The 46,560-nt window shown below is 50.5% G+C and carries 36 protein-coding genes, 5 tRNA genes, 1 pseudogene and 1 riboswitch (1 of these 43 only partly in view); of the genes and pseudogenes, 23 read left to right on the top strand and 19 right to left on the bottom strand.

What is annotated here, in order from left to right:
• Positions 1-80 precede the first annotated feature (80 nt).
• Positions 81-157: transfer RNA gene (locus tag DBZ16_RS09045), tRNA-Asp, on the top strand.
• A gap of 263 nt (positions 158-420) precedes the next feature.
• Here the strand turns inward: DBZ16_RS09045 and DBZ16_RS09040 are convergent.
• Both DBZ16_RS09040 and dld read right to left on the bottom strand, forming a co-directional pair.
• Positions 421-783 carry a DUF2628 domain-containing protein gene (locus DBZ16_RS09040; RefSeq protein ID WP_107813745.1) on the bottom strand — a complete coding sequence of 121 codons (363 nt, stop codon included), beginning with the start codon at positions 781-783 and terminating at the stop codon, positions 421-423.
• Positions 784-936: 153 nt separating this feature from the next.
• Complete coding sequence (dld, locus tag DBZ16_RS09035) at positions 937-2,628, bottom strand: D-lactate dehydrogenase (protein ID WP_107813744.1); 1,692 nt, start codon at positions 2,626-2,628, stop codon at positions 937-939.
• Positions 2,629-3,093: 465 nt separating this feature from the next.
• Between dld and DBZ16_RS09030 the strand changes: the two genes are divergently transcribed.
• The 3 genes from DBZ16_RS09030 to DBZ16_RS09020 all read left to right on the top strand — a co-directional run bounded on the left by DBZ16_RS09030 (position 3,094) and on the right by DBZ16_RS09020 (position 7,828).
• Positions 3,094-4,413, top strand: coding sequence for a DUF445 domain-containing protein (locus DBZ16_RS09030; RefSeq protein ID WP_107813743.1), 1,320 nt, complete (start codon positions 3,094-3,096; stop codon positions 4,411-4,413).
• 482 nt (positions 4,414-4,895) lie between these two features.
• Positions 4,896-6,353, top strand: a complete 1,458-nt coding sequence (locus DBZ16_RS09025; protein WP_107813742.1) for a TrkH family potassium uptake protein — start codon at positions 4,896-4,898, stop codon at positions 6,351-6,353.
• A 155-nt stretch (positions 6,354-6,508) separates the two neighbouring features.
• Entirely contained in the window at positions 6,509-7,828 is a 1,320-nt protein-coding gene (locus DBZ16_RS09020; RefSeq protein WP_107813741.1) for an MFS transporter, read from the top strand.
• Between the two features lie 112 nt (positions 7,829-7,940).
• On the opposite strand, the gene DBZ16_RS09015 is transcribed toward DBZ16_RS09020, so the two are convergent.
• Positions 7,941-8,600, bottom strand: a complete 660-nt coding sequence (locus DBZ16_RS09015; protein WP_107813740.1) for an NAD(P)H-dependent oxidoreductase — start codon at positions 8,598-8,600, stop codon at positions 7,941-7,943.
• Positions 8,597-9,724 carry a Gfo/Idh/MocA family protein gene (locus DBZ16_RS09010; RefSeq protein WP_107813739.1) on the bottom strand — a complete coding sequence of 376 codons (1,128 nt, stop codon included), beginning with the start codon at positions 9,722-9,724 and terminating at the stop codon, positions 8,597-8,599. The genes DBZ16_RS09015 and DBZ16_RS09010 overlap by 4 nt, the downstream gene beginning before the upstream one ends.
• A gap of 352 nt (positions 9,725-10,076) precedes the next feature.
• A riboswitch (TPP riboswitch) is annotated at positions 10,077-10,176 on the top strand.
• Between the two features lie 91 nt (positions 10,177-10,267).
• Here DBZ16_RS09010 and thiC point away from each other — a divergent pair.
• The 3 genes from thiC to DBZ16_RS08995 all read left to right on the top strand — a co-directional run bounded on the left by thiC (position 10,268) and on the right by DBZ16_RS08995 (position 13,397).
• Positions 10,268-12,169, top strand: a complete 1,902-nt coding sequence (gene thiC / locus DBZ16_RS09005) for a phosphomethylpyrimidine synthase ThiC (RefSeq protein ID WP_107813738.1) — start codon at positions 10,268-10,270, stop codon at positions 12,167-12,169.
• 77 nt (positions 12,170-12,246) lie between these two features.
• Entirely contained in the window at positions 12,247-12,597 is a 351-nt protein-coding gene (locus DBZ16_RS09000; RefSeq protein WP_234396301.1) for a helix-turn-helix domain-containing protein, read from the top strand.
• The gene (locus DBZ16_RS08995; RefSeq protein WP_107813736.1) at positions 12,501-13,397 is read left to right on the top strand and encodes an IS3 family transposase; all 897 of its coding nucleotides are present in this window, start codon (positions 12,501-12,503) and stop codon (positions 13,395-13,397) included. Before DBZ16_RS09000 ends, DBZ16_RS08995 begins: the two co-directional genes overlap by 97 nt.
• Before the next feature lie 60 nt (positions 13,398-13,457).
• Here DBZ16_RS08995 and DBZ16_RS08990 read toward each other — a convergent pair whose 3' ends face one another.
• Entirely contained in the window at positions 13,458-14,342 is an 885-nt protein-coding gene (locus tag DBZ16_RS08990; RefSeq protein ID WP_107813735.1) for a LysR family transcriptional regulator, read from the bottom strand.
• Positions 14,343-14,356: 14 nt separating this feature from the next.
• Here DBZ16_RS08990 and DBZ16_RS08985 point away from each other — a divergent pair, with 14 nt between their 5' ends.
• The 7 genes from DBZ16_RS08985 to DBZ16_RS08950 all read left to right on the top strand — a co-directional run bounded on the left by DBZ16_RS08985 (position 14,357) and on the right by DBZ16_RS08950 (position 20,640).
• Positions 14,357-14,836: a CidA/LrgA family protein gene (locus tag DBZ16_RS08985; protein WP_107813734.1), complete on the top strand. Its 480-nt coding sequence runs from the start codon at positions 14,357-14,359 to the stop codon at positions 14,834-14,836.
• A gap of 12 nt (positions 14,837-14,848) precedes the next feature.
• Positions 14,849-15,544, top strand: a complete 696-nt coding sequence (locus DBZ16_RS08980) for an LrgB family protein (RefSeq protein WP_107813733.1) — start codon at positions 14,849-14,851, stop codon at positions 15,542-15,544.
• A gap of 306 nt (positions 15,545-15,850) precedes the next feature.
• Positions 15,851-16,855, top strand: a complete 1,005-nt coding sequence (locus tag DBZ16_RS08970; protein ID WP_107813732.1) for a 3-oxoacyl-[acyl-carrier-protein] synthase III C-terminal domain-containing protein — start codon at positions 15,851-15,853, stop codon at positions 16,853-16,855.
• Positions 16,852-17,832 carry an NAD-dependent epimerase/dehydratase family protein gene (locus DBZ16_RS08965; protein WP_107813731.1) on the top strand — a complete coding sequence of 327 codons (981 nt, stop codon included), beginning with the start codon at positions 16,852-16,854 and terminating at the stop codon, positions 17,830-17,832. Before DBZ16_RS08970 ends, DBZ16_RS08965 begins: the two co-directional genes overlap by 4 nt.
• Before the next feature lie 4 nt (positions 17,833-17,836).
• Positions 17,837-18,661: an MBL fold metallo-hydrolase gene (locus DBZ16_RS08960; protein ID WP_107813730.1), complete on the top strand. Its 825-nt coding sequence runs from the start codon at positions 17,837-17,839 to the stop codon at positions 18,659-18,661.
• 59 nt (positions 18,662-18,720) lie between these two features.
• Positions 18,721-20,007, top strand: coding sequence for a F390 synthetase-related protein (locus DBZ16_RS08955; RefSeq protein WP_107813729.1), 1,287 nt, complete (start codon positions 18,721-18,723; stop codon positions 20,005-20,007).
• Positions 20,008-20,184: 177 nt separating this feature from the next.
• A complete protein-coding gene (locus DBZ16_RS08950; RefSeq protein WP_107813762.1) occupies positions 20,185-20,640 on the top strand; it encodes a hypothetical protein in 456 nt (151 codons plus the stop codon).
• Between the two features lie 183 nt (positions 20,641-20,823).
• On the opposite strand, the gene rtcR is transcribed toward DBZ16_RS08950, so the two are convergent.
• The 3 genes from rtcR to DBZ16_RS08935 form a co-directional block, all read right to left on the bottom strand.
• Entirely contained in the window at positions 20,824-22,452 is a 1,629-nt protein-coding gene (gene rtcR / locus DBZ16_RS08945; RefSeq protein WP_107813728.1) for an RNA repair transcriptional activator RtcR, read from the bottom strand.
• Between the two features lie 79 nt (positions 22,453-22,531).
• Positions 22,532-27,859 (bottom strand): RecQ family ATP-dependent DNA helicase, encoded by a 5,328-nt coding sequence (locus tag DBZ16_RS08940; RefSeq protein WP_107813727.1) that lies wholly within the window; start codon positions 27,857-27,859, stop codon positions 22,532-22,534.
• Between the two features lie 13 nt (positions 27,860-27,872).
• A complete protein-coding gene (locus tag DBZ16_RS08935; protein ID WP_107813726.1) occupies positions 27,873-28,628 on the bottom strand; it encodes a tRNA(His) guanylyltransferase Thg1 family protein in 756 nt (251 codons plus the stop codon).
• A gap of 916 nt (positions 28,629-29,544) precedes the next feature.
• On the opposite strand from DBZ16_RS08935, the gene DBZ16_RS08925 reads away from it, so the two are divergent.
• The 6 genes and pseudogenes from DBZ16_RS08925 to DBZ16_RS08900 all read left to right on the top strand — a co-directional run bounded on the left by DBZ16_RS08925 (position 29,545) and on the right by DBZ16_RS08900 (position 35,056).
• Positions 29,545-29,997 carry a hypothetical protein gene (locus DBZ16_RS08925; RefSeq protein WP_240600320.1) on the top strand — a complete coding sequence of 151 codons (453 nt, stop codon included), beginning with the start codon at positions 29,545-29,547 and terminating at the stop codon, positions 29,995-29,997.
• A gap of 26 nt (positions 29,998-30,023) precedes the next feature.
• On the top strand, positions 30,024-30,437 hold the full coding sequence (locus tag DBZ16_RS08920) for a hypothetical protein (RefSeq protein ID WP_107813725.1): 414 nt from the start codon (positions 30,024-30,026) through the stop codon (positions 30,435-30,437).
• Positions 30,438-30,677: 240 nt separating this feature from the next.
• A complete protein-coding gene (locus DBZ16_RS08915; protein WP_107813724.1) occupies positions 30,678-32,246 on the top strand; it encodes a TROVE domain-containing protein in 1,569 nt (522 codons plus the stop codon).
• A gap of 72 nt (positions 32,247-32,318) precedes the next feature.
• Positions 32,319-32,897: a hypothetical protein gene (locus tag DBZ16_RS08910; protein ID WP_240600317.1), complete on the top strand. Its 579-nt coding sequence runs from the start codon at positions 32,319-32,321 to the stop codon at positions 32,895-32,897.
• 26 nt (positions 32,898-32,923) lie between these two features.
• Positions 32,924-34,403, top strand: a pseudogene (locus DBZ16_RS08905) (AAA family ATPase).
• Between the two features lie 92 nt (positions 34,404-34,495).
• Entirely contained in the window at positions 34,496-35,056 is a 561-nt protein-coding gene (locus DBZ16_RS08900) for a hypothetical protein (RefSeq protein ID WP_107813722.1), read from the top strand.
• An 81-nt stretch (positions 35,057-35,137) separates the two neighbouring features.
• Here the strand turns inward: DBZ16_RS08900 and DBZ16_RS08895 are convergent, their stop codons facing one another.
• Positions 35,138-35,581 carry an RpiB/LacA/LacB family sugar-phosphate isomerase gene (locus DBZ16_RS08895; protein ID WP_107813721.1) on the bottom strand — a complete coding sequence of 148 codons (444 nt, stop codon included), beginning with the start codon at positions 35,579-35,581 and terminating at the stop codon, positions 35,138-35,140.
• Positions 35,582-35,700: 119 nt separating this feature from the next.
• Here DBZ16_RS08895 and DBZ16_RS08890 point away from each other — a divergent pair, with 119 nt between their 5' ends.
• Both DBZ16_RS08890 and DBZ16_RS08880 read left to right on the top strand, forming a co-directional pair.
• Complete coding sequence (locus DBZ16_RS08890; RefSeq protein ID WP_107813720.1) at positions 35,701-36,354, top strand: phosphoesterase; 654 nt, start codon at positions 35,701-35,703, stop codon at positions 36,352-36,354.
• A gap of 868 nt (positions 36,355-37,222) precedes the next feature.
• Positions 37,223-37,948, top strand: coding sequence for a metal ABC transporter ATP-binding protein (locus DBZ16_RS08880; RefSeq protein WP_205836785.1), 726 nt, complete (start codon positions 37,223-37,225; stop codon positions 37,946-37,948).
• A 235-nt stretch (positions 37,949-38,183) separates the two neighbouring features.
• On the opposite strand, the gene DBZ16_RS08875 is transcribed toward DBZ16_RS08880, so the two are convergent.
• From DBZ16_RS08875 to DBZ16_RS08830, 10 genes are all read right to left on the bottom strand, one after another.
• Positions 38,184-38,756, bottom strand: a complete 573-nt coding sequence (locus DBZ16_RS08875; RefSeq protein ID WP_107813718.1) for a 50S ribosomal protein L25/general stress protein Ctc — start codon at positions 38,754-38,756, stop codon at positions 38,184-38,186.
• A 66-nt stretch (positions 38,757-38,822) separates the two neighbouring features.
• Complete coding sequence (locus DBZ16_RS08870; RefSeq protein ID WP_016687469.1) at positions 38,823-39,806, bottom strand: ribose-phosphate pyrophosphokinase; 984 nt, start codon at positions 39,804-39,806, stop codon at positions 38,823-38,825.
• A 243-nt stretch (positions 39,807-40,049) separates the two neighbouring features.
• Positions 40,050-40,125: transfer RNA gene (locus DBZ16_RS08865), tRNA-Gln, on the bottom strand.
• Positions 40,126-40,136: 11 nt separating this feature from the next.
• Positions 40,137-40,212, bottom strand: a tRNA-Gln gene (locus DBZ16_RS08860).
• Positions 40,213-40,223: 11 nt separating this feature from the next.
• A tRNA-Gln gene (locus tag DBZ16_RS08855) sits at positions 40,224-40,299 on the bottom strand.
• Between the two features lie 6 nt (positions 40,300-40,305).
• Positions 40,306-41,154 carry a 4-(cytidine 5'-diphospho)-2-C-methyl-D-erythritol kinase gene (gene ispE, locus DBZ16_RS08850; RefSeq protein WP_107813717.1) on the bottom strand — a complete coding sequence of 283 codons (849 nt, stop codon included), beginning with the start codon at positions 41,152-41,154 and terminating at the stop codon, positions 40,306-40,308.
• Between the two features lie 14 nt (positions 41,155-41,168).
• Complete coding sequence (gene lolB, locus DBZ16_RS08845) at positions 41,169-41,759, bottom strand: lipoprotein insertase outer membrane protein LolB (protein ID WP_070495290.1); 591 nt, start codon at positions 41,757-41,759, stop codon at positions 41,169-41,171.
• An 80-nt stretch (positions 41,760-41,839) separates the two neighbouring features.
• Complete coding sequence (locus DBZ16_RS08840; RefSeq protein ID WP_107813716.1) at positions 41,840-43,723, bottom strand: tetratricopeptide repeat protein; 1,884 nt, start codon at positions 43,721-43,723, stop codon at positions 41,840-41,842.
• Positions 43,724-44,098: 375 nt separating this feature from the next.
• A complete protein-coding gene (locus DBZ16_RS08835) occupies positions 44,099-45,463 on the bottom strand; it encodes a sodium-dependent transporter (protein WP_107813715.1) in 1,365 nt (454 codons plus the stop codon).
• A gap of 286 nt (positions 45,464-45,749) precedes the next feature.
• Positions 45,750-45,826, bottom strand: a tRNA-Pro gene (locus tag DBZ16_RS08830).
• A gap of 425 nt (positions 45,827-46,251) precedes the next feature.
• Here DBZ16_RS08830 and DBZ16_RS08825 point away from each other — a divergent pair.
• Positions 46,252-46,560 carry the 5' portion of a helix-turn-helix domain-containing protein gene (locus DBZ16_RS08825; RefSeq protein ID WP_107813714.1) on the top strand. It continues 9 nt past the right edge of the window, so only the first 309 of its 318 coding nucleotides appear in the window; its start codon is at positions 46,252-46,254; its stop codon lies beyond the right edge, outside the window.

The raw sequence follows: 46,560 nt of genomic DNA, 5'->3' as shown, positions 1-46,560 counted from the left end.
TGCCTTACAAGCAGAATGTCGGCGGTTCGACTCCGTCATCACCCACCAAGTTTCCTTTCATTGTTGCAAAACAATGATGCGCGGTGGTAGCTCAGTTGGTTAGAGTACCGGCCTGTCACGCCGGGGGGCGCGGGTTCGAGCCCCGTCCGCCGCGCCAAATTTAAAAAGCACCGATTTGTCGATGCTTTTATTTTTTTGGTCGATGCATTTTATATATTGGGTACTTATAGTGGATTAAATTTAAATCAGGACAAGGCGACGAAGCCGCAGACAGTACAGATAGTACGGCAAGGCGAGGCAACGCCGTACTGGTTTAAAGTTAATCCACTATAATTTTAAAAAGGTCGTCTGAAAACAGCTTAAGCGTTTGAATAGAATACGCTAGGTTTGTTTTCAGACGACCTTATATCTCAAAAAACCTTATTTATGACCATATTCAGCAATATATTGGGCAATTGCAGCTTCAGGGTTAGCGGCATTAATAACTTGAGGTACTTCTACATAACCGCGTTTAACCAGATTTTTTTCACGCAGAGTATTACCTTGCATGCCAAGTACAATACCAACGCCGAGACTAAGAAGGTTGATGATGGCACCAAACATCTCATTCTGACCAGCTAATACAGCTAACACAACAAAAGTGACAAAAATTCCAATCCCCAAACCCCACATTTTTTTCACACAAGCCCAAATAGCCCCAAAGAGAAATGCAGGCCAAGACCAGCCTTGTTTGACTGCCTCGTACTGGTTCATAGGATTTTTAAAAATCTTGTAAAGCTTCATAAAACACCTTTCTTTTATACCTTAAAAAGTTAACGTCATTATTCTATCAAAATATATTAAAAAGTTGAATCATTATAAGATAAACGGTCGTCTGAAAACTCGATTCGGTTTTCAGACGACCTTTCTTCATTCACTTATACAATCCCTACCTTATCATTCAGCCCAGTTTTTCTTCTTGCTGGTTTTGCCTATGCCCGGATTGAAGCTGTTGGTCGGGTCTAGTTTGCGGTAGAACTGTTTGAGCGCGGGTTTCGCTTCGTATAAATGGCCGACGTTGTGTTCGGCAGGATACTGCGCGCCACGTTGGTCTAAGAGATGCAGCATTTCGTGTTCCAATGCCATGCAGTCGTTGCCTTTTTTGATGATGTAATCCTGATGGAAAACGTGGCACATGAAATGTCCGTAGTAGAGCTTGTGGATGATTTTATTGTCGATTTCCGACGGCAGTTTTTCAAACCAGTCGCGGTCGTCGCGGCGCAGGGCGATGTCCAGCGCGACCAAGTCTTCCACTTCGTCGTCATGCACGGCGCGGTAGCGGATGGCGGCTGAGGCGACGGCAAAACGGTGCAGCATGGCGGCTTGGGTTTCTTCGGCGTTGCATTCGAAAAACGCGCCGCCGTGGTGTGCAAAATACTCTTTCAGGAACGCGCGCGCTTCATCGACGCCTTTTCCACCCATTTTCAGAATCAGATGGTGTTCGTATTTGTCGCGGTAATCGCGCATGGATTTGGGCAGGTGATCAGGCAGATATTTGCTGACGAACTGCATGACCTTGTCGGAAAAATGTTTGGGCAGGAAGCTGACTTTTTTGCCGAATCGGTCAACTTTAGCTTTGAAATCAAATAATTTCGGCAGTTGGTGTGTACCGAATTTCTTGATGACGTAGAACGTGTCTTTGCCGTACACGTCGGCAATATCGAAAGCGTCGCGATGGATGTATTCGCCAGAAACGGGCAGACTTTCAAATTCGCCCAAGGCGGCGCGGCGGATGTCGGTCAGCTCGTTGATGTCGTTGGTGCCGATGTAGAACACGACAGTTTGCTTCTCTTGCGGGAAGGTGTCCAAGCGGACGGCGAAAACCATCAGTTTGCCTGCGCAACCGGACGCTTCGTAATGGCGCGCCGGGTCGGCATTGAAACGCGCGGCGGTCGGCTCGTCCACTTGGCGGACATGGTCACAATAGGCATGGTCGTGTCCTTTGCCTGCGTCTTGCGTGATGTCTTTTCTCTGATAATGATGACCTTGAAGATTGGTCAGGATTTCTTCGGGCGTGTCGCCCAAATCTATGCCCAAATGGTTGACCAGCTCCAGTTTGCCCTCTTCGTTGATTTGGGCGAACAGCGCCATTTCCGTGTAGGCTGGGCCGCGCTGCACCAATGCGCCGCCGGAGTTGTTACACACGCCGCCCAAAACGGACGCGCCGATACATGAAGAACCGATAACCGAATGCGGTTCGCGCCCCAAAGGTTTCAGCAGCAATTCGAGCTGGTTCAGGGTCGAACCGGGCAGGCAAACGACTTGTTCGTTGTTGTTGATGGTTTGGATGATGTTCATCCGCATGGTGTTCACAATCACGATGTCGCGATCGTAATCGTTGCCGTCGGGAGTCGAGCCGCCTGTCAAACCGGTATTCGCCGCCTGCGTAATCACAATCACGTCTGCCTCAACGCAAGCCTGCAAAATTTTCCACATTTCCAGAATGGTTCCGGGGCGCACCACAGCCAACGCCTTGCCCTCGCCGAAACGGTAGCCTTGGCGGTATTGTTCAGTTTTCGCGGGATCGGTGATGATGTATTTTTCGCCGACGGTTTGGGTCAGGCTGCTGATTAATTGCGAGGCGGTCATAATGCGCTCCTTGGGGCTGGTTTTATTGGATTAAAATAGTGATTGTAGTAATGGTACACGGTAAAGTAAAGGTCGTCTGAATACGGTCCGGCAAGGGAATGTTACAAACCACGAACCTGATGATATTTGAAGCATACACACCATCCGTCCGCACGCCCTACCCTTTGATTAACCATCTTCCCCGCTATACACAATTTCTTTGCCGAACGATGTGAACAGCCTGTGAATAAGTTCTATTACCTTTTGATAATCAAACAAAAAAATATAGTGCTTAAAAAATGGGCAGTTTGTCGGTTTAGTCACATAGAGTGTTTGCCTTTGTGTGTGCAGTCTGTGGAAAAGTTATCTAACTTATTCTATTTACGACAAAAATATACAATGATTAAAAATTAGGCAATACGGCGTATAATCCGATTGATCAAACACACCCACTCAAAAATCCCGATTTTCAAAAAAGGACAAGGAATGCACACCCTTTCGGAACAAGTCCGCTTAAATGAAGCGCGCAAAAAGTTGGCAAAAAGCAGGCGTTGGGCGACGGGCTTGCTGCTTCTTGCGTGCGGGCTGTTTGCAGCCTCCGCTGTTTATGTGCGCCAATATCCTTGGTTGGGATTTGTCAAAGCGTTTGCCGAAGCGGCGATGGTAGGTGCGCTGGCGGACTGGTTTGCCGTAACCGCGCTTTTCAGACGACCTCTCGGACTGCCGATTCCCCATACCGCGATTTTGCCGCGCAATCAGGCGCGTATCGGCGATGAATTGGGACGGTTTATCGAACATAATTTTTTGCAGGGCAAACCCATCGCCATGCGCATTTACCAAGCGCAGCCCAGCGATAAATTATTGAAATGGCTGGACGGCGAAGACGTAAAATCGCATTGGCTGCCGTGGCTTTTCAAGCAGATTCCCACCCTGCTTGCTATCGCCAAACCGGAACAGACGGCGCGTTTTACGGCGATGCTGTTAGAAGAACGTTACAGCGGAGAACAAATCGGCAACACGCTTGCCGACGGTTTGCGGCTGTTGAAAGCGCAAGGGATGCACGAAAAAGCGTTTGAAAGCCTGCTCCGTCAGATTCGGCGTTGGCTGAAAACGCCGGAAACCCACGAAATGTTGGAGCAGAATCTGCGCGAATGGGCGGCAAAAATCGAAGGCGGCAATCCCGGAACTTGGGACAGGCTTAAAGCGGCGGTGAAATCGACCTTGGTGGAGAAAGTCGATGATTGGGCGGCAGAAAAAGCGTTGGCATGGATAGACGGCTATTTGGCAACCGCGGACAAGCAGGACAACGCGCTGCGCCGACAATTCTTGGTGCAATACGACGAACTGACTGAACGCCTGACCACATCGCGCCTGTGGCACCGCCGCCTGGACAAATTCAAAAAACAATTCGCGCAATCGCCTGCCCTGCAACGTCAAATCATGACCTTATGGCGCGGCATTTTGGACTGGGCGCGCGAAGATGTGGAAAAACAAGACTCTTTGTGCCAAGCGCAACTGGAAAAGCTGCTGGATCATATGCGTTCGCAAGCCCAAGCCTACCCGCAATTTATGCGGCGGGCGGATGTGCGGATTTCGCTTTTGGTTCGGGATTTTGTGATGCGTTATAAAGATAAGGCCGCTTTGTTCGTCGCGGACAAAGTCAAAGGCTGGGACAGCCGCCTGATGGTGGAAAAACTGGAATTGAGCGTGGGCAAGGATTTGCAATATATCCGCATCAACGGCACGCTTGTCGGCGGTCTGGTCGGACTGGTGATTTATACGGTATCGCTGTGGCTGGCGGGATAGTATAGTGGATTAAATTTAAACCAGTACGGCGTTGCCTCGCCTTAGCTCAAAGAGAACGATTCTCTAAGGTGCTGAAGCACCAAGTGAATCGGTTCCGTACTATCTGTACTGTCTGCGGCTTCGTCGCCTTGTCCTGATTTTTGTTAATCCACTATATGAAAAGGGGTCGTCTGAAAAGTTCAACGGCGCAAAAAGCAATCGGCATTTTATCCCTACTTCGTCCGTTTGTGTCGATTGAAGCTGCCCTTTTCAGACGACCCCCTGCTTTTTCCGACTGTAAAATATCAATAACGCCATTTGCCTAATTTGATAAAATTACGGACCGAATTTTTGTTCCTGCCTGCTAAGGATGGTCTGTGAAACAGGTCGTCTGAAAGTTTCTCAGCCGCTTTTGACGGCTTGAGTATGAAATTTCACAGGCGGATATGGACGGCAACTTCAAACCCATTACGCCGTTCAGACGACCCCTATTTAAGATTGATATGTATAAGTTCCTCCCTATTGTCCACGTTTTGTCCAGACTGGGGCTGCTGTTTTCCATGGTGCTCGCAGTACCGACGTTGATGTCGTATTTTTTTCTGGACAACGCGTTTCCGGCGTTTGCCTACACGGCTTTGGCAACGACGCTGACCTCTTGCGCGGTTTGGCTGATGACCTTCCATTTCCGCCGCGAGCTGCGTCCGCGCGACGGGTTTACGTTGGTTTTGATGTTGTGGCTGGCGTTTGCGCTGGTGGCGGCAATGCCGATTTATATTCACATCCCGGGCATCAGTTTTACCGATGCGTTTTTTGAGGCGATGTCCGGACTGACGACGACGGGCGCGACGGTCATGACGAGTTTGGACACGCTGGCTCCGTCAATAAATTTTTGGCGGCATATGCTCAACTGGCTGGGCGGCATGGGTATCATCGTGCTGGCGGTAGCGATTCTGCCGATGCTGGGCGTGGGCGGAACGCAGCTCTTCAAGGCTGAAATTCCGGGGATGGACAAAGAAAGCAAGATGGCACCGCGCATTTCGCAGGTGGCAAAAAAGCTTTGGTTTTTCTATACGATGACGACGACGGCGGCTTTTCTGACGCTGCATTTTGCGGGGATGAGCTGGTTTGACGCGCTTTGCCACGCGATGTCGGCGGTGTCGCTGGGCGGTTTCTCGACACACGATGCCAGCATCGCCTATTTTGATTCACTGTCCGTCGAATGGGCGATTATGTTTTTCACGCTCTGGGGCGGTGTGAATTTCGCTACGCATTTCACGGCGCTGACACGACGCTCGCTCAAATCTTATTGGCGGGACGAGGAATGCCGCGTACTGCTGTCGCTGCTGGCGGTGAGTATTTTGATGTCGGCGGTGTATCTGTGGCAGAAGGATTTTTATGCAACCTTTGGAGATTCGCTGCGTTTTGTGAGCTTCAACTTTGTCTCCATCGGACTGGCAAGCGGTTTTTCCAACACGGATTTTGCGCAATGGCCGCTGATCGTGTCGCTGTGGATGTTTTTCCTGTCCAACCTGTTGGCAAGCTCCGGCTCTATGGGCGGCGGCATTAAAAACGTGCGGGCGTTGGTTTTGTTCAAATTCAGTCTGCGCGAGATGATGATTCTGCTGCACCCGAGAGCAGTGCGCACGGTAAAGGTAAACGGACGCATGATTCCCGACCGTATGGCGTTGACAGTGATGGCGTTTATTTCGATTTATTTCATGACGACGATTGTGTTCAGCTTTTTGCTGATGGCAAGCGGGATGGAATTTATCTCCGCCTTCACCGCCGTCATCGCGTGCATTACCAATGCAGGACCGGGCTTGGGCGAAGTAGGGCCGGCAGGCAGCTATGCGGTATTGAGCGATGTGCAAAAATGGCTGTGTTCGGCCGTCATGCTGCTGGGACGCTTGGAAATTTTTACCGTGTTGATTCTGCTGACACCGGCTTATTGGAAAAAATAAAGACAGGTCGTCTGAAAACGGATTTCGGGTTTTCAGACGACCTTTTCGTTATCAGGCAAGCTGCATCTGACTGATGAACACAAGCAGCAAGCCTTAAATAGGAGTGGCTCTACTTTAAACCACAACATCAAAACAAAAAAGCAAAGGAAAATACGATGGATATTCTTACCCGCCTGCAAAACTTACCGCCGAGCAAGTTTCATTACAGGCTTTTGGTACTGGTCGGTATCGGCTGGCTGTTTGACGCGATGGATACGGGGTTGGTGTCGTTTATCCTGCCCGAGCTGGGCAAAGACTGGTCGCTTGCGCCGGCGCAATTGGGCTGGATCGTCAGCATCTCTTTTGTCGGCATGGCACTGGGCGCAGTCATCAGCGGCTGGTTTGCCGACCGCTTCGGCAGGAAAACCGTTTTTGCCGGGACGATGGCGGTGTACAGCGTGGCAACGGGTTTATGCGCGTTTGCACCCAACCTGTCCGCGCTTTTATTTTTCCGCTTCTTCGTCGGCGTAGGATTGGGCGGACAGCTCCCCGTCGCGGTGTCCTTGGTCAGCGAATATGCGCCACCGAAAGTACGCGGTCGCTTCATCGTGTTGCTGGAAAGTTTTTGGGGCTTGGGCTGGCTTGCCGCCGCTTTGGTGTCGTATTTCTTCATTCCGCAAACCGGCTGGCACAGCGCGTTTTTAATCGGCGCGTTGCCGATTTTGTATATCCCGATAGTGTTGAAATTCATCCCCGAATCCATACCCTACCTGCTCTCGCAAGGCAAAACGGACGAAGCGCACCGGCTGGTCAGCCGCTTGGAAGAGGAAACGGGGATGACGCCCGCCGCAACCGCCATCGCACCGCCACAACAGGAAAAACAGCGCATCCGTTTCATACAATTATGGCAACAGCCTTTCGCACGGCGCACGCTGATGCTGTGGCTGGTTTGGTTCGGCATCGTCTTTTCCTATTACGGCATTTTTACTTGGCTGCCGAAACTCTTGGTCGAACAAGGCAATACGGTGGTTAAAACCTTTGAATATGTACTGGTGATGATAGTGGCGCAACTGCCCGGCTACATCGCGGCGGCGGCATTGGTGGAAAAAATCGGGCGCAAAGCGACATTGGCGGGCTTTCTCGCCGCCTGCGCCGTCTGCGCGTGGTTTTTCGGGCAAAGCAGCAGCGCCGCCGAAGTCATGGCATGGGGCAGCCTGATGTCGTTCTTCAACCTCGGCGCATGGGGCGTTTTATACACCTACACGCCCGAACTCTACCCCCTCCGCTTCCGTGCCTTCGCCTCCGGCTGGGCGGGCGCAATCGGACGCATCGGCGGCATCCTCGCTCCGATGGCGGTTGCCGCGATGATTGGCGGCAGCAGCGGGTTCAGCAATATTTTCATGATGTTCGCGCTGGTCATGCTGCTGATTGTCGCCGTCGTGTTGATATTGGGCGAAGAAACCAAAGGCAGGACGCTGGAAGACATCAACGGATAAACGCCGTTCTTCAAATCATCCCGCCAAATAAAAAGTCGTCTGAAAGTGTCACTTCACCGAAGTCAAACAACACTTTCAGACGACCTATTTCATTGAAATCCGGCTACGCGCCCTACTCTGCCCAAATCACCGTTTCCGACGCATCGCGGCGCGGTTTCGGGTTAATGTCGCGCACACGGTAGCCGAAGGTTGCGGCGACGGACAAGCCGTAATTTTCAGGGTCGAGCAATCCGGCTTCGGCAAGGATTTTTTCTACTGCGGCATACTCCATGCCTTCGATAGCGCAAGAATCGATGCCGAGCATCGCCGCGCCGGTGAGCATATTGCCCAGCGCGATGTAGGTTTGCTTGCTTGCCCAGTCAAACAAGGCGCGTTCGTCGTCGGCGATGGGCATATCGTGGGTTTGGAAACGGCGGTAGCGTTCAAATGCGCCCGCCCTCTCTTCGGCGGTCATACCGCGTCTGTCCATCAGCTCTTCAAAAGCGGGGCTGTCGTAGCGGGCGTGTTTTCGTGCCAACAGGAAAACGACATGACTGGCATCCGAAATGGAAGCCTGCATCCCCCAAGCGAAGGGTTTGATTTTTTCGCGCAATGCCGCGTTCTGCACAACCACAAACTGCCACGGCTCGCAGCCTACGGAGCTGGGCGAGAGCCGCCCGAAATCAAGAATGGCGGCAAAATCTTCGGCACTGATTTTGCGCGCAGGGTCGTAGTAGCGGACGGAAACGCGGCGTTTGAAAATTTCGAGGGCTTGTTCGCGGGTCAGTATCATGATGATTCCTTTGATTGAGTATGGAAGGGGCTTCCTTTCGGACAATCAGAATGGTCAAACGTTCGCAAAGTCTGCAACACCAGCGGCAGCGAAACCGTTTGACGGTTGTGTGCAGAAAGATAGGCGGCGTTAATCAGCTCCAGCGATTTCAAGCCTTCGCGCCCGTCGACAACAGGCTCGGCTTTGCCGCGCAACACATCGACAACATTCCGATAATACAGCGGATGCCCGAAACCGTACACCGACGTGGTTTCATAATTGGCGGTTTTGACTTGTTCGTCGTAATCGCACTCGTTGGCAAAATTCCATTCCTGAATTTCGTTCACCGCCATGCCGCCGATGCGTACCGTGCCGGTTTCGCCCAAAATGGTAATCGAGCCTTCGAGGTTTTTCGGATAGGTGCACATGGTCACCGCCATCGAACCGAGCGTGCCGTCGCGCCAACGGAGATTCATCACGCCCGTGTCTTCGGCTTCAATTTTGCGGTGGGTCGCAATCATCGCCTGCACTTCCGCCACCGGGCCGATGAGCCATTCCATCAAATCGACGTAGTGGCTGGCTTGGTTCATGAACGCGCCGCCGTCCAGCTTCCAAGTGCCGCGCCAACCGCCTCCTTGGTCGTAATACGACTGCGGACGCGTCCAAAAAACATTCAAATGCACCATATAGATTTTGCCGAAGCGTTGCTCCGTGACCGCGCGTTTGAGCAGTTGCAGCGTGGCGTTGAGGCGGTTTTGTTTCACGACAAACAAACGTTTGCCTGCTTTATCGGCGGTTTGAACCATGCGCTCGCCGTCCGTAAAACAAGTCGCCATCGGTTTTTCGGTAACGACGTGAAAACCCGCTTCCAACGCCTCAACCGCCTGCTCAGGATGCAAGCCGGACGGCGTGGTGATGACGATTACGTCGGCATCGGTTTCCGCCAGCATTTCCGTATAGCGGGCATAACCTTTCGCGCCGGTGCGCTTGACCGCCGCCTCAAGCGCGGCAGGGTCGGTGTCGCATACGGCAACGAGTTCGCAATCTTCTTGCAACACTTCAAACGAGCCGAAATGATTGTTGGAAATACGGCCGCAACCGACTAAGGCGAATTTGATTTTGCGATCGGAGATGGGTTCAGACATTTTCAGACGACGTACACAGGTATAAAAAACGGGAAAAGATTATAGAGAAATCAGCCGTCAACCGATACCTAAAATTATGAAAAATTTGACGGAGCGGCAGGATATGGGTTTGCTTTCCGCCGTCTCGCCTTCTTTTCAAACGCATGAAGGAATGAAGTTATAGTGGATTAACAAAAATCAGGACAAGGCGACGAAGCCGCAGACAGTACAGATAGTACGGAACCGATTCACTTGGTGCTTCAGCACCTTAGAGAATCGTTCTCTTTAAGCTAAGGCGAGGCAACACCGTACTGGTTTAAAGTTAATCCACTATAATTTACAACAAATGCGTATCGTGGTTTATAATCCTATTCTTACGAAACAGGGGTGCTGCCTGATGTTCAGGCGGCTGAGAAATACCCTTTACACCCGATCGGGATAATACCTGCGTGGGGAGTTTTCACGGATTCTGTCTTTCAGACGACCTTTTTTGATATGGGGTCGTCTGAAAAAGCAAAACGCTCCTGTTTCTTCTTTTCAAACGAGAAAACAGGAGCATTTTTTATGACTACACCAAAGAAACCCGCCAAAACCTCCGGCAACGAAGCGCGCGAGCTTGCCGACTTGAGCGAAGACATCGGCATCCGCTTCAAATATCCGAACTCCGAACGCGTGTATCTGCAAGGCAGCCGCGACGACATCCGCGTGCCTTTGCGCGAAATCCGTCAGGACGACACCTACACGGCGCAAGGCACGGAAGCCAATCCGCCGATTCCCGTCTATGACACCAGCGGCGTGTACGGCGATCCGGCGGCACACATCGACTTGAAACAAGGTCTGCCGCACATCCGCACCGCATGGCTGGACGAACGCGGCGATACCGAAATCCTGCCCAAGCTCTCCAGCGAATACGGCATCGAACGCGCGCACGACCCGCAAACCGCCCATCTGCGTTTCAACCAAATCACCCGCCCCCGCCGCGCGAAAAGCGGCAGCAACGTAACCCAGCTTCACTATGCGCGCCGCGGCATCATCACGCCCGAAATGGAGTTTGCCGCCATACGCGAACGCATGAAGCTGGACGAGCTTTTCAGACGGCCCGAATACGCCAAGCTCTTGAAACAACACGCAGGACAAAGTTTCGGCGCGAACATCCCGACCCATCCCGACCAAATCACCCCCGAATTTGTGCGCCAAGAAATCGCTGCGGGACGCGCGATTATCCCCACCAACATCAACCATCCCGAACTCGAACCGATGATTATCGGCCGCAACTTCCGTGTCAAAATCAACGGCAACTTGGGCAACTCCGCCGTCACCTCCAGCCTGACCGAAGAAGTCGAAAAAATGGTGTGGTCGCTGCGTTGGGGCGCGGACACGATTATGGATTTGTCTACCGGCGCGCATATCCACGAAACGCGCGAATGGATTATCCGCAACGCGCCCGTTCCCATCGGCACGGTGCCCATCTATCAGGCTTTGGAAAAAACCGGCGGCATTGCCGAAGATTTGACTTGGGATTTGTTCCGCGACACCTTAATCGAGCAGGCGGAACAAGGCGTGGACTATTTCACCATACACGCGGGCGTGTTGCTGCGTTATGTGCCGATGACCGCCAACCGCCTCACCGGCATCGTATCGCGCGGCGGTTCCATCATGGCGAAATGGTGTCTCGCCCATCATCAGGAAAACTTCCTCTACACGCATTTCGACGAAATCTGCGAAATCATGAAAGCCTACGACGTGTCGTTCAGCCTCGGCGACGGCCTGCGCCCCGGCTGCATTGCCGATGCCAACGACGAAGCGCAGTTCGCTGAACTGCACACCTTGGGCGAATTGACCGCCAAAGCGTGGGAACACGACGTACAAGTCATGATCGAAGGCCCCGGCCATGTGCCGTTGCAACGCGTCAAAGAAAACATGACCGAAGAGCTGCAACACTGCTTTGAAGCGCCTTTCTACACACTCGGCCCGCTTGTTACCGACATCGCCCCCGGCTACGACCACATCACCTCTGGCATAGGCGCGACCAATATCGGCTGGTACGGCACAGCCATGCTCTGCTACGTTACCCCGAAAGAGCATTTGGGCCTGCCCGACAAAGAAGACGTGCGCACCGGCATCATCACCTACAAACTCGCCGCCCATGCCGCCGACCTCGCCAAAGGCTGGCCGGGCGCACAATTACGCGACAACGCTCTGAGCAAGGCGCGTTTCGAGTTCCGCTGGCGCGACCAATTCCGCTTAAGCCTCGACCCCGAACGCGCCGAGAGCTTCCACGACGAAACCCTGCCTGCCGAAGGCGCAAAAATCGCCCACTTCTGCTCAATGTGCGGCCCCAAATTCTGCTCGATGAAAATCACGCAGGAAGTACGCGACTACGCCGACAAGCAAAAAGCCCAGCGGCAGGGCATGGAGGAAAAAGCGGTCGAGTTTGTGAAGAAAGGGGCTGAGATTTACAGTTGATAAAAAGGTCGTCTGAAAGTTTGAACTGCACCCCAAAAGTTGGACATCCCCTCCAACTCACAAGGTGCAGTTTTTTTATGACCAAATATACATTACACTTCAAATACCAAGCCGTACTCCACTACCTGCATATACGCAGCCAACAACGTACCGCAGACCACTACGGCATTTCCCGAACCCACCTGAGACGATGGATACGCGCCTATCAAGAAGGCGGTATCGGCGCACTCGAACATCCCCAATCCAAAACCATGCCCCAACACCGCAAAAACCCCTTCATCGCAGATAAACCCGACCAAGAAAAAACACAGGCAGAGCTTATTGAAGAACTGTGCTATATGCGCGCAGAGGTCGCCTACCTAAAGGAGTTAAAAGCCCTCAGCCAAAAACAGACCGAAAAGGACAAAGCCAAACCGTCCAAACACTGAGGGCGCAACACCCGCTCAAATACCTGCTACACATTGCAAACCTGCCCAAAAGCAGCTTTTACTACCATCACCAAGACCGACCCGATCCCGACGCAGCCGACAAAGCCCTCCTCGTCGAAACCTACCGGCGGCATAAAGGACGCTACGGACAAAGGCGCATTGCCGCAGCATTAGATTGGAACCGCAAAAAAGTGGCGCGGTTGATGAAGCAGATGGGGCTGAAAGCCCTCATACGGGCGAAAAAAGCCTACCGCCATCCCGCCATGGGCGAGATATCGGAACACCTCCTCAAACGCCGGTTCAAAGCCCGAAAGCCCAACGAAAAATGGCTGACCGACGTTACCGAACTCAAAGGAAAAGACGGCAAACTGTACCTCTCGCCAATCTTGGACTTGTTCAACCGGGAAATCGTCGCCTACGCCATGAGCCGCAATGCCAACAGCGAAATGGTGAAGGAAATGCTCGAAAAAGCCGCCCCCTGTCTGACTGATAAAGGAACGATGCTTCATTCGGACCAAGGTGTGCTGTACCGTACGGCGGGGTATAGGGAATTGCTTGCGGAGCATTCCATGGTTCAAAGCATGTCGCGAAAGGCGAACTGTTGGGACAATGCGCCGATGGAGAGCTTCTTTGCGGTGTTGAAGACGGAGTGTTTCTATAACGCAGGTGAATTGACGGTAGACGAATTGATGAAGCAGATAGATGACTATATGGATTACTACAACCGGGAGCGTTGCAGTTTGAAATTGAAAAAGCTGAGTCCTGTCGCATACAGAACCCAGCTTGCACAGAGCGCCTGAATAGGCTTTTATGAGTGTCCAAGATTTGGGGGCCAGTTCAAGTTTTCAGACGACCTTTTTCTATTTCCTGAACTCTTCCCTGACGATGTCCAGCCAAGCCCTGAGCGCGGGGGTGGGACGCTGGTGTTTTTTCCATGCCATCGTCAGTTGCCAGCGGATTTCGGGTTCGGTCAGCGGGACGGCGGCGAAAGTGTCAGGGTTGATTTTGCGGGCATAGTATTCGGGCAGAAGGGCGATGCCCATATGGTGCGCCACCATGTCGGCGAGCAGGTCCCATTGTCCGGTGCGGCAGACGACGTTGGGGGTGAAGCCTTGGCTGCGGCAGGCGGTTTGGATGGTTTCGTTGAGGGAAAATCCTGAGCCGAAGAGGATAAACGGTTCGTGTTGCAGGCTTTTGAGGCTGAGGGCGGCGTGGCGGGCTTGGGCGCGCGGCATAAGGACGACGAGCGGGTAGTCGCATAGGGTGATGCTGTCGAAGTCTTCGTGGACGGGGGCGAGCAGTTGTCCGGCGTCGAGTTCGTTGTTGCGCAAGGATTGTTCGATGGCGAGCGAACCTTGTTCGAGGAAGGTCAGTTCGATGCCGGGCCATTGGCGGCGGAAGCGGAACAGGGCGTTGCTGAGGAGGTCGCTGCCGAGCAGTGCCAAACCCAGCCGCAGCGTGCCGCTTTTGATGTGGCGGTAGCCGTCGATGCGGGCGAGCAGCAGGTCGCGTTCGTGCAAGAGGTTCAGCGCGTGGCGGTACACTTCTTCGCCGATGGGCGTGGTGGCGACTTGGCGTTTTTTGCGGCCGTTTTCTTTAACCAGCAGCGGCACGCCCAGCTCTTCTTCCAATGCCTGTATGGTTTTGCTGACGGTGGGTTGGGTCAGGTTGAGCGCGGATGCGGCGGCGGAGAAACTTTGCAGGCGCACGAGTTCGGCGAAACAGTGCAGGCTTTTGAAATCCATTATTCCTCTTGGGCATGATTTTGGTACAGATAATTCATATTATGCGTAAACCGCGTCCTTATAATCAAGCCTTCGTTTTGAATTACGGATTGATGAATCTTATGGATACGCTGACGCGATTTTTTCAGACGACCTTGCAGCTTGCCGTGGTCGGCTTGGTGTGGCTGGTGTCGGATTTGATGGTGCGCTTTGCCCATCTGCCTGTTTCTTCGGGCGTATTGGGGCTGTTTTTAATGCTGGCTCTGCTGGGCAGCGGCGTGATTAAAACCGGCATGGTCGAGCGCGGCGCGAAATGGGTATTGGGCGAACTGGTGTTTTTCTTCATCCCGATTATGGTATCCGTATTGCAATACCGTGATTTGCTTCTTTCCGAAGGTTGGCGGCTGGTGCTGACGATTGCGGTCGGCACTGCGCTGGTGATGATCAGCACGGCGTTGACACTAAATTTCTGCTACCGCTGGAAACGCCGCCTGTATAAAAAACTGCACGCCTGATAGGGAATCAAAATGGATTACGCCGCGCTTGCCTGCTTTATCTGGACCTGCTTCGCCTATTTCGTAGCGAAAAAAATCTACCGTAAAAAACCGCTGATGATTTTCTCGCCTGTCGTAACCGTCTCGGTCAGCACCATCGTCCTGATGCTGCTTTTAGGCATTTCCTACGACACTTACCACAAATACACGCAAGGCATCGTTTTCCTGCTTACGCCGGTAACGGTCGCCTTCGCTATTCCGATTTATGAAAACCGCGAAGTCATCCGCCGCCAGCTTCCCATCCTGTCGATAGCGATTTTAGTCGGCATGTTTGTCGGCGTTGCCAGCGCATTTTTGATGGGCAATATGTTCCACTTCGACAGCGAAGTCACCAACAGCCTGATGGCACGCTCGATTTCAACGCCGTTTGCCGTCGTGTTGGCAAGTGAAATCCACGGCTCGGCGTCGCTGGTATCACTGTTCACCATCATCACCGGCTTCGTCGGCATGATATTCGGCGATTTGTTTTTAGCGTTTACACGCATCCGTTTCCATACTGCCAACGGTGTCGCACTGGGCAACGCCGCCCACGGCTTCGGCACTTCCCGCGCCGGACAACGCCACGAAACCGAAGGCGTGATGGCGAGCCTGACCATGATTTTGGCGGGGCTGTTTATGGTCATCATCGGGCCGAGCATGGTGCATTTGGTGGTTTGGCTGATGGGCTGAACGGCAGTTTTATAGTGGATTAACATTAAACCAGTACGGCGTTGCCTCGTCTTAGCTCAAAGAGAACGATTCTCTAAGGTGCTGAAGCACCAAGTGAATCGGTTCCGTACTATCCGTACTGTCTGCGGCTTCGTCGCCTTGTCCTGACTTAAATTTAATCCACTATACAAAGATATTGGCAACGTCGTCTGAAAAGCCGTTTGCAGGTTTTCAGACGACCTTTTTTTGAGTTGGCCGCGGATATAAACGTTGACAATGACAAAATATTAATACTATGCTGAAGTATTACTCACTAGCGGATATATTATGCAAACGACTCATCCGAACCCATTCCTCCGTCTCAATATCATCGGCACAGGCAAAGGACTGCCTTCACGGTTGGTCCCTTCCACCGAAATCGACGCCCTGCTCGGCATCAAAGAAGGCCGCACTGAAAAACTCAGCGGCTTGGCGCAACGCTACTTTCTGGCAGAAGGCGAATCTGCTGATGCCATGCAGCTTCAAGCCGCGCAAAGCGCAATGGCGGCGGCAGGCATTACGATTGACGATGTGGACTGCGTTATCAACGCTTCGGGTATCGACCGTCAATGCATTCCTTTCAACGCCGCGCATACCTTGCGCCTGCTGAATCCCGCCCGCCCGATTGCCGCATTCGACGTTAACATGACCTGTTTGTCGTTCTTACGCAGCTTGGATTTGGCGGATTCGCTGTTATACAAATATCCCACCATTTTATTGATCAGCTGCGATGTCGCCTCTGTCGGCTTGGACTGGAACGATTTTCACAGTTCGACCATTTTCGGCGACGGCGCGGCGGCGGCAGTCATCAGGTCGTCTGAACGCGGCGGCGTGTTGGCAAGCAAATTCGAGGTACATCCCGAAGGCTACGAATTTTGCACCATTCCTGCGGGCGGCTATGAAAACCATCCATCCAAACATCCCGAAAGCTATGTCTCCCAAGCCTATTTCCACATGAACGGCAAAAAGCTCTACAAGCTTGCCGCCGAAGCCATACCCGGCTTTTTGGATGAAACTTTGGCGCAGGCAGATTTGACGTTGGCAGACATAGACTGGATCGTTCCGCATCAAGCAAGCCGCGGCGCTTTGCAACACATCATCAGTCGTCTGAAACTCGACCCTGCCAAAATCGTCGATATTTTCAACACCCACGGCAACCAAATCTCCGCTTCCATCCCCTCCGCGCTGCACCACCTGATGACCGACTTCCCCGTCCGCTCGGGCGATAAAGTTCTGCTGTTCGGCACATCCGCAGGCGTAGGCTTGGGTGCGCTGATTTGGGAAAAACCATGAAAAAGGCCATCGTCACCGGCGCTACCGGCGGACTGGGGCGCAACCTTGTGCAGACGCTGCTTGCCCAAGGCTGGCAAGTAGCCGCCTGTGGGCGCAATGCCGAAATCGGCAAAATGCTGGGGACGGAATTTCACGCCTTCGATTTGTCTGACCGCAATCAGACCCTAAAGGCGTTTTCCGAAGCCGATATCGTGTTCCATTGCGCCGCCCTGTCTTCGCCGTGGGGGCGTTACGAAGATTTTTACCGCGCCAACGTGACCGCCACGCAAAACGTCTTAGCGGCGATGCGGCAGCACCATATCGGCAAGCTGATACACGTTTCCACGCCCAGCATCTATTTCGATTACCTCGACCAGCATAAAGTCCCCGAAACCTTCGTCAGCCGCCACTTCGTCAACGACTACGCCTACACCAAATTCCTTGCCGAACAAGAAGTCGCCGCCGCTACCGACATCTCTAGTGTCATCATCCGTCCGCGTGGCATTTTCGGTGAATACGACACCGCCGTCCTGCCGCGCCTGCTCAAAATCTCCGAAAAAGGTTTTCTGCCGCTGATTCGACGCAGCGGACGAGAAGCAGGCGGCGCATTAGTCGACGTTACCTATGTCGGCAATGTCGTTCACGCCCTGATGCTGGCTGCCAAAGCCGATGTGCCCCGCGCCATGCCGTTCAACATCACCAACGGCGAGCCGCAGACCATCGCCACACTCTACCGGCAAATCATCGACACCCTGCATCTCGGATGTCGTCTGAAACCCGTTTCCTACCGCCTGATCGACAGCGTTGCCCGCATACTGGAAACACAGGCGCGGCTGACCCGTTCCTTTCGCGAACCCCTCGTTACCCGTTACAGCATAGGCACGATTTCCTTCGACCAAACCCTAGACATCAGCCGCGCCCGTTCGCTGCTCGGCTACGAACCCCAAATCAGCGTTGCCGACGGACTGCGGCAATACGCCCGTTCCTTGAAAGGCTGAAGCTATGGACATCCGTTTCTACCACACCGGCTACTGCACCCATCCCGAATGTATGGTCGAACGGGGCGGCAGCCTGCGTAAAGCCGCCTTTCCCGCCATGACCGCCCACATCACCCACCAAGGCGGCAACCTGCTGTTCGATACCGGCTACGCGCCCCGCTTTTTCGAAGCCTGCCGCCGCTTTCCCGAAAAATTTTACGCGCTGACCACGCCCGTCACCCTCAGCCAACCGACCATACGCGAACGCTTGGGCGATGCCGCGCACGACATCAACCAAATCTTCCTGTCCCACCTGCACGCCGACCATATTGCCGGACTCAAAGACTTCCCCGATGCAGAAATCATCCTTTCCCGTACCGCCTACGATTTTGTTTACCGTACCGATAAACCCGAAAGCCTGACCAACCGCATCATCGAAGTCAAACAAGGCTTCCTGCGCGAGCTGTTGCCCCAAGACCTGCCGCAGCGCGCCCGCTTTATCGAAGATATGCCCGAAGTCCGCCTTGACGAAGCGTTTTACCCATTTGAACAAGGCTACCGCATCAGCGCCGATTTGATTGCCGTCGCCCTGCCCGGCCATGCCGCCGGACAATACGGACTGATAGCCGGAGAATTTTTCCTGATTGCCGACGCCGTTTGGCGGTTTGCAACCATCAGCCACAACCGCCGCCCCAACCCGCTGACCGGTCTGATCGCGCAAAACCGCTCCGCCGTCCAAGCCACCATAGACCGCCTGCAACACCTCCACCGCCGCAACCGCGAAATCATCCTCGTTCCCAGCCATTGCGAACCCACCTTGCGCCGTTTGGGCATGGAAGGCTTGGATTAAAACAGGTCGTCTGAAAACCCAACAAACCTAAGCCCCTCAACCGCCCAAAAGAACACACCATGAAACCTTCAAAATGGCAAATCCTCAAATCCTTCTTCAACACCCGAAACTACACGGAACGCGCCGCCCTTGAAGCACACCAGCAAAAACAGCTCAACCGCCTTTTAACAAACCACGACAGCCGCTTCTACCCCCACAGCACCAAGCTGCAAGACTATCCCGTTATCAACAAACGCATCTTCATGCAGCATTTCGCCGACATCAACGCCTACGGCATCAGCGAAAAAGACGCCCTATCCGTCGCGCTCAAAGCCGAAGAAAGCCGCGACTTCAGCCCCGTTTTTCAGACGACCTCGGGCAAAGAAATCACCGTCGGACTTTCCTCCGGTACCAGCGGCAACAGGGGCATTTTCCTCGTTTCACCCGAAGAGTCCGCCCTGTGGGCAGGCTATATGCTCAAACGCATGCTGCCCCGCCCCTACCTCGCCCGCCACAGCATCGCCTTCTTCCTGCGCGCCAACAGCAACCTCTACACCGCCGTCAAAAGCCCGCTGATACGCTTCGAGTTTTACGACCTGCTCAACACCTTGGATGCACACATCCCAAGGCTCAACGCACAAAACCCCACCATCCTCATCGCCCCCGCCCAAGTATTGCAGCAGCTTGCCCAGCATTCCGGCCTCGCCATACGCCCCAAAAAAATCATCTCCGTTGCCGAAGTTTTAGAACCGCAAGTCAAAACCCGCATCGAGCAACGCTTCGGCACGCCGGTTCACCAAATCTACCAATGCACCGAAGGCTTCCTCGCCCACACCTGCGCCCACGGCAACCTGCATCTGAACGAAGACATGGTCTATATCGAAAAAGACTGGATAGACCGCGAAAGCGGCCGCTTCGCCCCCATCATTACCGACTTCAACCGCAAAAGCCAACCCGTCATCCGCTACCGCCTCGACGACGTTTTGATTGCCAACGACGCACCCTGCCCCTGCGGCAGCGCATTCGCCCGCATCAGCGCCATCGAAGGACGCTGCGACGACATCCTCGACGCACGCACGGCAAACGGCGAACCTTACGCCCTCTACGCCGACTTCATCCGCCGCGCCATGATTTCAGACGACCTCATCCAAGAATACCGCGTCGAGCAACACGGCAAAGCCCTACACATTTTCCTCACGCCCGACACAGAACAAACCCGCGCCGCCGCCACCCGCAACCTGGACCGCCTGTGGCAGACGCTGCAACTTCGCCCCTTCGATTACATTTTCCAGCCGGAACAAACCCGCCCCCTGCACCAAAAACGCCGGCGCGTGACGAAAATTTCCCCGTATAGCGAAAATCCTTAATCGTTTTAATGTGTTATCTTTCTAAAGCAAAGATAAAAAGGGTCGTCTGAAAAATTTCAGACGACCCTTCCAGTAAAAAGAAAACGCCATACCCGACCTTACCTTCCTACTTTCCGTAAAACCTGCCATGCTAAGCTTGCAGTAACGCCAAACACTCTTTCAGACGACCTAAACCTTATGCGCCACCTTATCCCCCTCTTCTTCCTACCGTTTCCGTTAGCAGCCTATGCAGGCGGTGATTTTTCAAAAGCCCAAGTCCTCAGTATTGTAGGCAGCCACGGTTACTATCGAATTTCCGTCCGCCAAATAGAACACCCAATTTATAACGATGGGTGTACGACATACAATATCCGTATTACCCCTCCTAGAAAAACCTTTTGGGATCTGCTTGGTCTGGGACGAGCCGACGGCCATCCCACCGCCGAACAAACACAAGCTGCTGCCGCAGTGTTGAAACAGTATGCTGCCAATCAGCAACCGCTAGAAATCGGCTATTTGGGCGGCGGACTGTATCCTGATCCTCAGCAAAAATGCCTTTATCACGGTACTGGGATGAGGTTTGATGCACCGGACTATTTAGCCGTACGTCAAGACGGACGCATGGATCTATATCCTTATCTGACCAAACCATAAGTCCATCCCCGCCACAAAGCAAAGGGTCGTCTGAAAACGGTCGCAGTCAGTTTCTGCGGAGCTAAAACGAACTCAGTGAATCTTGAGAACAGTTTTTTCAGACGACCTTTCCCTTGATTGACCACGCCAGCCAATCGAAATAGCCCCACCCTTCCACCACAACCCGCTCAGACCAATCCTCATCTACTGCACGATATCGCTCCACTCCAAACCGAATTTCTGCAAATACTTGCGCAGCCTGTCGCTGTCATTGGTTTTGGCGCGGCTGTTTCGGGAAACATGAAACAAAGCCCTTCCCGCCTGCGCCATGTTTTGGTGTTTGCGGCATTCGTCAATCACGCTTTGCAGTTGTAATCGGTCAAACAAATCCAAATTTTCCCAATCGATTTTGTCGGGGTAGTTATCCGCCTTTTCAGACGACCTCTTAGATACAAGGTCGTCTGAATCCGCCTCCTCAGCCCACAACCATTTGAGCCGCTCAATTTCCGCCGCCACTTGTTCCGTCTGTATCCTGCCCTGCGGGGCAAGCGTGGCAAGGCGCATGATGCTGGCAGCAAGGTCGCGGAAATTGCCGCGCCATCGGGCTTCGCTTGAATGGGCGAAGGCAAGGTAGGCGGACAGGGCTTCTTTATTGAAACGGGTGGCGCGACCGAGTTCCTGCGAAGCGAGCGCGAGCTGGTGTTCGATGTTCGGCTCGATGTCTTCGCGGCGGTCGGCGAGTGCGGGTAGCGGATAGTTCCAAATATTGATGCGGGCAAACAAGTCTTCGCGGAAGCGTCCGGCGCGGATTTCCCGCCGCAGGTCGCGGTTGGTACCGGCGATAAGCTGGAAGCTGCTTTGCACTTCCTTGTCGCTGCCGACGGGATAAAAATGTTTTTCTTCAATGGCTTTGAGCAACATGGCCTGTTCGTCCAAGCCCAATTCGCCGATTTCGTCCAAAAACAGTACGCCGCCGTCGGCGGTTTTCAGATAGCCTTCGCGCTTTTCCGCCGCGCCGGTAAACGCACCTTTTTTGTGACCGAACAAGGCGGAAGCCGCACCGTCGCCGCGCAAGGTGGCGCAGTTCACATCGACAAACTCACCTTTAATCAGATGGCGCGCTTTTTTCAATTCGAAAATCCTGCGTGCCAACATCGATTTGCCCGCGCCGGTAGGACCGGAGAGCAGAATCGGCGACGGGGAATGCAGCGCGACTTGTTCGATTTCGGCAATCATACGGTTGAAGGCAGCGTTTTGAGTAGAAATGCCGCTTTTCAGGTAGCGCACTGCATCATCGCGCACAGCAGCAAGACGCTCGGCAAGCACGTCGTAACGCGCCAAGTCCAAATCGATGATTTCATAACTGCCGACATCGCCTTTTCCCATGCTGCGTTTTTGATTTTTCGGCGGCGCAGTCTGCAACAGCACGCCGGGGATTTGACGCGATTCTACCAATAAAAACAGGCAGATTTGCGCAACGTGCGTACCCGTAGTGATGTGGGTGAGATAGGTTTCCTCTTCCGTATCAAACGCATAGCCCGCCGCCCAGTCATGCAGCTTGGTATAAACCTCGGAAAAATCCCACGGGTTTTCCAGCTCCATCGGCACGAGATTGACGGCGGTGTGCGGCGACACATCTTGAATATCGGCTTTGACATGATCCGCCAGATCGCGGTATTTCTCCGAATAAAACAGCTCCATGCGGTCAAGATGGAAATCCTGACGCTGATTCATGGCGACGTTCGGCCGCCACTTCTGCCAACGCCCTTGACCGAAACCGCTGTCCAATACCGTACCGAGAAAGCTGACGGCGACTTGTTTTTTGCTACCCATTTTTTATTCCGTTTGAGTTTCTGACAGTCTTTGTATTCAAAACGCCCTCTTTATGCTTGAGAACACCTGAAAAATTCCCTTACTCAGGTGGTATCATTAACATAGGGATAACAAGCGTCCATTTTTCCAGCTTTTTAGTACCGATTTTTTCTGGGATACGTTGGCGAAATGATTCTCCGACTTCGTCTAAATAACGTACTCTGAAGGTGTTGGCATAAGCGGTAGTTTTTGTCGGCAACGGTGGTAATTTGACGGTACGGGCAACTTCAATATCATCAGAAAGGAAAATATATCTGCCATCCTCCGTCCGCTTCATTGCCAGTGGATCGTCTTTTTTCAGCTTCGCAGCAGCAAACAGACGTTGTTTCACAGTTTCGACATTGTTGTGACAGACAATGAAGTCGATATCCAAATCACTTTTGCTATCGGTTTCCCCCTCGACTGCCGTGTTTCGATAAGCTGCCAAACGCCTGTATTCGGTATTCAACTCAGGTAATTCGGTAAAGATTTGAGCCACGCTGTCAATATCATCAGGTAGCTTTGCCATCCAAGGATGCTCTGGGGTAGTTTGCAGTAGGGTCAGTGTTTCTATGGCACGAGTTATAGCGACGTAATAAAGCCTCTGTTCGGCTTCATCAACTCCCTGCCAACCGCCGTCTAAAATGAAGACGTGCTTAAACTCCAACCCTTTGACTGCGTGCGCCGTGCCTAGAAATATACCTTCCGAACGGGTTTCATGTTCATCACCTACATATTCGTAGAGCCAGTTTTTAAGAAAGGCGGACGAATATCGGTTAACGTTGCCACTATCGTTTTCAGACGACCCGTTGTCTTCTTTGGGCGACGCTTGGATTTCTGCCTCACGACTCTCTGCAAGGTTATCCGACTTTTCAGGTAGCTTCTCATCTTGCAGTGGATATTCGTTTAAGAAATCAGTTTGTAATTGCCTAAACCAAACGCACCAACTACCACCACTTTTTTTCACTTGTTCACTAATAAGTTCTGCAAAAGCTTGTGATGTAAAGCCTTCGGTTTGTTTTTCCACGCCATCAATAAGACGGACAAACTCACGGGTGTGGCGCAATTTGATTTTGCTGCTTTTGTCGGCACTCAAAAAATAAGGTATACCGTTTTGTTCACACCATGCCTGTAGAGGTTTGAGAGTGGCATTATGACGGGATAAAACTGCAATCTCATTCCATTCGACTGCACTCAAGGTTTTCAGACGACCTATTTCGGCAATAACCGCTTGTGCCTGTATGTTGCTGCTGCTACCGAACGGCAGGCTGATGTGGCGCACACGCCCCTGCCTTTCGCTGTCTGTTGAAGCCCATACGCCACCGTTGGGCTGTGTTTGACGTTCAGGGTTGATAACAATCGGATGCAGTGTTTTCAGACGACCTGTCATGCCGTTTATTACGCTGTTAGCAGCGCTGATGATGTATTGTGTACTGCGGTAGTTGTAGGTTAAATAGTCAGGTTGGGCAACGTCGTAGTCTTTTTGGAAGCGGTGTATATACTCGTTGCTCGTGCCATTGAAGGCGTAGATGTTTTGGTCATCGTCGCCGACCGCCAGAATGGTCAGTTTGTCTTCTTCAGCCCGCTTCCTACCCGCAAGCGCAGAAACAAGCCGGTAGTGTTCTTCACTGATGTCTTGGTATTCATCTACCAGAATATAGCGGAAACCTGCCATGATACGTTCGCGTGTCTCATCGCTACCATCATCGTTTTCAAGGTCGTCTGAAAGCATAGCGGCAGCCTGCCTGCACCATTCTTTAAACTGACTTTTGCCGTATTCTCGATTGTTGCCGTCAAAACGAACCCCCAAAAGCCGCATTGCCATACCGTCATAAGTCATGACCGTAACGGCAGCAGCAAGAGGGCCGACCAGTCCGAACAGTCGGCGCTTGACCTCCTGCGCCGCCAAACGGTTGAAAGTCAAAACAATGATGGCGGATGCGGGAACATGTTGCACCCGTAAGAGGTAAGCAACACGGTGCACAATAACTCGCGTTTTGCCTGAACCCGGTCCGGCAAGAATAAGACGGTTACTACCGCTTTGGTCAGTAACAACGGTTTTCTGCATCTCATTCAGCCCATCTGTAATTTCGCGCAGGGTTTGTGGCGATGCAGGCTCGTCCAATTCTTTCAGACGACCTTTAAACCATTTATTTTTAAAATTCTTTTCTTCCAAGCCAAAGTAATCTCGCACCAAATTCAATCCTTCGGCAAGGTTTTTCAATGCACGAAGGGCGTATTCCTGCATCACATGGATTTGAAAACGTTTTTCGCTGTAAAAAACAGAAAGTGATTTATAGTCCTCCACAAGATATTGGCGTTTGGCTGAGAGCGCTTCAGGATTAGGGATAATAGTCATGGCATGACGTAGAATAGTCATACCGTGGTTGAGTTTGATCACACCTTGTTTGTGCATGAACAGCAAAGCCTGCTTGAGCAGAAGCTCACGACGGTCGGCGGGGATTTGCACCGACAATACCAAATCGTCGGCAATCTGTTGTACCAATTCACCCATGCGGGTTTCCACCATTACGTCTTTTTGGCGCACTCCGTTGGTTTTTGCCATCAAGAATGGTAAGAGGCAGAGGTTGATATTACGGCGCAGCTCTGCGTTGTTTTGCACGCTTTCCCAACTGTCGCTCTTAGAATTCTTGAAACGCACTTTCAAAAGGTTGTTGCCAACATCACGGATTTGGAAACTTCCACTGCTATTTGTCCGCTGTGCCGCCTTATCATCGGCGAGCGACTGCATCAAAAGTTTGATTTCAGCAGGATTGGTTTCCAAACCCGCCTCATTCATTTGGTAGCAAACAGCATTCAACGAGAGATTTTGCCAAATCCCTTGATCAGCTTCCGGAATTTCGTTTTTTAAAATCTGCCAAAGTTTCTCTTCCCAAGCGATAACTTGCGCCAGACGTTTATCAGCAGGCTTTTTGTTATCAGTACGCAAAATAACGGTCATGTGTGTATCGTTGGTAAGAATGTCCAATTCTTCCAGTTTTTTTAGATGACCGCGCAATTCAGTGAAACTGCATGCTGTTGCCTGCATCAAATCGTCGGTACTCAAAGGCGCGTCATCTGGCGCTTGAAACACGATTTCGACAATAGTTTGGTAAATTTCCGAGATACGCTTGCTGAACTTGTTTTTTTCAATAATCGCCAGCGCCTCATCTAGATTCAGACGACCTGAACGTGCGGGGAAAATACGGGTTTGATTTTCCTTGCGCTCCAATAAGTCTGCGCGTTCCAGCCATGCCAGCACGGTTTTGACTTTGGTATCTGCCTGTCTATCATCGCTGTCAAAACTCATATGCTCCTCGGTGGCGCGCAAAATTTCGCCACCTGTTGCCACGATTTCACCGCAATGGTCTTTGCCGTATGCCGCCTGATTCAGCCAACCGACTTTCTTCCATACTGATTTCAAATCGCGTAATTCGATTTGCGACATTTTGCTGATGGAAAACTGCGTATCCACGTCTTTTCCGTCATAAAGCAACACGCATTTTGCATCTTCCTGATCCCTTCCTGCCCTACCCGCTTCCTGTAAATAATTCTCCAGCGAACCGGTAATCTCGGCATGAATCACTAGGCGCACATCGGATTTATCCACCCCCATACCAAAGGCGTTGGTGGCAACAATAACGCGCAAACTACCGCCAATAAATTGGTTTTGAATATCGGCTTTTTCGTTGTTACCTAAATCGGCGTGGAAATGCTCACATGCCCAGCCTTGTTCTTTCAGATAATTCGAATAGGTTTCCGCACTTTTCCGCCGTCCGACAAATACCACGGCCCCACCGCTTTGATGATCAAGTTCACGATGTAGCAGATCGTTGATTTTTTGCTTTTTGAGGTCGTCTGAAATTTCCTGCACATCGTAAAACAGATTGTCGCGTGCGTTGTCACCGATAAATTGGCGAAACTCAATACCCATTTCCTCTCGAAAATGGTGGGTAATATCAGCAAGGACGTCGGGTTTGGCGGTAGCAGTGAAACAACTGACCGGCGCAACCGCACCACTATTTTTGCTGTATTCAGCAATAAATTTGACTGCATATAGATAATCAGGACGGAAATCGTGCCCCCATTTTGACAGACAATGTGCCTCGTCAAATACCCAGCCATTGATTTGGCGCTGTGAAATAGCAGTAATGAAACTTCTGTTGCGGAATTGCTCAGGCGCGACAAACAAGATGCCAATATCGCCCAAGGCGGTTTTGTCTAAAATTTGGGCACGTTCAACCACCTCAACCAAGCCGTTAAGCATAGCAGCGCAGGTATCACCTTTTTTCTCCAAACCGTCCAATTGATCTTTCATCAGCGATTGCAACGGTGAAACAACTATTGTCAAGCCTCCGTTGCGGTAGTAGCGGTTGAGTGCTGGCAACTGATAACACAAGGATTTGCCGCCTCCCGTAGGCAATACTGCCAGCGTGTGCAATCCCTTCATACCTGATTGCACCACCGCACGTTGTCCACCATCAAATCCTTTTACATCGCGGAAAGTAGGCAGTTTGAAATAACGCTGCAACTGTACATCCGGATTGAGCGTATCCTGACAATAACGACATTCTGTACTGCCACAATCATGATCACGCAATTCGGCAATCAGCCGAGCCGTCTCGGGAAATTGATGCCGCACCCACGGCGCCAGTACAGAATTCCCACCAGAAACTTTTAACCACGACAAAGCGTAGCCGAGGGAGGGATATATATCAGGATTATGGATATCAGTTTTCATCAACTCCGTAAAACGAGTGCGGCAAACTTTCAGACGACCTTGGTCATCGTTGTCCTGCATCATCAGCCAAATGGTGCTGATCAGCCGCTTGACATCAGGGCATATGACGCGTTCGGGAATGGTAATGCAATCTGAAATCTGGTATGGCAGAGGCATGTCGGACAAGGTCGCCCACAACTCAAATTCTTCAGGACTTTCTACCTTGATTTTGCCGAACGCCGTGCATTGGTCTTGGAAAAGTTGCCAGCATGCGTGGCAATCGGCAAGCGGGGAATTAATTTCAGAAGAGATGATTTTATGGTTTTTGATCAAGCGATGATACGGATTTTGTGGAAACGCCAAAGGCGAGAGCCGCAGCGTATCGATAACAGGCAATTTAAGCCATGCAGCTTCAGGCATTGCAGCCTTCAAATATTTCAAATCGTGCTCGAGAAAGTTATGCCCCATCAGCCACTTCAATCCATCAGTCATATTCGCCATTTCAACCAAGGCAGCATGAAAACCCTTTTCTCCACGAAAAGCTTTTTCAAAAAATAAACCAAAGTCGGGGCGGAATGCACCGATTTTGAACGGCTTGTCGGTTTTTGGATCGACTTCCAAATCAATGATGAGAACAGCAGGGATGTGTACTTTTGTAGGAGTATTCATTTTCAGACGACCTCTAAACGATTCTTTCCAAGACAAACGCGCCGTAATCGTCGCCCAAAGGCAGCTCGAAATCCGTATGTAAAATTTGGCGTTCCACCTGCACGGTTTCGCCGGTTTGCGGATTGAAACCCTCTTTCAAGGTCGTCTGAAAATACACGCCGAAGCCGCGTTTCTGCCATGAGGGCAATTCGTTGAAATTGATATTGTGTTCAAACAGCAAATCATGTTTCTGCGCGCGCGTGAGACCGCTGACCGCTTCTGTGGCTCGGGATACACTTTCGCCTTTCTTGCGCAGCATCCAATAACAATGGGCATTGAGTGCGTTGCGGTGCGCATCTTCATGCCGCCAGCGGAAGTAATCGACCACCAGTTTCTCATTCGGCAAAACGCAAACTCTGGCATCAAAAGCGGCGGGCTGCCCGTGTGCCACCGAAAAGGCGGCGCTGGCTTCGCCCGCCAATACCGAAATGATTTTGCGCGTTTTGCGTTTGAAAGTATCGTCGTCGCGGCGCAGCAGCAACGAAATCTCATCGCTTTCGGAATAGCCGTACGCCACATTGAAACCGCATTTCATCAAATGACGGACGGTGTGCGCCATCAAATCGCGAAAACGGATGTCAAAGGGTGCTTCAAACTGCCAAATTTCCTTGGTCAACCGCGTAAAGCCGCGTCCGTCCAAGCGCACTACAATGAAATTTTCCTGCGGCACGCAGAAATCATAAGCTGTTTCGTATTGCCGCAGGCGTTTGTCCAAATCGTCGAATCGCATCGCGTCTCCTTAAATATCTTATTTTCTATAAATCTATCTATAAATATATTTTCCAGTATTCTACTCTTTTTGCCGTAAAAGACCACGTTAAAATATATTTTCTTTATATTCAATAAATTAAAAATTAATTTTGAAATTTTTTTATCGTTGGCACGCTGTTGGCTGTGTTGTAAATGTAACGATGCAGCAGATGCTGCGGGAAATACAGTTCTATAGGAAAGAATTTTCCGTGAATTTTTAGCTGTTGTGTCGTTACAGGGCGAATGCCGACAAGACTACAGTGGTTCTGCAGGTTCGATTCCTGACTCGCCTAATAGGCGTTGACGTCTTGTTTCTCTAGTCGCCCACCTTTTCTGATTCAGCAGGCAAATGCCAGCCTTGTTCCCCTGAATGGTTGATGGCTTGCTGTATCGCTTGATCACTCAAGGTCGTCTGAAACTTTTCAGACGACCTACGATGAAAACCGTTTTAGGTGCATTCGGCAAATGCCGGAGGAATTACAGCCTGCCAACGCTCGAGGTCGCGGGTTCGAATCCCGCCTCTGCCGCCAACTATGGCAGAGTAGCTCAGAGGATAGAGCGCGTAAAAATTTCTCTACTTCTTGTTGCCAGATGTACCATTCTTGTTGCCAGATGTACCACCCCTTACGGGCGGATGCCGGCAGGATTACAGATCGGTTATTGCGGGTTCGATTCCCGCCGCCGGAAACGGCGTAAATCCTGCCAATCTAGCCGCCCACCTTTTTCGCAGTATGGCAGACAAATGCCTTGGAAACTACATCCGTCGCAGGTTCGAGTCCTGCCCCGCTTTCGGCGGGTAGCTCAGTCGGTTAGAGCAATAAGGCGTTTCCAAAAACTCGTTGTTTGCCGTACTGCACCTTATCGATACTTTCAGACGACCTGAAGGAGGCATAGCCATGACCGAATCATTCCATATCGCCTATCAGCTGCACGATGCAGGCTGGGCAAACGTTACCGTGAAATATGGCGAAGAGAACTATCAACAGGCTGTTTCCTATCTGCATGATTCGCTGAAAGATTTATGTGATTTAGCAATTGCTCTGCAAAGCGGCGGCAGCATTACTGAGGCGAAAGTCCTGTTTTTAGACGAACCCGGCGAACTGACCTTACTGGTATCTGCAGCCGAACAAAGCAACGAAGCCGAAGTGAGGCTGATTTATTCAGACGACTGGTTTTTCAGTTTCAACTTCAATCGCAGTCCACAACAAACCTTATGGCACGGCAAAGTGGCCCGGTATGAATTGGCGGAAAACATCCGTCTGATTTTAGAAGATATTTATCTGAATATCGGCGAAAAAGAATATTTGGAAAGATGGGTAGAACATCCTTTTCCAAAAAAGGCTACCTGAAACTGAGCCGCCTTTAAGGAATAGATATGAACACTTGGTTAATCATCGGCGTCATCGTTTTTTCAACTCTGGTTTGCGGGTCGTTCCAAAACAGCCGCAGCCGCAAACGCGAGCAGGCTTGGCGGGAACAGACTTTTCCCGAAGCGGAATGCAGTTTGATAAAGGAAGGCTGCCGTTACGACATCGCACTTTCAGACGGCCGCACCTTCCGCCAAGCCGAAATACTCGGCACGGCGCAGGGCAAAGAAACAGATTTTCTGTTCGGCTATGGAAGCATGCTTGTACTGCGTCTTTCAGACGACCGCAAAGCCTATGTGCGGCAGGCATGTATCCGCTGCATGATTGAAAGCGAAAGGTCGTCTGAAAGTACAGCTTCAATGAAGTTAAAACCAATATTTACAAGTTTTACGGGCGGATGCCGGCAGGATTACATTGGATAAACAATCGTCGTACTAATAATACGAAGCAGGAATCCTGCCACAGCCTAGCCGCTCCCTCCCCCTTTTACGGCGACAGGCGGATGCCTGAAGGGATTACATTAACCTTCCACGTTAAAAAACCGTATCTCTTCAAATATTAGCCGCTGCGTTGCCACCCATTCGAGGTCGTCTGAAAACACTGCTTTTATAAAGCTAAAACATCAGACCACCCAAAAACAACAACACGAAAGGAAATGAAAAATGGCTAACACCACCTTGTTCCAATCACTTAAAACCCGTTTGACCGCTGCCGACACCCGCAACGAAGCAGGCGGCATCGCCTACACGCTGACACCCAAACAACAGCTCGCCCAACTTGCCGCCACCGGCTGCCTGAACAGCACCTACTACACCGATGCGCAAGACCAGCTTGAGCAAGTATTGGAATTGGCAGAAAACCTGGATGCCGAGTTTATCGCCAAAACCGCCGTGTATGCCCGTCAAAAAGGCTTCATGAAAGACATGCCCGCGCTGTTGCTTGCCGTGTTGGCGCAAAAAGACGTGAACATGCTTGCCCGCGTGTTCGACCAAGTAGCGGACAACGGTAAAATGTTGCGCAACTTCGCGCAAATCATCCGCAGCGGCGCGGTCGGCAGAAAATCCTTCGGCAACCGTCCGAAAAAACTGATGCAGACCTGGCTTTTGACCGCTACCGAAAAACAACTGTTGAACGCCGCTATCGGCAATGCTCCGTCGCTGGCGGATGTGGTCAAAATGGTGCATCCCAAACCGCGTGAAGCATGGCGTGCCACCTGGTTTGCGTGGCTTATCGGCAAACCGTACGACCGCGAAGCATTGCCGCCCATTACCCGCGCCTTTGAAGACTACAAGCAAAGCCGCCAAGGCGCATTGCCCGACGTTCCCTTCCAAATGCTCACTGCCTTGGAATTGAACAGCGGCGACTGGGCGCAAATCGCCCGCAACGGCTCATGGCAGCAGGTTCGCCAAAACCTGAACACTTTCCTGCGCCACGATGTGTTTGCGAAAAGCAAAAACATCAAAATGGTGGCAGAAAAACTGCGCGACAAAACCGCCATCCGCCGCGCCCGCGTCCTGCCTTACCAATTGCTGACCGCGTATCAGGCGACATCCGAAAAGATGCCGTTTGAAATCTGCGAAGCGCTGCAAGACGCGATGGAAACCGCCGTACAAAACGTACCGGCCATCCGAGGCAAAGTCGTGGTTTGCCCGGATGTCTCCGGCTCCATGCACAGCTCGGCTACCGGCTATCGCGGCAGCGCAACCAGCAAAACCCGCTGCATCGACATCGCCGCACTCGTCTCCGCCGCCATGTTGCGCACCAACCCGAAAGCCCGCGTAATACCGTTTGAACGAATCACGGTAAACGTGCAGCTCAACCCGCGCGACAGCATCATGACCAACGCCCAAAAACTCGCCAATATCGGCGGCGGCGGAACGGCATGCAGCGCACCGCTCGCCATGCTGAACCGCGAAAAAGCCGATGTGGACTTGGTCGTCATCGTATCTGACAACGAAAGCTGGGCAGACCGCGAACAACATTGGGGCTGCAAAACCGGCCTGATGAAGGAATGGGACATCCTGAAACAACGCTGCCCCGAAGCCAAACTCGTCTGCTTGGACATCCAGCCCTACACCACCGCACAGGCGCAAAACCGCCGCGACATCTTGAACATCGGCGGCTTCTCCGACCAAGTGTTCACGCTCATCGGCTTGTTCGCCGAGCAAGGTATGGGCGCGGATTTCTGGGTGGAAGAGATTGAGAAAACCGAGCTGGCGGCGGTAAATTAGCTAAGGGGTCGTCTGAAAATAAGGTGGCAACGTTTTCAGACGACCTTACCGGTAAAAGATTGAGTGGCAAACATGAATGCTGACGAACTTGTCCGGATTGAAACCTTTCCCGCGACCTTGCGGCATGAAGCGGAAACGCTGATTTTGCAGCAGCCCTACCGCAGCCGCTTGCCCGTCCGCCAAGGGGAAACCGTTGTTTCAGACGGACAGACAATCCGTCTCGTCAGCCGACAATATGTTGTTTTTCATCCGACAGGGAACGAGATTCGGCAACTGATGGCACACTGCCTAAACACCCGCCATCACGACGGTCATGTCCGCGAACGATATTTCAAACCGCTGCTCGCCGCCAGACAGCCTGAGTTCGTCCTGCCTTTTGCCGCACAGTTGCTCGGCGAATACGTTTTGCCGATACAATTTGACGTTGCCGTATTTTTCGAAAACAACGCCGCGGCTCTGGCACGCTTTTTCGCTGACAACCCGCTTTATTGGCAAAAGCAGAAAGACCGTATCCGCAACTATTGGCATTGTTATCACAGCCGCCGTTATCCCGATTGGCAAAGTTATCCCGTCCGTTTGCTGGCGGAAGAAATCAATAAGGAAATCGCCCGTATTGTTTTCAGACGACCTCCTACGACAAACGTCGTCTGAAAATCCAAATAAGGAAACCAAACACCATGCAAAAATTCATCTTAATCCGCGGACACCAAGGTTCGGGAAAATCGACTTTCGCCGAACAAAAAGCCGCCGAATTTAAAGCGAAGTACCGTGATGCCGAAATCGTCCGTATTGAAAACGACTTGTTCATGACCGATGAAAACGGCGTGTACCGCTGGTCGGGCGAGGCGGTGGATAAGGCGCAAAAGCGCGGCAATGCCTTGATGACCGAAACCTTAAAAATCGGTCGCCAAAATCCGAACCGCAACATTTTAATCATCCATTCCAACACCAACCAAAAAGCTTCGCGTTGCCGCCACTTGTTGGATTTGGCGAAAAAAAAGCGGTTTTGAAACAGAAATCTATCGTATGCACAATTTCTATCCCAACCTGCACGGCGTGAAAGAGTATGACGTGTTGGCGGCGTATATCAAGCTGAACCAAAACCGCGTGGCAAACGAAATCCACGTCGAAGCCATGCAGCCCGCCAGCGCGGAACAGCTGGAAAAAATCAAACAAATGCAGGCTTTCGAGCAGCAATCCTTGTCGTTTGACGAAGCACAGCAAACCTTCGTAACCGAAAATTATCTGCAACACGGCAGCCGCAACTTTACCGCCAAAGCGTCCAAGCGTTATCCCGAATTGCGCGTGTTGAAATACGCCCGCAGCGTGTTCTACGACAACCGCTTCGACGATGCGCTGCTGGAAATGCGCGGTTTGATTATCGACGCGCACAACCGCATCATAGTGCGCCCGTTTAAAAAAGTGTTCAATTACTCGGAGCGTATTGCCAAAGGCAGCCGTTATCCAATCCGCGTCGGCGACGAGCGATTGGTGGATGCAGTGGTAAAAGTGAACGGCTTCCTCGGCTGCTGCACTTTCGTCTCGCTTTCAGACGACCATCCGTCCCACGGCGCGGCGTTTGACGGCAAAGTGCTGTATTCGACCACCGGTTCGCTTGATAGCGCGTTTGCAGACATGACCGCCGCACACTGCGCGCAATACGAAACCCTGTTCCGCGCTTATCCGAACCATACTTTTTTGTTTGAAATCACAGACGCGAAAGATATCCACATCATCCGCGAAGAATTGGGTGAAACCCTAATCGGCTGCATCGACGTGGCGACAGGCCGTCAGTTTGGCGAAGCCGAATTGGACGAAATCGGCAAACAATACGGCATCCGCCGCCCCGAAACGCTGAAAAACATCACGTTCGGGGAGCTGAAAGGTCGTCTGAAAAACGTGGAACACGAAGGTTTTATGGTGTTTGATGCCCAAACCGGCGAAATGCTGTTCAAACTCAAATCGCCGTATTACCTGATTTCCAAGTTTCTGGGACGAAGCAACGAAGGCAACATCGGACGCAAGCTCGACAAACGCCACGTCGATGAAGAGTTTTATCCCTTAATCGACCACATCCACGAGCATCGCGAGGCGTTCAACGCCATGCCGGAACTGGATAAGATTGCATTTATTCAAGCATTCTTACGACAACTATAAGGTCGTCTGAAAAACGCCAAACGCTTGTGATAATATGACGGCTGCGGATGCTTTGTGTCATCCGCTCCATCATTATTGCAAAAGGAAAAACGATGAAAAAAACCAATATTGTCAAAAAATTGATGCTTGCCGCCGTAATGCTCCCTCTGGCAGCACAGGCGGCGCAAGCTGTGGAGAGAGCGTCTTTCGGTGAACCGCCCAAAGACTTCAAAATCGGCTATCAAACCCAACAAAACGGCATGATCATGGTCGAGCTGGTACCGCAAAAACAGACCGTCGACAACTGGACACAAATGATCACCCTGCAATCCATGGCAAGCGCAAACCCGGGTGCAGAGGGATTCCGAAACAATATGGCAAACTTATGGCAGAATGCCTGCCCCAAAAGCAGCTTCAATCCCATAATTGAAGGCGAAGAAAACGGCTATTCCGGCGCCCTGTGGCAGCTTACCTGCGAACACAACCCGCAAACTGGCAAACCCGAATACACTTGGTTCAAGGCAATACAAGGCAATGACAGCCTGTATGTGAAACAATACGCCTTCCGCTACGCGCCGAACAAGAAAGAAATACACAACGCTTTGGATCAGCTGCGCAAATTTACCGTCTGCGACAACAGCGAACAACATCCTTGCAGCAAAAGCGGAAAATAAATAAGCGTTTAAACGTTTTCAGACGACCTAGTCGGCAGAGTACAACAAGGTCGTCTGTTTAAAACAAAAGCCATAATGCGCTTATGCCCCGCACTCGAATGCCTCGATTTCGCCAACCTTGGGCGCATAACCGCTGCTTGTGTCGTGGCGCAAATCCAACCAAATATCCACCAACGCCCAAGCGGCAGGCGCGGCAATCACGTTCTGCCCCATGCACAGCACCTGCGCATCATAGTTTTCCACTGAACCGCGAAGGGTGAGCAAATCGTGCGCCGTAGCCGCTCGTATGCCGCGCACCTTATTGGCGGCAATCGCCGTACCCACGCCCGTGCCGCAAACCAGCAGCGCGCGGTCGGCACGCCCTGCCGCCACTTCCTGCGCCGCCGCAAACGAAAGCTGCGGATAAGTTCCGTCCGGTGAGTATAAATCAACCAAGCTGCCGACACGCGGGTCGTTTTGCAAATGCGCTTTGAGCGCGTCTTTCAATATCGCGCCGTTGGCAGGCGCGGCAATAACCAAACGCATACATACTCCTTAACCACATAATAAACATAACCAGCATACGCCCGCTTGCAATACGGTTCAAGCTAGACAACCGCACTACTACACCATAATCCGCATCAAAAAATCACAGGAAACGCAACATGAGCAAAATCTTTTTCACATCCGACCTACATTTTTCGCACAAAAACATTGCAAAATTCTGTCCGCAGTTCCGTCCGTTCGACAACATCGCCGACATGGACGAATACCTAATCGAAACATGGAACAACACAGTTTCCTCCGACGACGAGGTATACAACTTGGGCGATTTATCTTTCGCCCACGACATCAAAAAAATCGCCGCCGTCCTATCGCGCCTCAACGGCAAACACCACTTGATTTACGGCAACCACGACGACATCATCCGCCGCCACAACAAATACCTGTTTGAAACCGTCAAACACGACGGTCATCCGCTGCTGTCATCCGCCCGCACCTACCGAAAACTAAAACTGGACGAAATAGACAACACGCTGATTTTGTTCCACTACCCGATTAACGAATGGGACGGCTGCCACAAAGGCTGGTATCACTTATACGGCCATTTGCACGACCGTCTGGCAGAAATCCCCGGCCGCGCCTTAAACGTCGGCTTCGACCTGCACGGCCGTTTCCTTACCCCGCAAGACATCGACAGCTTCCTCAGTCCGCTGCCGAAAATCTCATATTTCGGGGAAAACCCAACCGTTCCATCCCAAGTAGAGACTGCTAAAGATTTTGTCGCGCAACAGCTGCGCTCACTCAACGATTTATAAGGAAAATATAAAAAAATCGGATAAAAAATGACATTCGTGCCATGGTACAGGACAGAAAGCCCAAATTCGTTACAGAAGTAAAAATCGAACTGATGCGTGCGGCTATGTTCGAACACGAAGACAGTGACTCTACCCAATAACGCAAAGGTCGTCTGAAAAGCATTTTCAGACGACCTTTAATCAATAAATATCCATAAACATCTGGCAAACGCCGGCAAACCACCCTCTCCGTTTTATACGCTATCCAATCCGCTCTAAAACCCTTTATAGTGGATTAAATTTAAATCAGGACAAGGCGACGAAGCCGCAGACAGTACAAATAGTACAGCAAGGCGAGGCAACGCCGTACTGGTTTCAATTTAATCCACTATATAAACACACAACTTCAAACCAACTATCGTTTCCAATCTTTCAGACGACCTCGGAGACCGAGTAAAGCTGCTTCTATCTAATATCGTCAAAAACAAATTTACAGTCAAAATGTTATAAAGTATCATCTCGAAACTCGTTTACTTTATTTCAGACGACCCGTCTTAGAAAGACCCGATACTTGGGCGAGGTACTCTATACGGCTTTATATAGTGGATTAAATTTAAACCAGTACGGCGTTGCCTCGCCTTGCTGTACTATTTCTACTGTCTGCGGCTTCGTCGCCTTGTCCTGATTTAAATTTAATCCACTATAGCAAAATCAAAATTCGTTGGATGCCGTCCTTGTTTTTGTCGGTTGTTCCAACTCATCATCTAGGGTCGTCTGAACACTTTAGACTTATGAATTCCATTCTCTTAACCGGCCTACTCCAACGGCTGCTGATTGCCCTTCTTGCAATTGCAGCTCTATGGGCAATATATTTTTGGGCAGTCGCATCATGAGCATCAAGGTAGAAAATATGACGGTCAGCTACCAACACCGCCCTGCCATCCACCATATCGATATTACTTTTGAAGACCACAGCATGTGGGCAATTTTCGGACCCAACGGTGCCGGAAAATCCACGCTGCTCAAAGCCATTATGGGGCTTCAAAACATCGATACAGGCAAAGTGTCGCTTGAAGGACTGCAACGCAAAGATATAGCCTATCTTCCCCAGCAGTCAGACATTGACCGCAGCCAGCCGATGACTGTCTTTGAGCTTGCCGCGATGGGTTTATGGTACGAAATAGGCTTTTTTGGCCGCGTGAATACCCAACAACGCAAAAGGGTTATGGCAGCATTGGAACGCGTCGGCGTTCAGGATCTTGCCGACCGCCAAATCGCCCACCTTTCCAACGGGCAATTCCAGCGTGTCTTATTTGCACGAATGCTGGCTCAAAACGCCAACTTCTTGCTCTTGGACGAACCCTTTAATGCAGTAGATGCCCGGACAACTTACGCATTGCTAGACGTATTGAAACAATGCCATGAAGACGGTCAAGCCATCATTGCCGTTTTACATGATTACGAACAAGTCCGAACCTATTTTCCCCATACCATTTTGATTGCACGGGAAAAAGTTGCCGCAGGCGCAACCCATACCGTATTGACCGACTCCAATTTAAGCCAAGCCAACGCATTGATGCAAAGGCAAGAATCAGCAGATTGGTGTGAGGTATAGTGGATTAACTTTAAACCAGTACGGCGTTGCCTCGCCTTGCCGTACTATCTGTACTGTCTGCGGCTTCGTCGCCTTGTCCTGATTTAAAGTTAATCCACTATATAACAAAAAAGCATTGCAAATTTCCATTGCAATGCTTTTTTATTGAAATCCAATCAAGAAGTTACCTTATGGCTTCAAAATAAAAACTGCACTATCGCTAGTGCAGTTTTTCAAATCATTCTCGAATCGATGATTAGCGTTTTTTACCAGTAACGGTAGCAACCGCCAGGTTTTCGTTACGTTTCAGAGAAACGCTTTCTACACCTTCAGGCAGTTGAATGTCAGACAGGTGAAGGATGTCGCCGGCAACGACTTTAGCGCAGTCCAGATCCAAGTAAGCAGGGATGTTGGCAGGCAAAGCAACCACTTCAACAGTAGTGTTCAACAGAGATACGCGACCGCCTTGCAGTTTCACGGCTTGAGAGTTTTCAGCGTTAACAATGTGCAGGGGAACGCGGATGCGTACAGGTTGGTCGGCTTTAACAGCTTGGAAGTCGATATGTTGAACTTCGCGACGGAACGGGTGCATTTGGAAATCGCGGACGATAACGTCTTTGGTTTCGCCGTTCAGAGACAGTTTGATCAGTGCAGTGTGGAAAGATTCTTTTTCCAATGCGTAGAATACAGTTTTGTGATCCACAGCAATTGCAACGGGCTCTTGACCTTCACCGTACAAAATGCCGGGGATTTGGCCTTCGCGACGCAGGCGGCGGCTCGCACCAGTGCCTTGTGCTTCACGAACAGAGGCTTGAATTTCATAAGTCATGTTAAATACTCCAAATTAAATAAAACTACCGTCATCGGCCGCGACCAGCTTAAGACGGCTTCGGGGTTATGGCAGCAACATGCTGCCTGTCATCACTTCTTCATTGAAAAGATATGAGACGGATTCTTCATTGCTGATGCGGCGGACCGTTTCAGCCAAAAGACCGGCAATCGTCACTTGACGGATACGGTCGCATTGTTTGGCCGCTTCAGACAGAGGGATGGTGTCGGTAACGACAACTTGGTCGATTTCAGACGAGGCAATACGGCTGACTGCCTCTCCCGAGAATACGGCATGGCTGGCATAAGCCAAGACTCGCTCCGCTCCGCGCTCTTTCAAAGCAACGGCGGCTTTACACAGCGTATTCGCAGTATCAATCATGTCATCGACAATCAGACAGGTACGACCTTGGATGTCGCCAATAATGTTCATTACTTCCGCCACATTGGCTTTCGGGCGACGTTTGTCAATAATTGCCAAATCGGCATTTAATGATTTTGCAACAGCGCGGGCACGGACTACGCCACCGATATCTGGGCTGACTACGGTCAGGTTTTCAATACGCTGCTGCTTGATGTCGTTCAACAGGATAGGAGTGGCATAGATGTTGTCGACAGGGATATCAAAGAAACCCTGAATTTGGTCGGCATGCAGATCAACAGTCAAAACGCGGTCGATACCTGCCGAATACAACATATTCGCCACCAGTTTGGCGGAAATCGGAACGCGCACAGAACGCGGGCGGCGATCTTGGCGGGCATAGCCGAAATAGGGAATTGCTGCGGTAATACGACCGGCAGAAGCGCGCTTCAGCGCATCAGCCATAGTCAGGATTTCCATCAGGTTGTCGTTGGTTGGAGCGCAAGTAGGCTGCAGGATGAAAACGTCACGACCACGAACATTTTCCATCAATTCGACAGCAATTTCGCCATCTGAAAATTTGGATACCGTCGCCTCGCCTAATGAAATATCCAAGTGTTTGACAACACGTTGAGCCAACTCCGGATTTGCATTACCGGTAAATACCATCAAACTGTCGTATGCAGCCATATCTTCACCTGATTTTATGTTTAACTTCCGCTCAGAAAACGTCATGCTTCCCTCTGCCTATGTACAAGACATTACGGGCGTTATTATACGCACAATGAACGGCATAGTGAATTAAATTTGTAGCGTTACATCGCTGCTTCGCTCTATCCCAATCCAAATTTATCACTATCAAACAAAGCTTTTCAGCGTTATCACTAATTTTCAACATAAAAGAGCGTGTAAGGGAACTTACACGCTCTTATTTGGCTGGGGAGGAAGGATTCGAACCTTCGCATGCTGGAATCAAAATCCAGTGTCTTAACCGCTTGACGACTCCCCAATAAAGGGTGCTGGCTGGGGAGGAAGGATTCGAACCTTCGCATGCTGGAATCAAAATCCAGTGTCTTAACCGCTTGACGACTCCCCAACAAAGGGATTTGGCTGGGGAGGAAGGATTCGAACCTTCGCATGCTGGAATCAAAATCCAGTGTCTTAACCGCTTGACGACTCCCCAACTTTATCAAATCATTTGAAACAAAGGATGAGAGTCTAAGCCCTCAACACAATATGCTTCATATGATTGTGAAACTTGTTGGTATATATTGTTTGCTTCTTGCTGACTATCTGTAGAGAGAAATATACATGCTCCAGACCCTGTCATTAATGTAGGACCATATTTAGATAATTCACAATAAGCTTTCCAAACTTCAGGATACTCCTGAAAAACAACAGCCTGCATATCATTTCTAAACGGCTGCAAAGAATGGAAAGTCGGCATTATGCTTGGTTTGGAATTTCGTGTCAAGTTTTCATGCGAGAAAATTTTAACAGTCGAAACATGCGCTGATGGTTTAACTATCACATACCATTGTTTAGGAATTTCTATTTTGACTAATTGCTCACCAATCCCTCGTGCAAAAGCACTTTGTCCGAAAAGGAAAAACGGCACATCCGCACCCAATTTTACTGCCAAATCAATGAGCTGCTGTCTTGTCAGCCGACATTTCCACCATTGGTTTAACACGATTAACACGGTTGCCGCATCGGAACTGCCTCCGCCCAATCCTCCTCCTGTTGGAATCTTTTTCTCTAACCAGATTTCCACACCACGGCAGGAGCCGGTATGTTGTTGTAAAGAAAGTGCGGCACGATAGGCCAAATCTTGTTCGTAGGGAATACCTTCGGTGGGATTATGCAAAATAATCTTTTTATCGTCTCGTGGCTTCAGGTAAACGGTATCATACAGCCCGATAAGGCAGAAAATGCTTTCTAAATTATGATATCCGTCATCCCTTCTGCCTGTAATACGCAAATCAAGATTCAACTTGGCAGGCGCGGGAAAGGCTTGAGCGTCGGCAGGAATATCCATATCAAGCTCTTTTTTTATTTTTTAAGGCGGGCTGCACATTGCGTCTGATCGCTGGCAGCAGGTTCGTGGTTGACTTCGTCAAATACCAGGCGGACATTTAATTTGGCATTTTCCAATTGAAGGATTTTCGGCTTACCTTCGCTATTGGTACTGCGTGTAATAGTCCAATCAAATTGCTCCAAACGGCCATCGGGCAATAATCGGTATGGCGCATTGGCAACGCGTTTGCCATCCGCCCAAATATGCAGATATTGAACAGGCAATTCATAGCCCAAAAGTTTGTGACTGAGCTCTTCTGCTGTTTCTGCCTGATACACTCGACCTTTACTGTCTACAGCCAATACGCCTTGGTTGTCTTTACATAACTGTCCGACCGTACTGCCCAAAGGTGTATTGACGCTAATGGTTTGGACTTGATTTTGATAGGACCAGTCAAAATTGGCGTAAGAGCCTTTTTCTTCGACTTTTACTGCCAATCTTCCGTCTGCAGTAAAATCATTGACATTCTCTGCCGGCTTCCAATCATTTTGTTGAGACAAATTAGGATGCACACAAGCGGCAAGCAAAGTCAGTGTTGCAATAGATACAATGGTTTGTAATTTCATAAATACTCCCAAAAGGTCGTCTGAAAACTGTCTATCATCCCAGCTTCTTCCAAAGCCTTGTTTTCAGACGACCCCTTTCATTATTTCGTTTTTACGGAACGTCCAGATTGGGCTTTTTTCGTTGCTTTAGGAGCAGACTCCACGCCGAAACGCTTCATGGTTTCCCGCAATATTTTCATATCGCCTTCGCCCTTCAGGCTGTCCGTCCATATTTTTTTGGCTTTTTCCTGATCTCCAGATGCCCACAATGCTTCGCCCAAGTGTGCGGCAACTTCTGCATCAGGATATTTTTCAAACGCATATTGCAAATAAGGCAATGCGGTTTGCACATCGTCTTTCAGGAAATACGCCCAGCCCAAACTATCGTTGATGGCAGGGTTTTCCGGTTCAATCTGATAAGCAGCCTGAATCAATTTGAAGGCTTCGTCTAAATGCTCCTTGGTCGGAGAAAGCAAGATATAGCCCAAAGCATTCAAACCGTTGGCGTTATCCGGCGCCAATTCGACTACGCGGCGCAAATCGGCAATGGCTTTGCCCTGATCGCCCATACGGTCATAAATCATGGCGCGTTGGTACAAAGCATCAGGCAACTGCTCCGCTGCATCCGGCTGTCGGCTGATTTTGGGCAACATTTTATTCAGCTCGGACAAAGCTTCTTGCAAATTATCGTGTTTGGACAAAGCAAACAGGGTAACCCGTTGCAATTCCTTACTGCCGAAATAACGCCCTTCCTGCTCGGGCAGGCTTTGCGCCCGACGTGCTTCCGCTAACGCCGCCTTACCGTTTCCTTGTTCAGCCTCTAATGAAGCACCGAAAACTGCTTTATCAAAAACATAACTGGGGGAAACCACTTTGGCGAGCCATTGTTTCGCTTTGGGATAGTCCTTAACATCGGCATAAGCCATCGCACCAATCAGAGCGGCACGGCTTTGCTGCTCGCTTGTTCCAATGTTATACGCTTTATCTAAATAATTGATGATCGTCGAAATATCGTCTTTACGATTGTTTGCCAACAACGCCGCCTGAATATACAGGTCGGGATTTGGATTATTTTCCAACAGCGTACGCAGGCGCGCATAGGCTTTGTCGTTTTGCTTATTGGAAATCAGATTAACGATTTCCAACTCCTGCCATACGGGCGAAAGATTGCGCGTATCGGTTTGATCGAAAAAGCCGTTTAATATCTCGGGACTGCGTTGCGCCATCAGACGCAAAGTCAGTAAAGTCGGCGGCAGCATCTCTGCATCAAGCCCTGCCAAACGTTGCAATGCCGCAATGGCATGTTTCTTTTTACCGTCTTGCGCACTGAAAATCACATCGGCAATCGCAGCTTCCGGCAAATCTTTATATTTCAAAGCTTCTTTGTGAACTTGTGACGAAGCTTTCTCTGCCAACCCCGGCTGCTGGATTGCCGCTTGAGCCAACAGCAGGAAAATACGCTGATTCTGCTCTTCGCTGGCATTGGCCAAGATATCATCCAAACCATTCAAGGTCTTATCGCCCTGCCCTAACAAGATATTGCGTAACCAGGTCATACGTTTTTGCGCATTACCCGGAACAGGTTCGATTTCACGCCATTTTTGATAAATCATTTCCGCCTGTTGGAACGCATTGAGCGAAACCGCCATTTCCAAAGCACGTTCCGCCACTTCAGGCGATTTGGTATTGTTCAACATCATCATATATGTTGCCAACGCCGTACCGGCATCACCTTTTTGCAGCAGTATTTCGCCGCTCAACAAGGTAAATATCTGATTTGCACGGTTTTGTATATTCACACGGCGAGCCTGCTCGGCCTTGAATTCATCAGGCGTAAAGCGGTTTCTCTTTTGAATAATCTGTTTCACGTCTTTCGGTGTTTTCACCTCGACGGCATTATCCTGTCTGGCGGCGGAAACTTGTACCGCAAACAACATCATGACCGCAGCGGCAATCGTGCGGGCGCGGCTTGGGGACAGCAACATAACAATCCTTTGTGTACAAAAAAGCCGCATCAGAATTCATACGGCCATAATCAAACGTAACTTTATCACAAGCAGCCAACTTTGTAGATTTAAGCAACCGTAAACCTAATGTAATAATCCTCCGTTTCAGAAGACCCCTTCTTCTAAGTTTCTCCATATAGACTGGTCTTTTCAAGCACGCAGACACCACTTTTCATGTATGCACACATAATACACTTACCCCTTTTACAGATATCTGAACGCCAAAAAATCGTGCTCGATACAGTTTAAAATAAAAAAAAGCCGGGCTCTGTCATTTACAGAACCCGGCTTTTACAACTACGCCGAGAATTTCGGCAGTTTCAAATTTTCAGACGACCTTATATGCCATTACAACTACAACAGGTTGCTGACGAAAATCAGCAAAATCACCAGCGGTACGAGGTATTTCACATAGGCAAACCAAATATTGACCGTCGTATGGTTGCCTTTATAAAGCAATTCGTCCTTCGCTTCGTCCTTCATCACGAAACCGACAAACAGCGCGGAGCCGAGCGCGGTCAGCATAAACAAGATATTGCCGCTGATGTAGTCAAAAGCATCGAAAATATTTTTGCCGAACACGGAAACGTCTTTCCACGGGCCATAACTCAGAATGGACGGAATGTTGCCGAAGATGAAGATGGCAGCCAATACAATCGTAATCGCTGCGGTACGGCGGATTTTGGTTTTTTCCTGAATCGTCGTAATCAACACTTCATAAATGGTCAGCGAAGTCGTCAGCGCGGCAATCAGGAGCAGTGAGAAGAAAATCACGGCGAACACAGGTCCTGCCCACATATTCGAGAACACAATCGGCAAACTTTGGAATACCAAAGTCGGACCGGAATTGGGCGCAACGCCGAAGCTGAAGAGCGACGGGAAAATCATAAAACCCGCAAGTACGGCGATGATGGTATTGGTAATTGCCGTAATGACTGCGGTTTGAACCAGATTTTCGTTTTTATCCAAATAACTGGACAAAGTAATCATCACGCCGAAACCCAAGCTCAAGGCGAAGAATACTTGCCCCAAAACGAAGACGAAAAGTTCGGCGGTAATCTTGCTGAAGTCAGGCTTCAGATAGAAAGTAATCCCTTCCATCGCGCCCGGCAGGGTAACGTTGCGCACGACCATGGCGATCAAGAACAAAAACAGCAGCGGCATCAGGTATTTCGCCGCTTTTTCAATGCCGCCGATGACGCCTTTGACCAAAATCCATTGGTTCACAACGACAAACAAGAAAGTGTAGAACGCAATTTCCCAAGGGCTGTTTTCGATGTGTTCGGTGAAAAAGCTTTTCGTTATTTCGCCGCTGACAGGGCTAGAAATATTCAGATTTCCGCCAATAATATTAACGATATAGCTGATGACCCAACCGCCGAGCACCATGTAATAAGCCATAATGCCGAACGCGCCGAGCAAGCCCATCCAGCCGACCAGTTTCCAAATTTTAGCGACGGGTTTGCCGTTCATCGAACCGCCGAACGCATCCAGCGCATTCACACCTTTGCGTCGTCCGATGACGTTTTCCACCAAAATCATCGGAATACCGATAACAAACATGGCGATACAGAATAAAAACACATACGCGCCGCCGCCGTTTTCACCGACCAAATACGGGAAACGCCACGTCGCGCCGAAACCGACAGTCGCGCCGGCAACGGTAAGAATATAAGTCAAACGGTTGGACCAAGTTTGACGGGGTTGGTTGGAAGACATAAAACACCATCTGCCTTGTTGGTAAAACTACAAATTATACGCGAACAGATTAACGGTTCTTAACTGAATATTAAAAAGCAGTATAGTGGATATATCTAGTAAATTCGTATTTTTTAGAGGATAACCATAAATATGAAGGTCGTCTGAAAATAAAACAGGGGATATAGCTGGATACACCGGTAAACCACTGTCATTTTCCACCGTATAAAAATGGCAGTGTTCATACTCGAAACCACGATATGAAAAAACCTGCTTTGATCATGAAATCAAAGCAGGTTTTGATATTTGGTCGGAATGAGAGGATTCGAACCTCCGACCCCTTCGTCCCGAACGAAGTGCGCTACCGGGCTGCGCTACATTCCGAATGTAGCGGGTATTATAGAGGAATTTTCAGAGGGATGCACGGATTTTGTTCACAATCCGAAGTAAAAATAGAGGAGTCAATCCCAACCGCTCCCTTCAATCAACCCTGCTTTCAATTAATACAATCTATCTTTAAAATATATTTTATAAATAGTCTTCAGACTTGATTTGAATCAAAGCTCCAAATTGAGTTTCATTTATAATCGCTGACATTGGAACTGAGACGACATTTCTCAAAGTCTTCAAGATTTTCTGATCAGTAGTAGATGATACATCTGCTTTGATTTAATACTCTCTATCTCTTTCCTCTTGATGTGTGTGTGTTTGGGTGTGGCTGTTGCCACCCCTTTTTTTTGGTTTTTATGTGAAGTAAAATCCGTAACAGCAAATTCTTTCATTTAAAACTTTTATCCGAAAGCAAAATCATGAGCAATAAATTGACTCCTCCTGCCGAATTGCCTGACGAGCAAGATTTACGGGCAGTATTGGCGTACAACATGCGGGTTTTCCGCGTGAATAAGGGTTGGTCTCAGGAAGAGCTGGCGCGGCAATGCGGTTTGGACAGGACTTATGTATCGGCTGTGGAGCGCAAACGCTGGAACATTGCGTTATCGAATATTGAAAAGATGGCGACGGCTTTGGGCGTGGCGGCGTATCAGTTACTGCTGCCGCCGCAGGAACTGCTAAACCTGATGACCAATCCCTCGGCTGTCCAGCAGAGGTCGTCTGAAAAC

The organism is Neisseria sicca (genome assembly GCF_003044565.1).
Classification (GTDB): domain Bacteria; phylum Pseudomonadota; class Gammaproteobacteria; order Burkholderiales; family Neisseriaceae; genus Neisseria; species Neisseria sicca_A.
The sequence above is the reverse complement of the archived record's forward strand: the minus strand, read 5'-3'. Positions and strand labels throughout refer to the sequence as shown.

Bases quoted from the DNA above. Each gene is read 5' to 3' on its own strand.
- DBZ16_RS08985 (WP_107813734.1), top strand. From the start codon at position 14,357: ATGATTTTGGTACAGATAATTCATATTATGCGTAAACCGCGTCCTTAT.
- DBZ16_RS08965 (WP_107813731.1), top strand. From the start codon at position 16,852: ATGAAAAAGGCCATCGTCACCGGCGCTACCGGCGGACTGGGGCGCAAC.
- DBZ16_RS08970 (WP_107813732.1), top strand. From the start codon at position 15,851: ATGCAAACGACTCATCCGAACCCATTCCTCCGTCTCAATATCATCGGC.
- DBZ16_RS08955 (WP_107813729.1), top strand. From the start codon at position 18,721: ATGAAACCTTCAAAATGGCAAATCCTCAAATCCTTCTTCAACACCCGA.
- DBZ16_RS09040 (WP_107813745.1), bottom strand. From the start codon at position 783: ATGAAGCTTTACAAGATTTTTAAAAATCCTATGAACCAGTACGAGGCA.
- DBZ16_RS08840 (WP_107813716.1), bottom strand. From the start codon at position 43,723: ATGTTGCTGTCCCCAAGCCGCGCCCGCACGATTGCCGCTGCGGTCATG.
- DBZ16_RS08870 (WP_016687469.1), bottom strand. From the start codon at position 39,806: ATGGCTGCATACGACAGTTTGATGGTATTTACCGGTAATGCAAATCCG.
- DBZ16_RS08950 (WP_107813762.1), top strand. From the start codon at position 20,185: ATGCGCCACCTTATCCCCCTCTTCTTCCTACCGTTTCCGTTAGCAGCC.
- DBZ16_RS08910 (WP_240600317.1), top strand. From the start codon at position 32,319: ATGAATGCTGACGAACTTGTCCGGATTGAAACCTTTCCCGCGACCTTG.
- DBZ16_RS09030 (WP_107813743.1), top strand. From the start codon at position 3,094: ATGCACACCCTTTCGGAACAAGTCCGCTTAAATGAAGCGCGCAAAAAG.
- DBZ16_RS08980 (WP_107813733.1), top strand. From the start codon at position 14,849: ATGGATTACGCCGCGCTTGCCTGCTTTATCTGGACCTGCTTCGCCTAT.
- dld (WP_107813744.1), bottom strand. From the start codon at position 2,628: ATGACCGCCTCGCAATTAATCAGCAGCCTGACCCAAACCGTCGGCGAA.
- DBZ16_RS08960 (WP_107813730.1), top strand. From the start codon at position 17,837: ATGGACATCCGTTTCTACCACACCGGCTACTGCACCCATCCCGAATGT.
- DBZ16_RS09025 (WP_107813742.1), top strand. From the start codon at position 4,896: ATGTATAAGTTCCTCCCTATTGTCCACGTTTTGTCCAGACTGGGGCTG.
- ispE (WP_107813717.1), bottom strand. From the start codon at position 41,154: ATGGATATTCCTGCCGACGCTCAAGCCTTTCCCGCGCCTGCCAAGTTG.
- rtcR (WP_107813728.1), bottom strand. From the start codon at position 22,452: ATGGGTAGCAAAAAACAAGTCGCCGTCAGCTTTCTCGGTACGGTATTG.
- DBZ16_RS08900 (WP_107813722.1), top strand. From the start codon at position 34,496: ATGAAAAAAACCAATATTGTCAAAAAATTGATGCTTGCCGCCGTAATG.
- lolB (WP_070495290.1), bottom strand. From the start codon at position 41,759: ATGAAATTACAAACCATTGTATCTATTGCAACACTGACTTTGCTTGCC.
- DBZ16_RS09010 (WP_107813739.1), bottom strand. From the start codon at position 9,724: ATGTCTGAACCCATCTCCGATCGCAAAATCAAATTCGCCTTAGTCGGT.
- DBZ16_RS08915 (WP_107813724.1), top strand. From the start codon at position 30,678: ATGGCTAACACCACCTTGTTCCAATCACTTAAAACCCGTTTGACCGCT.
- DBZ16_RS08835 (WP_107813715.1), bottom strand. From the start codon at position 45,463: ATGTCTTCCAACCAACCCCGTCAAACTTGGTCCAACCGTTTGACTTAT.
- DBZ16_RS09000 (WP_234396301.1), top strand. From the start codon at position 12,247: ATGACCAAATATACATTACACTTCAAATACCAAGCCGTACTCCACTAC.
- DBZ16_RS09015 (WP_107813740.1), bottom strand. From the start codon at position 8,600: ATGATACTGACCCGCGAACAAGCCCTCGAAATTTTCAAACGCCGCGTT.
- DBZ16_RS08880 (WP_205836785.1), top strand. From the start codon at position 37,223: ATGAGCATCAAGGTAGAAAATATGACGGTCAGCTACCAACACCGCCCT.
- DBZ16_RS08935 (WP_107813726.1), bottom strand. From the start codon at position 28,628: ATGCGATTCGACGATTTGGACAAACGCCTGCGGCAATACGAAACAGCT.
- DBZ16_RS08920 (WP_107813725.1), top strand. From the start codon at position 30,024: ATGAACACTTGGTTAATCATCGGCGTCATCGTTTTTTCAACTCTGGTT.
- DBZ16_RS08990 (WP_107813735.1), bottom strand. From the start codon at position 14,342: ATGGATTTCAAAAGCCTGCACTGTTTCGCCGAACTCGTGCGCCTGCAA.
- DBZ16_RS08940 (WP_107813727.1), bottom strand. From the start codon at position 27,859: ATGAATACTCCTACAAAAGTACACATCCCTGCTGTTCTCATCATTGAT.
- DBZ16_RS08875 (WP_107813718.1), bottom strand. From the start codon at position 38,756: ATGACTTATGAAATTCAAGCCTCTGTTCGTGAAGCACAAGGCACTGGT.
- DBZ16_RS08890 (WP_107813720.1), top strand. From the start codon at position 35,701: ATGAGCAAAATCTTTTTCACATCCGACCTACATTTTTCGCACAAAAAC.
- thiC (WP_107813738.1), top strand. From the start codon at position 10,268: ATGACTACACCAAAGAAACCCGCCAAAACCTCCGGCAACGAAGCGCGC.
- DBZ16_RS08895 (WP_107813721.1), bottom strand. From the start codon at position 35,581: ATGCGTTTGGTTATTGCCGCGCCTGCCAACGGCGCGATATTGAAAGAC.
- DBZ16_RS08925 (WP_240600320.1), top strand. From the start codon at position 29,545: ATGACCGAATCATTCCATATCGCCTATCAGCTGCACGATGCAGGCTGG.
- DBZ16_RS09020 (WP_107813741.1), top strand. From the start codon at position 6,509: ATGGATATTCTTACCCGCCTGCAAAACTTACCGCCGAGCAAGTTTCAT.